Below are 57,671 nucleotides of genomic sequence, written 5' to 3' on the forward strand. Positions count from 1 at the left end.
GCGACGCGACCGAAGGGAGCGCCCTTGACAGGACGGCCCGGCACGGAAGGACAGTGGGACTGGCGGGAAACCCCCAAACCCTCCCTGATCAGCCCCAGCAGGAATCAGGCTCCCGCAGTACCCGAAGCCCCGCCCGCCGTGCTCACAGGTACTCCCGGGCGAACTCCACCGCCCACTCCACCGCCGCCACCGGGACGCTGCCCGCCTGTGGGGGGACGGTGAGGCGGGCCGTCTCCCAGCCTTGGCCGTGCTCGCGGTGGATCGCGAAGCGTCCCTGGTCCGTGGCCGCCGGGCCGAATACGAGGAACTCGATCGCCCGGTCGTCGCCGTCCAGGCCGATCGTGGTGATCGCCATGTCACCGACCACGAACTCCATTGACCCACGCTCCTCGCCCCTCGTACCGCAGCGCTCGCCGCTCGGTAGCCGCCGATCCGGACCCCCAGCCTCTCCCCACCACCGGCCCGCCGCATGAGCCCGCGTACTCAGCCCGCGTACTCAGCCCACTACCCTCGCCCTCCCCTCCCACCCCCACGTGACGAGCGCAACACCCCCGACCGCCCGCCTCCCCGCGCCCCACCCATTCCGCAGGTCCGGACAGGACGCGGCCCGGGATTCCAAGGGTGGACCGCACCGGCACCCGGTCGTTGCCCGAAACGGGACATATCGATCCGTGCCCCACCCGCCCAAATGGCGCGCCACGGCCCCGCCCGGGCCCGTAAGCTCCCGTCATGCAGGTGATCCAGTCAACGAAACTCGCCAATGTCTGCTACGAGATCCGCGGCCCCGTGCTCGAAGAGGCGATGCGGCTCGAAGCAGCAGGTCATCGCATCCTCAAGCTCAACACCGGCAACCCCGCGGCCTTCGGCTTCGAGTGTCCGCCGGAGATCCTTGAGGACATGCTCCGCAACCTGGGGAACGCCCACGGCTACGGGGACGCGAAAGGGCTGCTCTCCGCGCGCCGCGCGGTCATGCAGCACTACCAGACCAAGGGCATCGAGCTGGACGTCGAGGACATCTACCTCGGCAACGGTGTTTCCGAGCTGATCCAGATGTCGATGCAGGCGCTGCTCGACGACGGCGACGAGGTCCTCGTCCCCGCGCCGGACTACCCGCTGTGGACCGCCTCCGTCTCGCTCGCCGGCGGCACCGCCGTGCACTACCGGTGCGACGAGCAGGCCGACTGGATGCCCGACCTCGCCGACATCGAGCGCAAGGTCACCGACCGCACCCGCGCCATCGTGATCATCAACCCGAACAACCCGACCGGCGCCGTCTACGACGACGAGATGCTGCGCGGGCTCACGGACATCGCGCGCCGCCACAACCTGGTCGTCTGCTCGGACGAGATCTACGACCGGATCCTCTACGACGGAACGACCCACACCAACACCGCCGCCATCGCGCCGGACCTGCTCACCCTGACCTTCAACGGGCTGTCCAAGAACTACCGCGTCGCCGGCTACCGCTCCGGCTGGATGGCGGTCTGCGGCCCCAAGAAGAACGCCTCGTCGTACATCGAGGGCCTGACGATCCTGGCCAACATGCGCCTGTGCGCGAACATGCCCTCGCAGCACGCCGTCGCCACCGCCCTCGGCGGCCGGCAGTCGATCGAGGACCTGGTGCTGCCGGGCGGGCGGCTGCTGGAGCAGCGCGACACGGCGTACGACCTGCTGACGCAGATCCCCGGCATCACCTGCGTGAAGCCGAAGGGCGCGCTGTACCTGTTCCCGAAGCTCGACCCCGGCGTCTACAAGATCAAGGACGACCGGCAGATGGTCCTCGACCTGCTGCGGGCCGAGAAGATCATGGTGGTGCACGGTACGGGCTTCAACTGGCCCGACCCCGACCACTTCCGGATCGTGACGCTGCCGAACGCGAAGGATCTGGGCGACGCGGTCACGCGGATCGGCAACTTCCTGGACGGCTACGGGCAGCCGTGAGGCGGTGCGGGCCCGGTGCGGGCCCGCACCCATAGCCCCTGGTCCCTGCGTCGCGCTCGAGCGGCGACAGGATCCAGCTCAACTTTAGAACGATTCCAATGTAGGATGGTCTCCTGACCCAGGCAGGAGGCCACCTCATGTACGAGCCGAGCCGCACCAAGTCGGTCGTCCACCGCATGGGCGCCGCCAGTGTCGACTACCCGCACCGCAGCCGCAGCGAAGCCCTGGACGTGCAGTTGGCCGGGCACCTCGCGGCCCTGCTCGCCGTCACCGACGAGCTCGGCCTCGACGAGGCCGCCGCGCGCATCGCCGCGCAGGTCGCCCGGCTGCGCGGGGCGCAGCCCGCCCGCGCGCCGCGGTCGGGCGACCTCGCCGACCGCACGGCCCTGCACCAGCGTGCGCACGACCTCGCCGCCCGCGCGCTGCTCGTCGCCGCGTCCCGCGCCGACACCACCGTCGCGATCCTCGCCGCCGAGCGCATGGACGCGCACGCCGCCGCCCTCACGTCCCAGGACCTGGCCGGCGCCCTCTGACGGCCCCGGTCCGGGGCCGCGGAGGCTCCGGACCGGGCGCCATGACCCCTGCGGGGAGCCCGGCGGACCACGGCGACCCCCGCCGGCCGCCCGGCCCCGGCCTCGCCCCCCGGCCCCGCCCGGCCCCGGCCTCTTCGGCGCCCGCCCCGGCCGACTCCGCCCCTGCCTCGCGCGCCCATCCCGTGTCACCCCGTGGGCTCGCCCGCCCCCGTCGGCTCGGTCGGCGTCGTGGCCGCGACGCCGCACCAGGGGATCGTCGCCGCCGGCCAGACCGGGCCGACCGCCTCGGCGCGTTCCGCCGTGCCCGGCAGGACGCCCGGGATCTTGACCAGGGCCTGCGCCGCCCGCGTGCCCGGTCCCGGGTGCTCGCGGTCGCGGAACTCCACGGTGACGACGTAGGAGCCCCGGCCCGTCACCTCCACCGTCGCCACCACCCGGCGGCTGGCCGGATCCACCCGGCACGCGGTGACCCGCGCCTGCGGCTCCACCTCCACCGCCTCGTGGGGCGACGGGCCCCCGCTGGCCCACACGTACAGCCCCAGCGGGGCGAACACCAGCAGGCCGGCCAGTGTCACCAGACCCACCAGCCAGCCCTGCCACTTCAACGCGCTCGTGCTCACGCCCATGCCCCGATCCTCCCGGGCGGCCGCCCCTCCCACCAGCACCCACGGGCTCACACAGCATTTCGAAGTGGGACCGCCTGGACACCTGACGTTCATTCAACTCCGCGCGGAATGTGGGTTTCCGCGAGCACGCTGCACCCGTGAGACGCATACTGGGAATCATCCTGGGCCTCCTCCTGATCGGCGGCGTCGTAGCAGTCGCCCTCGTGAACGGGCAGGGCCCGGAAACGCCGGCAACGAAGACCGTGCGTGGCGTCATCGGCTCGGAGAAGTCCGAATTCTTCCGCGATCCGGACGTCGTCAGGGCCCTTGCCGCCAAGGGCTACACCGTGAAGACGGAGACCTCGGGCTCCTGGGCGATGGACCAGCTCGCCCTCAAGGAGTTCGACTTCGCCTTCCCCAGCAGCAGTGAGCCCGCCAGGGAGGTCGAGGCCGCCGCGGGGATCAAGGGCGCGCAGCAGACCAAGCCCTTCTACTCCCCGCTCGTCGTCATCGCCCGCTCCAACGCCGCCAAGGTGCTGGCCGACAACGGGCTCGCGAAGACGACCGGCAAGAACTCCGGGACCCTCCTGATGGGCCCCTTCCTCAAGGCCGCCGGCGAGGACCGCACCTGGCAGCAGCTGTCCGGCTCCTCCGCCCATGCCGAGCTGACCGGCACGGTGTTCGTCAAGACCACCGACCCGGCCACCTCGAACTCCGGCGCCCTCTTCCTCGCCGCCGCCTCCCACGTGGCGAACGGCGGCAACATCGTCTCCGACGATGCCGGGGTCACCCGCGCCGCGCCCCTGATGCGCAAGCTGATCTCCGTACAGGGCGCGCTGGAGCCGAGCACCGACGACCCCTTTCGCGCCTTCATCAGCGGCAGCGGCGAACCGCTCATCCTGGTCTACGAGTCCCAGGTGGCGGCCCTCCTGCTGCAGAAGCAGGATCCGGGCGACATGGTGGTCCTCTACCCGGACACCACGGTCAACACGGCGCACACCTTCGTCCCGCTCGGCGAGAACGCCCGGGAACTCGGCACGCTCCTCGCGACCGACCCGAAGCTGCGCGAGCTGGTCCTGCGCCACGGGTTCCGGCCGCAGGACGGCGTGCCCGAGTTCACGGCCGCGACCGGCCCGCACGCCGCCTACCTCAACCCCGCGCTGACCGGCATCCGCCAGGTCGGCACACCGACCGTCAAGGTCCTGATGGCGCTGGCCTCCCGCGCCAAGGGCCAGGGGGACACACCGTGACACCGATACCGACACCGACACCACCCGCCGGCGGAAACGACTCCCCGCTCGTCCTCACCGCGCCCGAGCCCGTCGCCCCCGTCCGCACGGAGCAGGCCGCCGGACTCGTTCCGCTCCAGGACGGCGTGCGCGACGAAATGGCCCGCCGGGCCGGGGAGTACGTCGGCTCGCTCACCGGGATCGACACCCGCTCCCCCGAGTTCGCGCAGCGCATCGGCGAGATCGCCGGGCTCGGCTCGGCCGACATCCGCTCCGCCGCCCAGCAGTCCAACCGGATGCTGGAGCGGGCCGTGCGCTCCCTCGGCTCCGACGGGGGCGGCGACGCCCAGGGCCGGGTGGCCGGCTCCCTCGTCGAACTGCGCCGGACCGTCGAGGACCTCGACCCGCGCGACACGCCCGCCAAGGGCCTGGGCAAGCTGCTCTCGAAGCTGCCGGGCGGCAACAGGTTCCGCGACCACGTGGCGAAGTACGCGTCCTCGCAGGCGGTCTTGAACCGGATCGTGGGCGCGCTGCGCAGCGGTCAGGACGAGCTGCGCCGGGACAACGCGGCCCTGCACACCGAGCGGGCCCGCCTGTGGGAGACCATGGGCAGGCTCCAGGAGTACGCGGTCCTCACCGAGGCCCTGGACCGCGCCGTCGAGCAGCGGATCGCCGAGGCGGAGCACACCGATCCGTCGGGGGCGGACGCGCTGCGCGCGGACCTGCTCTTCCCGGTCCGGCAGAAGCACCAGGACCTGCTGACCCAGCTGGCCGTCTGCGCCCAGGGCTACCTGGCGATGGACGTGGTGCGGCGCGCCAACGACGAGCTGGTCAGGGGCGTCGACCGGGCCGCGACCACCACCGTCTCCGCGCTGCGGATCGCCGTGATGCTGGCCTCGGCCCTGGAGAGCCAGCGCAAGGTCGTCGAGCAGGTCAGCACCCTGCGCGACACGACGGAGGACCTGATCCGGGGGAACGCGCAGATGCTGTCCACGCAGAGCGGTGAGATCCAGCGGATCGCGGCCGATCCCGCGGTGGGGGCGGAGACGTTGCGGACGGCGTTCGCGCAGATCTACCAGACGCTCGACGCGATCGACACGTTCAAGGTGCAGGCGACGCAGAACATGGCCGCGACCGTGGAGTCCCTGACGGGCGAGTTGCGGACGGCGTCGGCGTACCTGGCGCGGACGCGGACCGCCGGTGTCCTCGAGGGCGGTGCGCGGTGACCGGGCACGGGAGGGGCCGGGGGCGGGGGCGGGGCGGCCGGCGGGGCCTGATCGCGGTCGTGGTGCTCGCTTCGCTCGTGGGCGCGAGTGCCTGCACCTCCGGGGACCGGCCCGACGGCGCGAAGCCGACGGCCTACAAGGAGGGCACCCTGCGGGTGCTGGCGTCCAGTGAGCTGGCCGATATGCAGCCGGTGCTGGACCAGGCCCGGAAGGCGACCGGGGTCAGTGTGGATCTGACCTGGTCCGGGACCCTGGATGCGGCGGAGCAGGTGGCGTCGGGGAAGGCGGACGGTAGGTACGACGCGATCTGGCTGTCCTCCAACGACTATCTGCGGCTGCGTCCCGAGGCGGCCGGGAAGCTCGCCAACGAGACCCCGGTGATGTCCTCGCCCGTCGCCCTCGGCGTGCGGCCGGAGGCGCTGGCGCGGCTCGGCTGGAAGCCGGAGGACGTCACCTGGTCGGCGGTGCACGAGGCCGTCACCGGCGGGCGGCTCACGTACGGGATGACCGATCCGGTGCGCTCCAATTCCGGTTTCTCGGCGTTGGTCTCGGTGGCCTCGGGCCTGTCGGGCGCGCAGGCGGCGCTGACCGACGCGGACGTGAAGGCGGCCGCGCCGCGGCTGAAGGAGTTCTTCGCGGGGCAGCGGCTGACCTCGGGCTCCTCCGGCTGGCTGGCCGCCGCCTACGCCCAGCGTTCGGACGTGGACGCGCTGGTGAACTACGAGTCGGTGCTGCTGTCGGTGAACCGGGACGCGAAGTCCCCGCTGACGGTGGTCCGGCCGCGCGACGGTGTGGTCACCGCGCACTACCCGCTGACCCTGCTGACGTCGGCCCCGGCCGGGGCCCGAGAGTCGGGCCGGGCGCTGACGGAGTACCTGCGCGGTCCGGAGGCGCAGCGGGCGATCACGGAGAGGACGTTGCGCCGGCCGGTGGCGGCCGGGGTGGCGCCGGCGGCCGGGCTGGGCGCGGACAAGCGGCGGGAGCTGCCGTTCCCCGGTTCGCTGGCGGTCGCGGACGGCCTGCTGGCCTCGTACGAGAACGAGCTGCGCCGGCCGTCGCGGACGGTGTACGTGCTGGACACCTCGGGGTCGATGGCCGAGGAGGACCGGATCGGGCGGTTGAAGGCGGCGCTCACGGAGCTGACGGGCAGCGGGAGTTCGGGGATCGGGGAGCGGTTCCGGGACCGTGAGGAGGTGACGCTCCTGCCGTTCGGGTCCAAGGTGAAGAAGGTGCGGACGCACGTGGTCGAGCCGGGCAACCCGGGTCCGGCCCTGGACGGGATCCGGGGTGATGTGAAGTCGTTGGAGCCGGAGGGGGGTACGGCGGTCTACAGCAGTCTGGAGGCGGCGTACGAGCATCTCGGCAAGGGCGGCGGGGACGCCTTCACCTCGATCGTGCTCATGACGGACGGGCAGAACACGGAGGGCGTGGGGGCGCGGCACTTCGACTCCTTCTACGCCGCGCTGCCCGAGGAGCGCAGGCACACGCCGGTGTTCGCCGTGCTGTTCGGTGATTCGGACCGCAGGGAGCTCACGCACATCACCGAGCTGACCGGCGGGCGGCTCTTCGACGCCACGGGCGGGAACGGTTCGCTGGGCGGCGCTTTCGAGGAGATCCGTGGCTACCAGTAGAGCGTCCGGGGCGGCGGGCAGAGCGCTGGGCAGGCGTGTGCTCGGTTACGTGGAGTCGGGGAAGAACCTGGCCGGCTCCGCGTGCGGGGTGGCCGGGCTGGGTCTGGGGCTGGCCGGGGTGGGCGGGTCGTACTGGCCGGTGGTGGTGGCGGGGCTGTACGGCGCGGGCGCGCTGATCGCCCCGCCGCAGACGGTGGCCGCGCCGCTGTATCCGGACGCCGCCGAGCAGTTGGGCGTGGTCCGGGAGGACTTCGGGCGGCTGCGCGCGTACCTGGCGGAGGTGGACCTGCCGCCGGCGGCGGGCGGGAAGCTGGCCGAGCTGGTGGAGCTGTACGGGGCTCTGCTCGATCCGGGGTGGGTGGCCGATGCGCTGGCGGCCGATCCGGAGGCGGTGCACTCGCTGTCGCGGGCGATCCGGTGGGACGTGCCGGAGTGCGTGGACGCCTACAACCGGGCGCGCTGGTGGACGCGGCTGACGCCGGGCGGCGAGTCTCCGGAGCGGCACCTGGAGCGGCAGCTGGCGGTCCTGTACGACGAGGCGGAACGAGTGACGGCGGGCCTCCGTGAAGCAGAGGCCCGCCGTCAGCAGACGCACACGACCTATCTGGAGGAGCGCGGACGCTCCTGACAGGTCACGTGCTGCGGTGGGAACCGCTTGGTCGGGGGCTCCCACAGCGGTGGGACGCCGCTTGGTCGGGGGCTCCCACGTTCTTCGGCGCCCTTCTTCAGGGCGCGGGCCGGCTCAGCCCAGGCGCTCGACGAGCGCGTGGTACTGGTCCCACAGCTCCTTGGGAGTGTGGTCGCCGTAGGTGTTGAGGTGCTCGGGGACCAGGGCGGCCTCCTCGCGCCAGACCTCCTTGTCGACGGTGAGGAGGAAGTCGAGGTCCTCGGCCGGGATGTCCAGGCCGTCGGTGTCGAGGGAGTTCTTGGCCGGCAGGATGCCGATGGGGGTCTCGACGCCCTCGGCGGTGCCGTCGAGGCGGCCGACGATCCACTTCAGGACGCGGCTGTTCTCGCCGAAGCCGGGCCACACGAACTTGCCCGCGTCGTTCTTGCGGAACCAGTTCACGTAGTAGATCTTCGGGAGCTTGGCCTGGTCCTTGTCGGCGCCGACCTTGACCCAGTGGCCCATGTAGTCGCCCATGTTGTAGCCGCAGAACGGCAGCATGGCGAAGGGGTCGCGGCGCAGCTCGCCGACCTTGCCCTCGGCGGCGGCGGTCTTCTCGGAGGCGATGTTCGAGCCGATGAAGACGCCGTGGTTCCAGTCGAAGGACTCGGTGACCAGCGGCACGGCGGAGGCGCGGCGGCCGCCGAAGAGGATCGCGGAGATCGGGACGCCCTTGGGGTCCTCCCACTCGGGGGCGATCGTCGGGCACTGGGCGGCGGGGACGGCGAAGCGGGCGTTGGGGTGGGCGGCCGGGGTCTCGGACTGCGGGGTCCAGTCGTTGCCCTTCCAGTCGATCAGGCGGGCGGGGGCTTCCTCGGTCATGCCCTCCCACCACACGTCGCCGCCGTCCGGGGTCAGCGCGACGTTGGTGAAGACGGTGTTGGCGTACATCGTCTTCATGGCGTTGGCGTTGGTGTGCTCGCCGGTGCCGGGGGCGACGCCGAAGAAGCCGGCCTCGGGGTTGATCGCGTACAGGCGACCGTCCTCGCCGAAGCGCATCCAGGCGATGTCGTCGCCGACGGTCTCGACGGTCCAGCCGGGGATCGTGGGCTCCAGCATGGCCAGGTTGGTCTTGCCGCAGGCGCTCGGGAACGCGGCGGCGAGGTACTTCGCCTCACCCTGCGGCGGGGTGAGCTTGAGGATCAGCATGTGCTCGGCGAGCCAGCCCTCGTCACGGGCCATGACGGACGCGATGCGCAGGGCGTAGCACTTCTTGCCGAGCAGGGCGTTGCCGCCGTAGCCGGATCCGTAGGACCAGATCTCGCGGCTCTCGGGGAAGTGCGAGATGTACTTGGTGGTGTTGCACGGCCACGGCACGTCCGCCTGGCCCTCTTCCAGGGGGGCGCCGAGGGTGTGGACGGCCTTGACGAAGAAGCCGTCGGTGCCGAGCTCGTCGAGGACGGGCTTGCCCATGCGGGTCATGGTGCGCATCGCGACGGCGACGTAGGCGGAGTCGGTGATCTCGACGCCGATCGCGGAGAGCTCGGAGCCGAGGGGTCCCATGCAGAAGGGGACGACGTACATCGTCCGGCCCTTCATGGAGCCGCGGAAGACGCCCTTGTCACCGGCGAAGATCTCCTTCATCTCGGAAGGGGCCTTCCAGTGGTTGGTCGGGCCCGCGTCCTCCTCCTTCTCGGAGCAGATGAAGGTCCGGTCCTCGACGCGCGCGACGTCGGAGGGGTCGGAGGCGGCGTAGTACGAGTTCGGGCGCTTCGTCTCGTCGAGCTTCTTGAACGTTCCCTTGGCGACGAGCTCCTCGCACAGGCGCTCGTACTCGCCCTCGGAGCCGTCGCACCAGACGACGCGGTCCGGCTGGGTGAGGGCTGCGATCTCGTCCACCCAGGAGATGAGCTCCTGGTGGGTCGTCGGGATGGTGGGAGCCGCGTTGTCGCGCGCCACGATTGCTCCTTGTTGAGGGGTTTGTTTGGTGTAGGCCCCGTGGGGGCTGCGACCCGGACGCTTCGCGCTCCGCTCATCCGGTGTCGACCGCACTCATCTGATCATCCGGTGCATGTGCGCATATGTCCAGGGGGCCTCTCACGTGAGCATCGCCACGTCCGTCAATCTTCCGTAAAGAGGACTAACGGAAACCTACGGGCGCGTAGGTAGCATGGCGCGCATGACTTCTGACGCCGCCGCCCCGGCCGCCGAGGCCTCCCCGGTCATCCAGGCCCTGGAGGCGGCCGAGACCGCCCTGGAGGAGAAGCCGCTGATGCGCGGCTGGCTGCACCTCGGGATGTTCCCCGCCGTGGTGGTCGCGGGCCTGGTGCTGATGGCCTTCACCGACTCGACCCGCGCGCGCGTGGCCTGCGGGGTCTACGTCCTCACGGCCTGCCTGCTCTTCGGCGTCAGCGCGGTCTACCACCGCGGCACCTGGGGCCCCCGGGGCGAGGCCATCCTGCGTCGGCTCGACCACGCCAACATCTTCCTGATCATCGCGGGGACCTACACCCCGCTGACCGTCCTGCTGCTCCCGCCCTCCACCGGGCGCACGCTGCTGTGGGCGGTGTGGCTCGCGGCCGCGGCCGGCATCGCCTTCCGGGTCTTCTGGGTCGGCGCCCCGCGCTGGCTCTACACCCCCTGCTACATCGCCATGGGCTGGGCGGCCGTCTTCTTCCTCCCCGACTTCATGCGCACCGGCGGGATCGCCGTGCTGGTGCTGGTGGTCGTCGGCGGCCTGCTCTACAGCGTGGGCGGGGTCATCTACGGCATGAAGCGCCCCAACCCCTCCCCCCGCTTCTTCGGCTTCCACGAGGTCTTCCACTCCCTGACCCTCGCGGCGTTCGTGGCCCACTACGTCGGCATCTCGCTCGCCGCGTACCAGCACTGACCGGACGCCCCGACCGCGCCGTGCGCCGGGACCCCGCCGCGCTCCTCGCGCGGCGGGGTCCCGGCGTTCCGGGCGCGCCGTCAGCAGGTGTGGCCGTCGCGGTCCTGGTCCAGGCGCAGCGGGTCGCTGCCGTGGACCTTCATGCGCGGGGGGTACCGGTGGGCGGCCAGCCAGTCGCAGCGGGCCTTCGTCGTCTCCTTCACCTCCGCCGGGAAGCGGGTCGGCACGCACACGCCGGCCGTCCCGTAGTGCCGGTCGCAGCCGGCCACGGTCGGGGCCACGGGTACGGAGTCCCGCTTGGCCGGGTTCGGTTTCGGGGCTCCCAGTTCGTTCGCGAAGGTGTGCTCGTGCGCGGACGGCGGCTCCGCCGTCGCCGCCAGCGCCGAGGGCCCGCCCAGGTGCACCCAGGTCGCGATCGACGGGACGCCGTTGGCGTCGACCGCGAAGAGCATGTACCAGCCGGGCGGCGCCAGGTTCGGGTTGCTGGTCACGTTCAGGTCGATGTTGTTGCCGTCCACCGTCATCGGCAGGTCCACGAACCGCTGGTTGGGGTCCGAGGAGTGCGTCACCGCCGCCGGACGGATCAGCTCCGCCTTCGCGACGGGCCGGTTGACGGTGATCCGCTGCGTGTCCCCGTACACCCACTGCGTGTCGATCACCGAGGTGATCTGCGGGCGCGGGCCCTTGAACAGGTACGGCGGGGTGTAGATCGACACGTTGTGGTTGTAGGTGCCGTTGCCCGGGTTGTCGCCCACCGACATGACCCGGCCGTCGGGCATCAGGAACGACGCCGAGTGGTAGGTCCGCGGGATCGGGTCGGCGGCCAGCCCCGCCTGGTAGGTGTTGGTCGCCGGGTCGAAGAACGAGGCCTCGAAGACCGGGTCGGCCCGGTCGTGCAGCCCGCCGCCGGTCTCCAGCACCTTGCCGTCCGGGAGCAGCACGGCGGAGGCGTACATCTTGCCCTCGGCCCCGGTCTGCGGCCGCTTGCCGGTCCCGGTGTCCACCAGGCCCAGCGGAATGTCCGGTCCCGCCGTGTAGGCGGGGCTCGGCTTCTTCAGGTCGATGATGTCGGTGATCCGGTTCGCCGCCGGGTTGGTCTCGTTGTTGCCGCCGCCGATGGTCAGGACCCGCTGGTCCTGCGCCGGGGGCAGCAGCACGCTCGCCGACTCGTCGCGCTGGTCCTTGTTGCGCAGGCCCGGCACGTCGGTGATGGTGTTGGCGTCGTAGTCGTAGATCGACGCGCCCGTGCCCGGGGTGCCGTTGCCGAAGGTGTGGCTGCCCGAGTAGAACAGCCGCCCGTCCTGCATGAGGATCATGGACGGGTACAGGCCCCAGTACGACCAGGTCTGGTTGACCTCGTTCATCGGCAGCCACTTGTTCTGCGCCGCCGAGAACTTCTCCGCGGTCACATTGCCCGTCGAGTCCTCCTTCAGGCCGCCGAAGGAGATCACGTCACCGTTGCCGAGGATCGTCGCCGACGGGTACCAGTGCCCGCCGTTCATGTCGTTGGTCCTCGTGTACGTCTCGGTCGCCGGGTCGAAGGTGTACGAGTCCTTCAGCCCCTGGTAGCCGATCGTGCCGTCGGCGGACGGGTACCCCTTGTTGCCGCTCATCACCAGCACCCGGCCGTCGGCCAGCTGCACATGGCCCGAGCAGAACATGTCGACCGGGGTCGGGACCGTCCTGAACGAGCCGTTCGCCGGGTCGTAGACGGCCGAGGTGAAGGTGCCCGCGTTGAACTGGGCGATGTCGTTGCCCGAGCCCGCGATCAGCAGCACCTTGCCGTTGCGCAGGACCACCGCGTGCATCGAACGCACCGGGTTCTTGGCCGGGATCACCTCCCACCTGCCCTTGGCGCACTCCTCCGCCGTCCCCGAACAGGCCGGCTGCGGCGGGGCCGCGCCCACCTCCTCCAGTGCGTAGTCGTCGGTGGTGAGCGTGCCCACCCCGTACACCGACAGCCCCCACGCGATCTTGTCGGTGCCCGGCGGGACGACGGGCGTACGGACCTCCGTGCGCGCCCATCCGGCACTGACCGGCGGATTCTGCAGGTCGGTCCAGTACTGCCAGGTCCCCGTCGCGGCCTCCCGCCGGAACACCGTCACCGAGACGTCCGGGGTGGTCGACTTGTACCAGGCGGACAGGTCGTACTGCCTGCCCGGCGCCACGGTCGGCGCGCAGGCGGTGTTCTCGGTGACCAGCGCCTTGCGGTCGCCGTCCAGCCGGCGGGTGAGCGAGACCCGCATCGCCTTGGTGCCGCCGTGCGCGTCGGGGACGGTCGCGAAGGTGAAGTCGTTGTCGCCCCAGCCCGATTTGGACCAGCAGGACGGCATGTCGGCGCCGGGTGCGCCGGCGGTCTCGAAACCGGGGTTGGAGAGCAGATTGGGCGGTCCGGCCGTGGCCTGCTGGGGTGCGGTGAGCAGCAGGCCCGCGGTCAGCGCCCCGACGGCCAGCAGGGCGGCCCGCCGCCCGGCCCGCCGCCGGATCTTCAGGCGCATGGAAAGGTTCCCTTCTGTGCGGCTCAACTCCTGGTGTGACGCCCTGCCCTGCGCGAGGTGCGCGGCAGGTAGACGAGCGACTCGGTGGCCGCGAACCGCAGGACGAAGGTGGTGGCCAGCGCGAGCGCGGTGGCGGGCAGCACCTCCATGCCGAACCGGGCGACGAACAGCGCGATGAGCGGGATCCGCAGCAGCAGATCGGCGTTGGCGAGCAGCCCGAAGCGGCCGATCCGGTCCGCCCAGTGGCGGTGCCGGCGGCGGTCGCGGAAGAGCAGGGTCTCGATCAGGAGGAAGTTCCACAGGACCCCGGCCTGGTTGGCCACGATCTCGGCCGGGAGGTAGTGCATCCCGCCGCGCGTGAGCAGCCACAGCGCGGCCAGGTTCGGGACGAAGCCGGAGAGTCCGATCAGCCCGAAGCCGGCCAGCCGGGCCAGCGGGGTCGCGGAGCGCAGCGAGGCCAGGTGTGCCAGGAAGCGCATGCCCTCGCGGGCGGTGGACTTCGACTCGCCGCAGTAGCGGTCCTGGAAGACGAACGGCACCTCGGCGACCTTCGCGGGCCGGCAGCGCACGGCCAGTTCCAGCAGGATCTTGTAGCCCAGCGGTGCGAGGGCCCCGGCGGTGACCGCCGAGCGGCGCATCGCGAAGAAGCCGCTCATCGGGTCGCTGATGCCGCGCAGGGCGCGCGGGAAGAGCCCCTTGGCGAGCCAGGTCGCGCCGCGGGACACGGCGATGCGGTAGCCGCCGGCGAGCCCGGCCCGGCTGCCGCCGCTGGTGTAGCGGGAGGCGACGACGAGGTCGGCGCCGGTGCGCTCGCCCTCGCCGACGAGTTCGGGCACCAGGTGGGGCGGGTGCTGGAGGTCGGCGTCCATGACGACGATCCAGTCGGTGTCGGCCCGTGCGAGCCCTGCGACGACGGCGCCGCCGAGGCCGCCCTCGGCGGTCTCCCGGTGCAGGACCGACACCGGGAAGGGGTGGTCGGCGGCGGCCTTCTCGATGACGGCCGGGGTGTCGTCCGTGGAGTCGTCCACGAACAGCACCGTGCAGGGCAGCTGCTCGGGGTCGGGCAGTGCGTCACCGAGCCGGCGCAGCAACTCAATGATGTTCCCGGCCTCGTTGAACGTCGGGATGATCACGGTGACGCTGCCGGTCGCCGCCTGCGGAAGGCTGAGGTCCGGATCGATCGGGGCATGGAGGGACCACAGGTCCTCGCTCATGGCGGCTCAGCTCCCACTCGGGCGGTCGGTGCGGCGGATCTCGATGCGGTCCTCGCCCGAGCCGAACACGGCGACCGCCGTCGAATGCTCCAGCGCGGCCTTCACGTTCGGCAGGTCCACTGCGTCGCGGCGCACCGTGGGCGAGGAGACGACGTAGTCGATGTCCCGCCAGCCGCCCGGCAGGGTCCTGGTGACGGCCGGGTCGAGGTCGGCCTTGTAGAACCAGATGGCGCCGAGCCCCGGCTCGAACCCGTGGTGCACCGCGTCCAGCCACAGCGCGTCGTCCAGCAGCACCCGGGTGCGCGCCGGGTCGTCGACCTCGCTGCCGAGCCAGGCCGCGGCCTGCCGGTAGGGGCCGTTCGCGTCGACGGTGAGCGCCGTCCGGTTGCCCTCGTACCAGCGCGGCAGCACGTACACCGCGGCCGCCGCGGCCAGGACGCAGGCCAGCGCCCAGCGCGCGTACACCAGGTGCCGGCGCTCCCCCGGCGATCGGCGGCGGCGCAGCACGGCGTGCGCGACGCTGGCCGCGCCCCCGGCCAGTACGAGGGCGAGGAACGGCAGCGCCTGGATCACGTACATCGCCGGGAGGTAGCCGGAGGGCCGCATCGCGACGAGGGCCAGGATCACGGCGGCGAGCGCGGGCCCGGCCAGCGCCCGGGCGGTGACCGACCACCTCGGGGTCGCCAGCAGCAGGACGGCGCCGGCCAGCCCGCCGAGCGGCAGCACGGTGTCGTAGTACAGCCAGGACCGCAGCACGCCGTTCGAGCCGGACCCGGAGTCCAGGATGAAGCCCGATCCCTCGCGGCCCATCTGGTAGGTGATCCCGTCGACGAGGGAGACGTGCCCGGATCCGGGCAGCAGCTCCCCGTTGAGCAGCGCGAACAGCGGATAGGCCAGTCCGATGAGCGCGCAGGCGGTGATGGCACCGGTGACGGCGAACTTGCGGGTGTCGCGGTGGCTGTGACGCCACATCGTCACCAGCAGCGCCGGCAGCACCACCAGCATCGTCTCCTTGGTCAGGACGGCGGTGGCGGCGGCGAGCCCCGAGCCGAAGTGGTGCCACAGGTGGCGGCTGGGGGACGCGGCCAGGCAGAAGGCCAGCAGGATCCACACCACCGCGAGGTTGTCGAGGAAGATCTCCCGCTGGAGCACGACCGACAGCGGGGAGAGCCCGAAGAGGCCCATGGCCAGCCCGGCCGCCCAGCGCGGCAGCCACAGCCGGCGCGCGAGGACGTACATCAGCACCGAGGCGGCGGCGGAGACGGCCAGCATCGCGAACCGCATCGACGCGACGGTCATCGACTCGGGCACGAAGAGGGAGGGCAGCCAGGTCAGCCCCGCGATCTGGATCCAGCCGAGCGGCGGGTGGTCGTACCAGTACGTGTAGTGGGCGAGCCCGTCGCCCTGCTGGACCGCCCACGCCTGGGCCAGGTAGGTGCCCTCGTCGTCGCTGAGCGTCGGGAAGTGGGTGATGTTCCAGCCCTGCACGAGGACGATCACGAGCAGCAGGGCCCCGCAGAGCAGCAGATCGGGGCGGGAGGAGCGGAAGCGCACGAGCGGCCGGGCGGGGAGGACGGGGAGGACGGGCGGGCGCACGCCGGGGGCGGTGCGCCGGGCGGGGACGCGGGGAGCCGGGGCGGTGGCGGTTCCGGTCGCGGCGGTGTTCGCGGTCGCGGTCGTGGTCTCGGTCGTGGCGGTGTTCGCGGTCGTAGTCGTGGTCGCGGTCGTGGCGGTGTTCGCGGTCGTGGTCGCGGCGGCGCCGGGCTGGGGATCAGTGGCCGTGGGCAGGGTGGCGGTCACCGGCGGCTGTCCTCTCGGATCGCGGTGGCGGCCGGCGCGCCGGTGAGGTGGGCGCCGGTGTGGCTGGTCAGTTCCCACTCGCCCTGGCCGCGCTGCTCGCGCCAGACCGCCCGGATCGCCGCGCCCGCCAGCATCACCTGGTAGAACGGGCCGCCGACGACGAGCTTGACGTAGTGCACGAAGCGGACGCGCAGGCCGTACTGCCGGCCGAAGTCGTGCAGGCCGACGATCTCGAAGACGAACGTCACCAGGGCCGTGAGCATGGGGAGGAAGGTGATGATCGCGATGCCGACGGGCACGTCGAGGAAGAGCGCGACGGCGAAGTTGAGCGGGATGATCACTCCGGACGCGGCCTGCATGAACGGGGTCATCAGCGTGTAGCGGGCGAGCCAGCGCTGGCCGCGGCCGGGCAGCTGCTGCCAGTCCTTCTTCCGGTACACCTGGAGGAAGCCCTGGTTCCAGCGGGTGCGCTGCTTGAGCAGGCTCACCAGGGAGCCGGGCGTCTCCTCCCGGGTGACCATGTCGGAGTCGTACGCGACGACCACCTTCTTGCCCACCGAGGACAGCCGCACCCCCAGGTCGCAGTCCTCGGCGAGGCAGTCCTGGTCCCAGCCGCCGGCCTCGCGGAGCACCCCGGTCCGCACGAAGACGGTGTTGCCGCCGAGCGGGATGAAGCCCTTCTCGGCGTGCAGGTGCAGGCGGGAGCGGAACCAGAAGAAGTACTCCAGGCAGTTGCGCAGGCTGTACCAGCTGGAGTGGAAGTTGATGAGCTGGACCCCGCCCTGGACCACGTCCGCGCCGGTCGAGCGGAAGGCGTGGTCGACGTGGGCGAGCAGCTCGGGGTGGACCTGGTCCTCGGCGTCGAAGACCCCGACGATGTCGCCCCGGCAGGACGGCAGGGCGGTGTTGAGGGCCTTGGGCTTGTTCTTGGTCTCGTGGTGGTCGACGACGACCCGGACCCGGGCCGGATCCTTCGCGGCGGCGCGCTCGGCGACGGCGGCGGTCTCCGGGTCGTCGTGCCCGACGATCACGATGATCTCGTAGTCGGTGTGGCTCGATTCGAGGAGCCGGTCGATGGTGTGCTCCAGCACCGCCTGCTCGTGGCGGGCGGGCAGCAGCAGGGAGAAGGCCAGCGCGCCGCCGCCGTCGGGGCGGTCGAAGCGGGTGGAGGCGAGTACCTCCGGTGTCCGCCAGGCGTGCATCTGCCACCAGAGCGTGAAGGCGGCAATCCCGAAAAGAGCCAGCGAAATCACAGTAATGAGCACAGAGGTGTACACATTGTCCCCCCGGACATGCCGCGACCCCAGGCGGCGATCGTCAAACCCCCCGGAGGCTCACGGCGGGCCCCCCGGCCCGCCGCCTCCGCTTCCCCCTTGCGCGCACCCCCCAGTGCGGCGGTTCTCAACGGTGGTTCTCGAACGACACGAGATTAGGCACTGAACATGACACTCAGGCGCAGCAGAGATAAAAAGCCTGTTTCTTCATCGATATATCGGTAACCGGAATTGACGGCACTCCGGGTGCTTCAGGGACGAACCGTACCCAACTGCTCCGCCAACTCGACCGGATCCGTCGTAGGCCGCGCGCAGACGAAATGTCGACACACATACGCCGTAGGAAGGTCGTGCACGAGTGTGCGCTCGGCCAGCAGGGGGAACTCCCCGCCGCTGCCGTCCGCCGCGAGCGGCAGGCCGGTCGCCACGACCGCCCCGGGAGCCGTCCCCAGCAACGCGGCCCGGTGCAGCGCCGCCCGCGCCGGATCGTCGGGGTGCCCGACGACCGCCACCTCGCGCGGCCCGTCCAGGAGCGCCTCGGCCACCGCCAGCCCGTGCCCGATGAAGCGCGGGGCGCGCGGCCCGAGGGCGTGGACCACCCCGAGCGCCCGCTCGGCCGCCGTGCGGTGGGCCTGCGAACCGGTGTGCGCGGCGTACGAGAGCAGGGCGCCGGCGGCCGCGGTCCAGCCGGACGGGGCGGCCGTGTCGGTCGGGTCCTGCGGACGGCGGATCAGCTGCTCCGCGTCGTGCGCGGTGTCGTACAGCGAACCGTCCTCGGCGGTGAACCGGTCCAGCACCAGGTCGACGAGGAACCCGGCGAACTCCAGCCAGACCCCCTCCCCCGTCACCGACGCCAGCGCGAGGAACCCCTCGGCCACGTCGCCGTAGTCCTCCAGCACGCCCGCGTTGGCGCCCACCTGGCCGTCCTTGCTGGTGCGCGCCAGCCGGGCCCGCCCGTCCATGTGCACGCGCACCAGCAGATCTGCGGCCTCGGTGGCCCGCTCCACCAGGTCGGGCCGCTCGAAGTAGGCCCCGCACTCGGCGAGCGCGGCGATGGCGAGCCCGTTCCAGGCGGCCACGACCTTGTCGTCCCGCCCGGGCGCGGGCCTCGTCTGCCGGGCCGCGAACAGCCGCGCCCGGATCGACGCGATCCGCTCGGCGTCGGCCGCCGGACCGTCCTGCGGCAGCTGGAGCACGGACTTCCCGTGCTCGAACGTGCCCTCCTCGGTCACCCCGAAGTACCCGGCGGCCAGGTTCCCGTCCTCCTCGCCGAGCACCTCCCGCAGCTCGGCCGGGGTCCAGGCGTAGTACGCCCCCTCCACGTGCCGGCCGCTGGCCGGGTCCTCGCTGTCGGCGTCGAGGGCGGAGGCGAAGCCGCCCTGGTCGGTGCGCAGCTCCCGGACGATGAAGTCGGCGGTCTCCAGGGCGACCCGCCGCGCGAGGTCGGAGCCGGTGGTCCGCCACAGGTGGGCGTACACCCGGCACAGCAGCGCGTTGTCGTAGAGCATCTTCTCGAAGTGCGGCACGACCCACTCGCGGTCCACGGAGTACCGGGCGAACCCGCCGCCGAGCTGGTCGTAGATCCCGCCCCGGGCCATGGCCTCACAGGTGTCGGCGGCCATCTGCAGGGCGCCCTCGGAGCCGGTCCGGGCGTGGTGGCGCAGCAGGAACTCCAGCACCATGGACGGCGGGAACTTCGGGGCCCCGCCGAATCCGCCGCGCGCGGCGTCGTACTCCCGCGTCAGCCCGAGCAGCGCCTGCGCGAGCTCCTCGGGCCCGGGCGTGCCGGCCTTGCCGTAGTCCAACTCCCGCCCGGCCAGGTCCCGTACGATCCGCTGCGCCACCTCGGCCACTTCCTCGGGCCGCCCCACCCAAGCGGTCCGCACGCCTTCGAGGACCTGCAGGAAGGAGGGCATCCCGTGCCGGGGCTCGGGCGGGAAGTAGGTCCCGAAGTAGAACGGCTCGGCGTCCGCGGTCATGAACACGGTCATGGGCCAGCCGCCCTGCCCGGTGGCGGCCTGCACGGCCTCCATGTAGACGGCGTCGACATCGGGGCGCTCTTCGCGGTCCACCTTGATGTTGACGAAGTGCTCGTTCATGTAGGCGGCGGCCAGCTCGTCCTCGAAGGACTCGTGCGCCATGACATGGCACCAGTGGCAGCTGGAGTAGCCGACGCTGAGCATGACCGGCACCCCGCGCTCCCGCGCCTCGGCGAATGCCTCCGGCGACCACGGCCACCAGTCCACGGGGTTGTCTGCGTGCTGGAGCAGATACGGCGAGGTCTCGTTCTCGAGGCGGTTCGGCATGGGGACATCCTGCCGCAAGAGATCAGATCGGCGCCGAAGGAGCGGGGGCAGGTCGTGCGTCCAGGTGTCGCGGGTGCGGGTCCGGAGGGCGGGGCGGGCCCCCCGCGGCGGACCGGCGGGCGGCGGGCGGCGGGGCCGTCCGCGCGGAGGGCGGTGCGGCAGCGGGGTGGTGACAACGTGTGCACGGACCGCCAACTCCCTCTGAACTAGCTCAGATTCCCTCGCGCTCCCGGGCGTCCCGGCGGACACTTGGGGCACGTTGCCGGAGCTCTCCGAGGGGGATGCCGATGCGGGACAGCCATCGCAGTGAGGCCGAGCGGCTCTTGGAGCGGGCGGTCGAGGAGGAGGCGCGGCGGGCGGCGGCGGGTGCGCCGGTGGACCAGGCGGCGCTGCTGGCGCGGGCCCGGGAGGCACTGGACTCGCTCGCCGTGAGCGCGAATCCGGAGTACGAGGCGTACGTGCGGGCCCTGGACGAGGCGGCGGCCGGGGAGCAGTCGCTCGGCGAGGCCTTCCGGCAGGGCAGCGCCTCAACGGCCCTTCTGGTCGCGGCGGTTGCGGCGGCCTCGGCCTTCGGGGCGGACCTGGCCCTGGGGGTCGCGGCCGGAACGGCCCTGACCGTGGGGGCGGTGACGGGCGTCGCGGGGGCGGTCGCGACCGTGGCGAAGGTGACGGCCCTGCACCTGCCGGCGGCGAACCGGCGGGCCGGGGAACGGGGCCGGCCGGGCGGGCCCGAACAGTTGAGGCTGCAGTGGCTGTCGGCCCTGGAGGTGCGCGGCATACGGCCCTTCCTGGAGCAGCAGCGCGCGGTGGCCGCGGCGGCGCGGGCACCGCGTACGCCGCCCCGCGGCGGCCCGCGGCTGCGCGGGGCGGACCGCAGTGCGGAGGCCCGGCGGCGCAGCGCCCTGGAGCACTCCTTCGGGCAGCTCCCGCAGCCGGCGGGCCCGTTCGCGGGCCGGAAGGCGGAGCTGACCCGGATCGCCCAGTGGGTGCAGGCGGCCCGCGCCAGCACGGAGACCCGCCCGGTCGTGGTGGTGCTGCACGGGGAGCCGGGGGTGGGCCGCACGGCCCTGGCCCTGCGGGCGGCGCACGGCTTGCGGGACCAGTTCCGGGGCGCGTGCCTGGTGGACCTGCGGGGCGGCTCGCCGGGCGGCGAGGCGCCGCTGTCGACGCGGGAGGCGCTGCTGCACCTGCTGAACCGGCTGGGCGCCCCGCGCGAGCAGCTGCTCTTCCGGGAGGGGGCCTCGGCGGAGCAGCAGGTGCGGCGGCTGGGCGAGCTCTACCACCAGCACCTCCAGGGCCTGCCGGTGACCGTGGTGCTCGACGACGCCGTGGACGCGGCGCAGGTGCGGACGCTGGTGCCGGAGCGGTCGGAGAGCCTGGTGATCGTGACGGCGCGCGGACCGCTGGAGCTGCCCGCGGACCTGGCGGCCTGGGTGCACCAGCTGCCGGTGGAACCGCTGGCCGACGCGGACGCGGCGGAGCTGGTACGGGCGGCCGCCCCGGCCCGGGACGCGGGCGCGGCCTCGGTCCCGCCCCGGGAGGCGGACACGGACACGGCCTCGGTGGTGGAGCGCGGCGGCGGGCTCCCGCTGGCGCTGCGGATGCTGACGCCGCTGGGCCGCGAGGGCCTGGTGCCCGGCGCCGGGCCCGGCCATCCGGTGGAGCTGGCGCTGCGGGCCGCCGACGCCCGCCTCGACGGGCCGGCCCGGCTGCTGCTGCGGCGGCTGCCGCTGGCCGGGCGGGCCTCGCTCGGGGGCGCCGCCGCGGCCGCGCTGGCCGACGTACCCGAGCAGGCGGCGCTGCGCGCACTGGAGGAGCTGTACGAGGCGGGGCTGATCGAGCGGGTGCGGGGCCAGCGGTTCCGGATGCACGACGCGGTGCGCGCGTACGCGGCGGAGCGGCTGGAGGCGGACGAGGACCGGGTGGCGGCGGCGGCCGCGCACGAGCGGCTGATCCGGGTGTACGCGCAGCTGGCGGACTCGGTGATCCGGATGGTAGACGGGAAGATGTCGACGCGCGCCCACCAGTTCGGTGTGCACGGCTTCACCTCGCTGGACGCGGCCCTGCGCTGGCTGGACGACGAGTCCAGCTTCATCACGGCCGCGCTGCGGCATTCGGAGGGGGTGGACCAGCAGGCGGTGCTGGACCTGCTCGGCGCGCTGTGCGACTTCTGCCTGCTGCGCGGGGACCTGTACCGGCTGGGTGAGATCAACGAGCTCACCCAGGCGGTGGAGGCCGGTGGGCAGGGGCGGCTGGTGCGGTCGGTGCAGTGGCGCACCGGTATCGCGGCGCGGCAGCTGGGCGAGCTGGACAAGGCCCGCACGACGCTGACGTCGGTGGTGGACCAGTACATGGAGGCCCGGCAGGAGGCGGGGGCGGGCATGGCCCTGATCTCGCTGGGGATCACGCTGCACCACCAGGGCAACCTCCCGGAGGCCGCGGCCCGGATCCGCGAGGCGCTGGTGCTCCAGGAGCCGCCGGAGCTGGCGGGCGACCGCGCGTGGGGGCTGCACGCGCTGGCGGCCGTGGAGCGCGACCGGGCGCACCTCGGGGAGGCCATCGCGCTGCTGGGGCGGTCCCTGGAGCTGCACCGGGAGAACGAGAGCGTGCACGGCGAGGCGTGGGCGCACTTCCAGCTGGGCCAGGTCTTCCTGCGGCTGGGCGACGTGAAGCGGGCGGAGGGGGAGCTGCGGCTGGCGCTCGACCTGTACGGGCGCACCCGCGACGACCGAGGTCAGGCGTGGGCGCTGACCCAGTTGGGCCGTGCGCGGGTGGTGGACGGGGATCCGGGGCCGGCCCTGGAGCGGCTGCGCGATGCGCTGGCGCGGCACCGGGAGGCGGAGGACGCCCGCGGGGAGGCGTGGACGCTGTACTACCTCGGGCAGGCCCTGGAGGAGGGCGGCGAGCGCGATCAGGCCGTGCGGGAGCTGGAGCGGGCCCGGACGATGTTCTCGCGGATGCGGGACGTGTACGGGCTGGCGCACGCGCGTCACCACTCGGGGCGGGTGACGCGCGACCAGCGTGCGGCGCAGACGGGCAACCTGAAGAACTCCGGCTTCGCACGGCAGCTGCTGGTGGACGCGCGGGCGGACTTCCGGCGGATCGGGCTGGCGCACGGCGAGGCGTGGACCTGCCTGGAGCTGGCGGTGGTGGACGCGGGCAACGCCCGGGTGCCGCAGGCGCTGGGGCTGTGCGAGGAGGCGGTGCGGCTGTTCATCTCGTACGGGGACCGGCGCGGGGAGGACTGGGCGCGGTTCCTGCGGTGCACGATGCTGCCGTACGCCGACCTGGCGGTGCCGGGGGCGCAGGAGGAGGCGCGGGCCGAGCTGGACCGGCTGGCGGGGGCGCCGCATCCGGCGCGGGACGGGCGGCTGGAGGACTGCCTGGAGACGTACGCGGTGATCCTGGGCCGGGGCGTGGACCCGGCGGAGGGCTGGCAGGCGTGGCGGCTGGGCCTGGTGCCGGGCCTGCACTCGCGGGAGATCATGGGCGTCCCCCAGCCGTGACGCCTGCGGCGAGCCCACACCCTTCCATCCGGACCGGCCTGCTCCCGTCGGCCGGGTCCGCCCAGGCGGGGCCTCCGGTCGGATCCCGCGGACCGGTCCGCCAGCCGGGCCCCGCCGTCGCGCCGCAGCCCGGTCCCGCCATCCAGCGCCCGCCCGCCCGGTCCCGTCGACCGGGTTCCGGCGGTCAGGGCCGCCAGGCCGGGCCTCCGGTCGGATCCCGCGGACCGGTCCGCCCGTCGGGTCCCGTCGGCCAGGGCGCCAGGCGGGCAGGGCTGTGCCGCCGCGGCGGGCCGGATGGTCCGGCTGCCACGGCGGGGCGCGCGCCTGGCGGGGCCTCCTACGGGGCCCGGGTGCCTTCCGCGCCCGCGGAGCCCGGTTCCGGGGCCTCCTGGAAGTCCACCCGGCCCATGTGCCGGTTCATCGACTTCATCAGGGCCCACACGCCGACGGCGAGGGCCGCGAAGACGATGAAGCCCAGGATGCCGGGGGTCACCTTGTTCTTGTCGAAGGTGTCACCCGCCAGCGGGAGGAGCTGGGTCAGTGCTGCCTGCGTAGCGCTCATAGCTACGCATTCTCCCGGATGCCCGCGAAGAGGTCGGACTCGGGGAGGGAAGTGTCGACGAGCGACTTCGCGAGCTCGTACTCCTCCGTGGGCCAGACCTCCCTCTGGACGTCCATCGGGACGCGGAACCAGCCGCCGTCCGGGTCGATCTGCGTGGCGTGGGCGATGAGCGCCTTGTCGCGGATCTCGAAGAAGTCCGCGCAGGGCACGTGGGTGGTCAGGGTCCGCTCGGTGCGCTCGAACTCCTTCCACCGCTCCAGCCACTCGCCGTACGGGGACTCCATGCCGCGCGAGAGCAGCGCCTCGTGCAGGGCGACGGTCCGCGGCTTGTTGAAGCCCTGGTTGTAGTAGAGCTTCTGCGGCTGGTACGCCGGGCCGAACTCGGCCTCGGGGTACTTCTCGGTGTCGGCCGCGCCGTCGAAGGCGACCATCGAGATCTTGTGGGTCATGATGTGGTCGGGGTGCGGGTAGCCGCCGTTCTCGTCGTACGTGGTGACGACCTGCGGCTTGAAGGCCCGGATCTTCTTCACGAGCTCGCCGGCGGCCTCGTGGACGTCCGCGAGCGCGAAGCAGCCCTGGGGCAGGGGCGGCAGCGGGTCCCCCTCGGGCAGGCCGGAGTCGACGTATCCGAGCCACTCCTGCTCGACGCCGAGGATCTCGCGCGCCTCGTCCATCTCCTTGCGCCGTACCTCGTGGATGTTCTCCTCGATGTACTTGTCACCCTGGAGCTTGGGGTTCAGCACGGAGCCGCGCTCGCCTCCGGTGCAGGTCACGACCAGAACCGGCACCCCCTCGGACACGTACTTGGCCATGGTGGCCGCGCCCTTGCTCGACTCGTCGTCGGGGTGGGCGTGGACGGCCATCAGTCGAAGCTGCTCGGTCAAGACGGGATCCTCTGCAATTCGGCGTGACAGTCGGCTTCTATAGTGACCGAATCGGGGGACGGAAAATTCCGGGGGTGGGTCCACACGGATCCGGCCCCGCCCTGGCGGAAGGAACGATCGATGAGCGCGGTGCGCGAGGGGCTGCCCGAGGGTCGTTACGGCCGGTCGGCGGACGAACGTGCGGACCGGAAGCTCAAGGTCGTGGGGGCCGTGATGGGGGCCCTGCTGCTGGGTGTGGTCGGGTGGATCGGCTGGGACTACATCGCGGGGCAGAGCGTCAGCGCCGAGGTGATCAAGTTCCAGGTGGTCTCGGACAACGAGGTGAAGGTGCACCTGGAGGTCCGCAAGGAGGCCTCGGTCACCGGGGTGTGCACGCTCAGCTCGCAGGACAAGGAGCACGGCGAGGTGGGCCGGGCGGACTTCGCGTTCGCGCAGGCCGAGGCGCGTGTGGACGAGGTCGTCTCGCTGAAGACGACGAGCCGCGCCACGATGATCGAGCTGGTCGGCTGCCAGCCCGCGGCCCGCTGAGCGCGGGGTTCGCTACCCGGACGGCGGGCCATCGGACTCGCGGGTCCTCCCCCTTTTCTTCCCGAATTGTTAGGCTCGTGGTTTCGTCCGCCGCTGGCGGCCTAGTAGTCCCCTGTACCGACGAGGAGCACCCGTGACCCAGACGAGCGAAAGCGTCACCTGGCTGACCCAGGCGGCGTACGACCAGCTGAAGGCAGAGCTGGACTACCTCTCTGGTCCCGCACGCACGGAGATCGCCACGAAGATCGCAGCCGCCCGCGAGGAGGGCGACCTGCGGGAGAACGGCGGTTACCACGCGGCGAAGGAAGAGCAGGGCAAGCAGGAGCTCCGCGTCCGACAGCTGACGCAGCTCCTGGAGAATGCCAAGGTCGGGACCGCGCCCGCGGCCGAGGGCGTGGTGGCCCCCGGCACGCTCGTCAAGATCGCCTTCGATGGCGACGAGGACGACACCATGGAGTTCCTGCTGGCCTCGCGCGAGTACGCGTCCTCGGACTTCGAGACGTACTCGCCCCAGTCCCCGCTCGGCAGCGGTGTGCTGGGCAAGGCGATCGGCGAGGACGCCGAGTACGAGCTGCCGAACGGCAAGAAGGCCTCCGTCAAGATCCTCGACGTCAAGCCCTTCACCGGCTGATCACCCACCCCGTTCAGACGCCGATGCCCGGCCGGGTCCTCCCGGCCGGGCATCGGTGCGCCGGGGCGGCGCGAGGCGCGGCGCGATGGTCCGCGTACGACCTACGCGGTCGCCGAGCGGTACTTGCGGACTGCCAGGGTCCGGAAGACCGCGATGATCAGCAGCGACCAGAGCACGGACGCCAGGACCGGGTGCTGCATCGGCCAGGCGGCCGGGGCCTCGTAGCCCGGCGGGAGGTTCCCGAAGAGCTCGCGGGCCGCCTGGACGGTGGCGCTGAAGGGGTTCCACTCGGCGATGTGCCGCAGGAAGGTCGGCATGTTGTCGGAGGGGACGAAGGCGTTCGAGATGAACGTCAGCGGGAAGAGCCAGATCAGCCCGCCCGAGGTGGCCGCCTCCGGGGTGCGCACCGACAGGCCGATCAGGGCGCCGATCCAGGAGAAGGCGTAGCCGAGCAGGAGCAGCAGCGCGAAGCCGGCGAGCACCTCGCCGATGCTCGTGTGGGTGCGCCAGCCGACGATCAGGGCCACGATCGCGAGGACCACGATGGTCAGGGCGGTCTGGACGAGGTCGGCGAGCGTCCGCCCGGTCAGGACCGCGCCGCGGGCCATGGGCAGCGAGCGGAAGCGGTCGATGAGGCCCTTGTGCATGTCGTCGGCGATGCCGGCGCCCGCGCCGGCCGTGGCGAAGGTGACCGTCTGGGCGAAGATGCCCGCCATCAGGAACTCGCGGTAGGCGGCGGGTGAGGTGTTGCCGCCGACGCTGATCGAGCCGCCGAAGACGTAGCTGAAGAGCACGACGAACATGACCGGCTGGATCACGCCGAAGATGATCATCTCGGGGATCCGGGACATGCGGATCAGGTTCCGCTTGGCTATCACGAGGGAGTCGTTGACGCCCTGGACGAGGCCGCCGCGCGGGCGGGGTGCCGACGGGCCCTGGAGCACGGGGGACCCCGGGGATCCCGGGGTCGGGGAGGTGAGGGTCACTTCGCCTTCTCCTTCCGCGCCGCCTTGCGGCCCTTGGCGTCGGCGGCGGGCTCGCCGTCGCCGTTCTCGTCGGTGGTCCGTTCGGCCGCGTGGCCGGTCAGGGAGATGAACACGTCGTCGAGGGTCGGGCGGCGCAGCCCGATGTCGTCGATCTCGATGCCCCGGCCGTCGAGCTCGCGGATGACCTCGGCGAGCAGCTTGGCGCCGCCCGAGACGGGGACGGTGAGCTTGCGGGTGTGCTCCTCGACGGTGGTCTCGCCCTTGCCGAAGGCGGCGAGCACCTCGCTCGCGCCGGCGATGTGGTCGCGCTCGTGGACGACGACCTCCACGCGCTCGCCGCCCGTGCGGGCCTTGAGCCGGTCGGAGGTGCCGCGTGCGATGACCTTGCCGTGGTCGACCACGCAGATGTCGTGCGCGAGGTGGTCGGCCTCCTCCAGGTACTGGGTGGTGAGCAGCAGGGTGGTGCCGCCGGCGACCAGCTCCTGGATGATGCCCCACAGCTGCTGGCGGTTGCGGGGGTCGAGTCCGGTGGTCGGCTCGTCCATGAACATCACGGGCGGGCTGACGACGAGGGCGGCCGCGAGGTCGAGGCGCCTGCGCATGCCGCCGGAGTAGGTCTTGGCGGTGCGGTCGGCGGCATCGGAGAGGTTGAAGCGCTCGAGCAGCTCCTCGGCCCGCGCCTTCGCCGCCTTGGCCTTCATCTGGTAGAGCTGGCCGACCATCTGGAGGTTCTCGCGGCCGGTGAGGTATTCGTCGACCGCGGCGAACTGACCGGACAGGCCTATGGCGCGGCGGACCTCGTTGGGGTGTTTGAGTACGTCCATGCCGGCGACGACGGCCTTGCCGCTGTCGGGGCGGAGCAGGGTGGTCAGGACACGCACGGTCGTGGTCTTGCCCGCCCCGTTGGGGCCGAGCAGACCCAGGACGGTGCCCTCGGGAACATCGAGGTCCACGCCGTCCAGAGCCCGTACGTCGCCGAAGGTCTTGACCAGGCCTTCGGCATAGATCGCGCCTGGCATATGGATTCTCCCAGTGTGAATCGGGCCAGCTGAAATCCGGTCATTCCTAGGCAAAGCTTAGGGGCGCCGGACATCGCTCGCCCGGCCCAACGGGGACATGACCGCGCCCCCGCCACCCGGCGCACGCTATCGCGTCATATCGCGAGCCGCCAGCGCCTCAGCTCATCACCGTGTACCCCGCGCCGTGCAGCGAGCGCGCCACCTCCGCGCAGTGCTCCGGGCCCTTCGTCTCCAGGTGCAGCTCCACCTCCACCTCCGTGAGCCCGAGCCGCGGGTCGGTCCGTACATGGCTCACATCGAGTACGTTCGCATCGACCACTGACAACACCCCCAGGAGCCCGGCCAGGGCCCCCGGCCGGTCCGTCACGCGCAGCCGCAGCGACAGGTAACGGCCCGCCGCCGCCATGCCGTGGCGCAGGATCCGCTGGAGCAGCAGCGGGTCGATGTTCCCGCCCGACAGAACGGCCACCACCGGGCCCCCGCCGTACCGTTCGGGCTCGCTCAGCAGCGCGGCGACCGGGCTGCACCCGGCCGGCTCGACGACCAGCTTGGCCCGCTCCAGGCACAGCAGCAGGGCACTGGAGAGCGCGTCCTCGGACACCGTACGCACGTCGTCGAGGAGTTCGCCGATGATTTTGAAGGGGACGTCCCCGGGGCGGCCGACCTTGATACCGTCCGCCATCGTGTTCGGGTTGTCGATCGACACCGGGTGCCCGACCTTCAGCGAGGGCGGGTAGGCGGCCGCGCCCGCCGCCTGGACGCCGATCACCTTCACGTCGGGGCGCAGCGCCTTCACGGCGACCGCGACACCGGCGGCGAGACCGCCGCCGCCGATGCCGACGAGGATCGTGCGCACCTCGGGGCACTGCTCGAGGATCTCCAGGCCCACCGTGCCCTGGCCCGCGATGATGTCGCGGTGGTCGAAGGGGTGGATGAACACCGCCCCGGTGCGGTCCGCGTACTCCTGGGCGGCGGCCAGGGTCTCGTCGACGACGTGCCCGTGCATGCGCACCTCGGCGCCGTACTCCTGCGTCGCGGCCACCTTGGGCAGCGGTGCGCCGAGGGGCATGAACACCGTGGAGCGGACCCCGAGCAGGGAGGAGGCCAGCGCGACGCCCTGCGCGTGGTTGCCGGCGGAGGCCGCCACGACGCCCGCGGCCCGCTGCTCGGGACGCAGGCCGGCGATGCGCACGTACGCCCCGCGCAGTTTGAAGGAGCCGGTGCGCTGGAGGTTCTCGCACTTGAGGTGGACCGGGGAGCCGGTGAGTGAGGAGAGGTGCCTGCTGCCCTCCATCGCGGTCACCCGGGAGACGCCGGAGAGCATCTTCTGAGCCCCCCGGACGTCGTCGAGGATGACCTGCGGGACGGGCTCGGGCACGCGGTAGTTCATGCCGCCAGTCTCGCAGCACGCGCGCGGCCGGGCTCAGCGCGGCGAGGGCGGCGCGGACGGGGCACGGGAAGCGGGGCGGGCAGGGGACGGGAAGCGGTGCGAGAAGCGGTGCGGGAAGCACTGCGAGAAGGGGTGCGAGAAGGGCGAAATCACGCCATCCGGGACGGCCCCGGAGTGCCCGCGCGGACCGGCCGTACCAGTTCTCGTACGAGCCGTACGAGCCGCCGCACGGCCGCGTACGCTGTCCCCCATCCTTGTCGGACCCATGCGAAGAGAGCCCACGGCCATGCCTTCATCCCCGGCCAATTCCGATCTGCCCGTGGCGGGCGAAGCGCCTGCCGGAGCCGGGCTCCTCGACGCGCTCCAGCACCAGGTGGCGGTCTTCGCGCGGCGTGCGGAGCAGACCCGCCTGGGCGGTGTCGGCCAGGCACGCAACTCCATGGACCGGGCCGCCTACCTGCTGCTGAACCGGCTCGACCTGGAAGGGCCGATGGGCGTCAAGGCGCTCGCCGGCGGCATGGGCATCGACTCCTCCACCGTGACCCGGCAGGTCGCGCCGCTGGTCGACGGCGGACTGGTCAAGCGGACCTCGCACCCCGAGGACGGGCGGGCCGTGGTGCTCGCCCTGTCCCCGCGCGGGCTGGCGCGGCTGGAGGAGGTGCGCTCCTCGCGGCGCGAGCTGATGGCGCGCGTGACGGAGGAGTGGAGCGAGCAGGAGCGCGCGTCCTTCACGAAGCTGCTGACCCGCTTCAACCTGTCGCTGTCGGAACTGATGGCGGCCGTCGCCGACGCCGGCCCGGCGTCCTGACTCTTGACCCGGACGGACCCGCTGCCCGCACTATGTGAGGCATGCGGGCGGTAGACCAACGGGCGGGCTCCTACACGGAGTTCCAGGCCTTCGTCGCGGGCGCGGCGGGGCGGCTGCTGCACGTCGCGATCCTGCTGACCGGGGAGCCGGAGCCCGCGCGCCGGCTGCTGGCGGGCGCGCTGGCCCGTACGTACGCGCACTGGGGGCGGCTGCGCGGCGACGATCCGTACGACTTCACCCGCCAAGAGCTGTGCGCCGCCTTCGCCCGCACCGGCCGGCGCCACCAGGGCGGCCACGGCGTACTGGCCCGGCTGAGCCCGCTGGAGCGGCTCGTCCTCGTCCTGCGGGTCTACGAGGGGGTCGCGGAGGAGGTCACGGCGGCGCAGCTGGGGCTGCCGGCCGAGCGGGTGCGGGTGCTGTGCAACCGGGCCGTGGCGGAGCTGCGGTGAGCGGGTTCCCGGACCGGAGGGAAGAGCGGGCCAGGCGGCTCATGGACGGCCCGTACCCGGTGGTCCCGGCGGGTCTGGCGGCCGGCGCGGCGGCCCGCGGCGACCGCCTGCTGCGCCGCCGCCGGATGCTGCGCGGGATCGGCTGGGCGCTGCTCTTCGCCGCGGCGGCGGCCTTCACGGTCTGGGCCGCGCTGACCCAGCCGTGGGCCGTGCCCCCGGCGGACATCTCACCGCCCCTGGAGGGCTGGTGACCCAGCCCTCCGGGGGCACGGGCGTCAGCCCAGGGCCTGGACCAGGTCCGCGAGGAGGTCGTCGGCGTTCTCGATGCCGACCGACAGGCGGACCAGGTCCGCGGGGACCTCGAGGGCCGAGCCCACCACCGACGCGTGCGTCATGCGGCCCGGGTGCTCGATCAGGGACTCGACGCCGCCGAGGGACTCGCCCAGCGTGAACAGCTTGGCGCGGTTGCAGACCTCGACCGCCGCCTCCTCGCCGCCGGCGACCCGGAAGGAGATCATCCCGCCGAAGTTCCGCATCTGCTTGGCGGCGATGTCGTGGCCCGGGTGCTCCGGCAGGCCCGGGTACAGCACCTGGGTGACCTTGGGGTGGCGGGTCAGCATCTCGGCGACCTTGGCCGCGTTCTCCGCGTGCCGGTCCATGCGCACGGCCAGGGTCTTGATGCCGCGCAGCACGATCCAGGAGTCGAAGGGCCCGGCGACCGCGCCCATCGCGTTCTGGTGGTAGGCCAGCTCCTCGCCCAGCGCCGCGTCGGCGGTGACCAGCGCGCCGCCGACCACGTCGGAGTGCCCGCCCATGTACTTGGTCAGGGAGTGCAGGACCACGTCCGCGCCCAGCGCGAGGGGCTGCTGCAGGTAGGGGGAGGCGAAGGTGTTGTCCACGACCAGCCGGGCGCCGGCGGTGCGCGCGATGTCGGCGACCACGGCGATGTCGGTGATGCCGAGCAGCGGGTTGGACGGGGTCTCGACCCAGATGAGCTTGGTCTTGGGGGTGATCGCCGCGCGTACGGCGGCCGCGTCGGAGGTGTCGGCCACCGACCACTCCACGCCCCAGCGGGAGACGACCTTCGCGAAGAGGCGGAAGGTGCCGCCGTAGGCGTCGTTGGGGATGACCACGTGGTCGCCCGGGGAGAGCATCGTCCGCAGCAGGCAGTCCTCGGCGGCGAGCCCGGACGCGAAGGCGAGACCGCGCCGGCCGCCCTCCAGCGCCGCGAGGTTCTCCTCCAGGGCGGTGCGGGTCGGGTTGGCGCTGCGGCTGTACTCGTAGCCGCCGCGCAGGCCCCCCACGCCGTCCTGCTTGTACGTGGAGACCTGGTAGATCGGCGGTACGACCGCGCCGGTCAGCGGGTCCGCCGTGTTGCCCGCGTGGATCGCGCGGGTCTCGAAGCTCTGGTGCTCGTGGCTGTCGTCGCTCATGGGCAGAGCCTAAGCCCCCCTTGGGGATGGCTGCTCTCCCGGCCGGGCCGCGGACCGCGGGGGGACCGCCATTGGCCTGCGGCCCCCTCGGTCTGGTTCGCTTGAGGCATGGAGATTCTGTGGTTCCTGTTCACGATCCTGATGATCGTGTTCGTCATCGGTCCGTACATACGGCGCAGGCGCGGCGGCATCCGGCTGGTCGCTCCCGGCAGCCCGGACGCCGCCGACCCCGCGAACTACGGATTCGACCGGCAGGAGGATCTCGACATCCGGATCCCCGGCCCGGACCGGGACCTGATGGACGCCCTGGACCACGTCCGCGCCGGCGGCCGGTGGCAGGCGGCCTCGCAGCTGCTCGCCGGGACCCCGAAGGACGGCGAGCAGCGCTGGCAGCGCGTGCAGGCCTTCGGCGGGGCGGCGGCGCTGGAGCTCGTGCAGCAGCCCGGGGTGGGCGCGCAGTGGCTGAAGGCGTGGCGGCTGGAGGCGGAGAAGGACGCGGGCGGCGCTCAGGTGCACGCGGAACTGCTGGTGCAGCAGGCGTGGCGGAGCTCGGGCGGGGTCGGCTCGGAGGACCACCGGATCATCCTGGAGGAGGCGCGGGAGGCCTGCCGCAAGGCGGCGCTGCTGTCGCCGGGGGACCCGGTCCCGTACATCACGGAGCTGGCGATCGCGCGGGGGCTCGCCTACTCGGAGGCCGAGTTCGACGTGCTGTGGGCGAAGGTCATGGACCGGGCGCCGGCGCACATGGGCGCGCACCTGGCGGCGCTGCACTACTGGTGCGGCAAGTGGCACGGCTCGCGGGAGCACGCGGACGCCTTCTCGCACGCGGCCGCGGCCCGTGCCCCGCAGGGCTCGCTGCTGGCGGCGCTGCCGCTGTTCGCGGTGTACGAGAACCTGCCGGACGTGGTCCTGGTCGGCAGCTTCTACCAGAGCGCGGTCGTAACGCGGGCGGTGGAGGGCGCGCTGTACGCGGTCCACACGGCGCGCCAGGACGACCCGATGCTGGCGCACGTCCGGCATCTGCTGCTGCTGTTCCTGGTCAACATGGAGCGCTGGGCGGAGGCCATGGAGCAGGTCCGGCACGTGGACGGCTACGTGGGCGCCCTGCCGTGGTCGGCCTCGGAGGACCCGGCGGCGCAGTACGCGGTGTACCGGGCACTGGCGGTGGCGGGCTACGAGGCGAACGGCGGCTCGCCGGCGACGCTGCCGGGCTGAAGCGGCCGGAGCGAGGGGCCGGGGCCCCGCAGGACCGGACGGGACGGGATGCGCCGGGCCGGTCGGGAATCCGGGCCCGCCCGTCCCCGTTGTCATCCCTACAAGGAGGGAATCCATGTTCTCGTACCGCCGCACGCCCGAGCTCCCCACGCCCGAGGAGGCCCTCAAGGGCCGACCGGAGCCCCTGTTCGACCTGCCCGGCAAGCACACCGTGCTGGGCAACCCGCTGGCCGGCCCCTACCCGCAAGGCCTGGAGGTCGCCGACTTCGGGCTGGGCTGTTTCTGGGGAGCGGAGCGCAAGTTCTGGCAGACCCCCGGGGTCTGGACCACCCTGGCCGGCTACCAGGGCGGCTTCACCGAGAACCCGACCTACGAGGAGGTCTGCTCGGGCGGGACCGGCCACACGGAGGTCGTCCGCGTGGTCTTCGACCCGGCGCGGGTCTCGTACGCCACCCTCCTCAAGCTCTTCTGGGAGTCCCACGACCCGACCCAGGGCTTCCGCCAGGGCAACGACGTGGGCACCCAGTACCGCTCGGCGGTCTACACCCACTCCCCCGCCCACCAGCAGGCGGCGGAAGCCTCCCGCGAGGCCTACCAGCAGGTGCTCACCGCCTCGGGCCACGGCCGGATCACCACGGCCGTCCTCCCGGCGGCGGACCGCCCGTTCTGGCCGGCGGAGACCTACCACCAGCAGTACCTCGACAAGAACCCCGGCGGCTACTGCGGCATCGGCGGCACGGGCGTCAGCTGCCCGATCGGCGTGGCCCCGGCCCAGTAGCCCCGCCCGCCTCCGGAGGGAGCAGCGCCCCACCGCTCCCGCCGCGCCGACAGGGCTCACCCGTTCGGGCGGGGGTCCGCGCAACGCGCCGGGTACGCTGGCGCCGGGGCCCAGAATCTCGCCCATGGGAGCAACCGTGACCACGTCCGCCGCCGGACAGCCGCTCATCCCGCAGCCGCCGGCCACCGTGACCGCTCTGAGGCAGGCCGTCGCGCAGATCGCGCCGGCGGCCCTGCCCGCGTTCACCCGCGAGCTGGACGAGGCCGCGGACCAGTCCCGGCAGGGCTCCGACCTCGCCCCCTTGCAGCGGTTCATCGCGCAGTGGGCGGCGTACGTCCACATCCAGCGCCAGCCGCTCCTGGCCGAGCGGCTGCGCCACCGGGAAACCACGGCGGCCACCGGCAACGCCGAGCAGGCACGCCGGGCCGCCGCCGAGATCGGCAGAATCCTCGACGGGGCCCATGCCGCCCTGGACGTCCACCGGTCGTGAGCCAGGACTGGCGCTGGGAGTACGACCCCGATCACGCGCACGTCGCACAAGGCATTCCCGCCCACGTCGTGGCCGAGGTCGAGCGGTTCCAGGCTCTGTAGCCGGGGTCGGGCCGGATCGTCGTGGCCCGCCCCCGCGGAGGAATCGGCCGCAGGCACCGGGGGTCCGGGCGGCGCTACAGCTTGAGTTGGTAGTACGCGGCGGCGCGTTCCCGGCGGTAGCCGAGGGATTCGTTGACCGTGCGCATCGGGGTGTTCTCGTCCGCCACGGTCGTGGCGATCTGCCGGAGCGCCGGGTAGCGGTGTGCGGCCAGGGCCAGCATGCGCAGCTTCACCGCGCGTCCCAGGCCGTGGCCCCGGTGGGCGGGTACGACGACCGTGTCGTACTGGAGGGCGCGGGCCCCGCCGGGGTCCGGGAGCACCAGCTCCGTGTACGCGGCCACCTCGCCGGCCGCGGTGACCGCGGCGACCGTGGTCAGTTCGCCGCCCCGGTCCAGGATCAGCCGGTGCGCCGCGTGCAGCCGCTCGGCCGTCCAGGACTCGATGCGCTCGTCCATGTCCCCCATGGGCGCGTCCTCCATCGCCCCGTGGGCCCTGGCCACGGCTCCCGCCCAGTCGTCCGGCACCAGGCCGTGCCAGGCGTGCAGTTCGTATCCCGGCGCGACCGGGGCCGGACCGCCCTGGCCGTCCTGCCGGGGCGGTACGTCCTGCGTGTACCAGGCCATGGGCAGGACGTTCTCGAACCCGAGCGACTCCGCGAACGCCTGCCCGGGCCCTCCCAGGTCCACCATCGCCGCGACCGAGGTCCGCCCCTGCGCGAGCAGTTCCTCGCGGACCTCCTGCCACAGGGCGCTGCCGATGCCCCGCCGGCGGGCGTCCGGACGTACCGTCAGCACGTCCAGGACCGCGGTGTGGCGGTTGGCCTCGTCCGTGAACAGGAGCAGCCCCGCCACGCCCTGCGCCTCGTCCGCCGCCCAGAGCACGGCCCGGCCCCGGGCCGGCGCCACGCACAGCCGTCCGGCGACCTCCAGCCGGGAGGGCGCGGGCAGCTGCGGCTGGTCGGCGGCCGAGGCGGCGACCAGGACCGCCCACCAGTCGTCCACCTGGGTGTTGGTCGGGGGCACGGGCAGAGCACGGATCGTCATCCCCCGACCCTAGTCAGACTCCAGGGCCTGTGGTCAGGCGTTTTCGGTCACCGTCACCCGGCCGCGGCGGATCGTCGGCCGAAGCGGCCGAAGCGGCCGAAGAGAGTCGTGTGAAAAGCCGGACGGCCGGGAACCCGTGCGGGTTCCCGGCCGTCCGCCGGATGTACTGCGGGGTCAGGAGGGGTTCGGACGGGCCGTCAGACGGCCGCGCCGGCCTTCCACTCCGACCAGTTCATGTTCCAGCCGTTGAGGCCGTTGTCCGGGGCGATGGTCTTGTCCGGGGAGTTGACCACGGTGACCACGTCGCCGATGAGCGAGTTGTCGTAGAGCCAGGCGGCCTGCTGGTTCGGGTCGCCCGCGCCCTTCGCGTCGTTCAGGCCGACACACCCGTGGCTGGTGTTGACGCTGCCGAAGATCGAGTCGGCGCCCCAGTAGTTGCCGTGGATGAAGGTGCCCGAGGTGGACAGCCGCATCGCGTGCGGGACGTCCTTGATGTCGTACTCGCCCTTGCCGTCGTCGTCCGTGAAGCCGACGGTGGCGCCGTTCATCCGGGTCTCCTTGAACTTCTCGGAGATCACCATCTGGCCGTTGTACGTCGGGTTCTCCGGGGAGCCCGCCGAGATCGGGATGGTCTTGAGGACCGCGCCGTCCCGGGTGACCGTCATCTTCTTCGTCTTCGTGTCGACCGTGGAGACCTGGCTGCGGCCGATCTTGAAGGTGACGGTCTTGCTCTGGACGCCCTGGACGCCGGGCGCGCCCTGCACGCCCTCCAGCGCCAGCTTCAGCGTGACGGTGGAGTTCGCCTGCCAGTACTGCTCGGGGCGGAAGTCCAGCCGCTGCGCGCCGAACCAGTGGCCGACGACTTCCTGGCCGCTGGTGGAGGAGACGGAGATGGCCGCCTGGACGGCCTTCTTGTCCTTGATCGGCTTGTTGAAGGTGATCGAGACCGGCATGCCCACGCCGACCGTCTGGCCCTCGTCCGGGACGAAGGAGCCGATGAAGCTGTTCTCCGGGGAGACGGTGGTGAAGGAGGCGTTCTCGTGCGCCTCGCGGCCGTCGGCGTCCTTCGCGCTCGCCGACAGGGCGTACTTGGTGGAGCGCTTGAGCGCGGCGTCCGGCTTCCAGCTCTTGCCGTCCGCGGCGATCTTGCCGGCCACGGCCGCACCCTCGGCGGTCTTCAGCTCGACCTTGGTGAGCGTGCCGTCGCTGACGGCGACGTTGGCGGAGTCGTTCAGGCCGACGTTGGTGGCGCCGTCCTTGGGCGTGATGGCTATTCGGGCCTTCGAGGTGTCCTTGGCCGCCGCCGCGTCGACGTCCGCCTGGGATTTGCTGCTCTCGCTCGCGTTCGGCTTGTCCCCACCCCCGCCGTTGCACGCCGAGAGCACCAGTACACCGCCGAGCACGGCGGATATGGCCACCAGGGACCTTCTCCGCCGCTTGCTGTCCGTCCTCACACGCCACTCCATCGTTGCCGGAAACCCCGAGGCTGCCGTCCCGGGGTTGGGCCGGGCAGGGGGCACGGCCCCCTGCCTCGTCCTGACAACGCGTTAACGCGGCGGTTCGGTTCCACATTCCGTTGGAGTGTGGGCAACCACACGGTCAGGCGTTGTCGGGTTCTTCGTCGAAGTCACCATCTTCCTCGTCCAGGTCCCACTCCATGGACTCGGGGTCGTATTCGACCGGCTCGCTGCTCCACGAGGCCTGCGCCAGCTCCACGCCGGGGATGTCGGCGACCAGGTCGGTGGGGTCGACCAGGTACGCGAGCGCCTCCGACTCGTCCTCCCGCACGGCGGACTCGGCGTGGCCGCGCTCCTCGTCCGGCATGAACTCGTCGGCCTTGATGTGCGCGAGCGCGGCTCCCGTCAGTGCCTGCGGGTCCGGCACCTCCAGGACCAAATCCACCCGAAGCCGTACGTATCGTGATGTCTCAGAAGGGTTCATACGACGGAGAGTAAGCCCGCGGAAGCCCTGACTTTCCCACGACCCGCCCCTTTCCGTAGCATCACCGCACACGGCCAATTCGCTGCTGCCACAAGGGGGATCGCACCGTGTCCGCACGCCGACCGCTGCTCACCGCTCTCGGAGCGACCACCCTCCTCGCCGCCCTCTGGTTCGTGCCATCGGCGGGTGCCACCGCGCCGGGGCCCGGCGAGAGCGGCTCCGGGGTGCCCGCCGCCGCCAACGCGGCCCGTACGGCCGCGCAGGCCCAGGAGGGCTCCGCGCAGCCCGGCCACGCACCGCAGGGGCGGGGCCGGCAGGCGCCCGTCACCCTCGCCGACACCGGGTCCGTGGACACCACCCCCTACCTCCTGGGCGGCACGCTCTGCCTCGGCCTCGGGGCCGGCTTCGTGACCTTCTCCGTACGCCGCTCGCGCGCCGCGTAGGGCCCGGCGGCCGGAGGAAGGCGAAGGGGCCGCCCCCGGTGGGGCGGCCCCTTCGTCTCGGCTGCTCACGGCGCGGCGCGCCGGCCGCCGTCAGGCCAGCGGGCCCGTCACGCCCTCCACCGCGGCCACGAGGGCGCCCGTGCGGACGAACGCGTCGGCGGCGGCCAGGTCGGGCGCGAGGAACCGGTCCGGCCCCGGGCCCTGCACTCCCGCCGCGCGGGCGGCCTCGATCGCGGCGAGGCTCGCCGGGGCCGCGGTGAGCCCGTGGCGCAGCTCGATGGCGCGGGTGGCGGCGTACAGCTCGATCGCGATGATCCGGGTGAGGTTGTCCACGGCGGTACGGAGCTTGCGCGCGGCCGACCAGCCCATGGAGACGTGGTCCTCCTGCATGGCGGAGGAGGGGATCGAGTCGGCCGAGGCCGGCACCGCGAGCCGCTTCATCTCGCTGACCAGGGCGGCCTGCGTGTACTGGGCGATCATCAGACCGGAGTCCACGCCGGCGTCGTCCGCGAGGAACGGCGGCAGGCCGTGCGAGCGGTTCTTGTCGAGCAGCCGGTCGGTGCGGCGCTCGGCGATGGAGCCGAGGTCGGCGGCGGCGATGGCCAGGAAGTCCAGGACGTAGGCGACGGGCGCGCCGTGGAAGTTGCCGTTGGACTCCACGCGCCCGTCGGGCAGGACGACCGGGTTGTCGACGGCGGCGGCCAGCTCGCGGGAGGCGACCAGGGCGGCGTGCGCCATGGTGTCGCGGCCCGCGCCGGCGACCTGCGGGGCGCAGCGCACGGAGTAGGCGTCCTGCACGCGCGGGGCGGACTCCTCCTGGAAGTGCCCGGTGAGCCCGGAGCCCTGCAGGACGGCGGCCATGTTGGCGGCGGAGGCGCCCTGGCCGGGGTGCGGGCGGATGGCGTGCAGCTCGGGCTGGAGCACCTTCTCCGTGCCGAGCAGCGCCTCCAGGGTCAGCGCGGCGGTGATGTCGGCGGAGGTGTACAGCCTGCCGAGGTCGGCGAGGGCCATGACCAGCATGCCGAGCATGCCGTCGGTGCCGTTGAGGAGGGCCAGGCCCTCCTTCTCGCGGAGCTCGACGGGCTCGATCCCGGCTTCGGCGAGGAGTTCCCCGGCGGGGCGGACGGTTCCGTCCGGGCCCTCGGCGTCGCCCTCGCCCATCAGCGCGAGCGCGCAGTGGGAGAGCGGCGCCAGGTCGCCGGAGCAGCCGAGGGAGCCGTACTCGTGGACGACCGGGGTGATCCCGGCGTTGAGCACGTCGGCCATGGTCTGGGCGACGGAGGGCCGTACGCCGGTGTGTCCGGAGGCGACGGTCTTGAGTCGCAGGAACATCAGCGCGCGGACGACCTCGCGCTCGACGCGCGGGCCCATGCCGGCGGCGTGCGAGCGGACGATGTTGCGCTGGAGCTGGGCGCGCAGCTCGGGGCTGATGTGCCGGGAGGCCAGCGCGCCGAAGCCGGTGGACACCCCGTAGACGGGCTCGGGCTTGGCGGCGAGCGCGTCGACGATCCCCCGGGCGCGGGCGAGTGCTTCGAGCGCCTCGCCGGACAGCTCGACCCGCGCGTTGCCGCGGGCGACGGCGATGACGTCCTCGGCGGTGGTCCCGGACGTCCCCACCACGACAGTGTGCATATCCATATTCAGCACCCTACGGATTGAATCGCTTCATGTCACCCCTTCCGGGCGGGCCTCTCCACGGCCCGGCGCCGGAGCGCTCACGGGCGGCCCCGGAAGCGGCGGCGCTCGCCCGAGGCGGCTTCGGCGGCGGCGTCGGCGAGGCGGACCACGGCGGTGTCCCGGCCCGCGACCACCGGCTTCGGGGAGCGCGCCGCCTTGGCCTTGTACTGGGCGGCGTCGGCGAGGCGGAACAGCCGGCGGGAGGACTTCACCAGCCCGATCGGGTCCCCGGTGGAGGCCACTCCGCAGGCCACGCCCTCGCCCAGGTCCAGCTCGGCGGCCCGGGTGCAGAGCTCCTCGGTGACCCGCACCACCTCGTCCGCCGTGGGGCCGAGCCCGACCAGGCAGAACTCGTCGCCGCCCAGGCGCGCCACCAGGGCGCCGGGCAGCATGGCCCCGCACAGGCTCAGCACCGACCCGAACCGCTCCAGCAGGCGGTCGCCCATGGCGTGGCCCAGGGTGTCGTTGACCTTCTTCAGCCCGTTGAGGTCGCAGACGACCAGGCTGACCACGGCTCCGGTCCGCCGGTGCTCCTCCAGGGCCTCGTCGAGCCGCATGTCGACCGCCCGCCGGTTGGCGAGGCCGGTGAGGGGGTCGGTGAAGGCGAGGCGCCGGGCCTCCTCCAGGCGTTCGTTCTGGGCCAGCCCGGCCGCGACCACGGCGGCCAGGACGGTCGCGAACTCGGCGTCGTCCTCGTCGAAGTCGGGCAGCCCCTCGTCCCGGGCCACGTACAGCTCGCCCCAGGCCCGCCCGCTGAGCACGATCGGCGCGACCACGCAGGTGCCGCGGCCGCGGCGGCGCAGGGCCTCGCCGCGCCGCCCGGGCCGGTCGCCGACCGCGCTCTCGACCCAGGCGTGCGGGCCGCCGCCGCCCACCCAACGCTCGTGCAGGAACTCGGTGATCTCCGGGAAGTCGTGCACGGGATAGGACTCGTCCTCGGGGAACTCCTCCTCCCCCGGCCGCCGCTCCCCCTCGTTCACGAGCACCCGCAGGCCGCCGCGCTCCCGCTCCCACGCGGAGATGGCGGCGAAGGAGCCGTCCAGCGCCACCCGCGCTCCCCGCGCGGCCGCCCGCACACTGTCGCGCGGCGTGCACGCCGCGGCCATCGCCTGAGCGAGGCCCACCACGGCTCGCAGCCGCCCGTCAACTCCCATCACCCCAGGTTAGGGAGTTTTGTCCGATTTAGTGACAATCGGCGCGACTTTCGGCTGGGACAAGATCACGAACGGTGGCCGGCCGCCACGGCCCGGCCCTACTCGCCCGGCCAGTTCGGCCTGCGCTTCTCGTTGAACGCCGCCACGCCCTCGGCCCGGTCGCCCGAGAAGGCCACCGTCCGCCACGCGGCGTCCTCGATCTCCAGACCGGCCGCCAGGTCCATCCCGTGCCCCAGCCGCAGCGCCCGCTTGGCCGCCCGCAGGCCCACCGGGGAGTTCGCCGCCATCCGGGACGCCAGCGCGAGCGCCTCGGCCCTGTCCTGCCCGGCCGGGACCACCGAGTCCACCAGCCCCAGCGACAGCGCCTCGGCGGCCTCCACCCGGCGTGCCGTGAAGATCAGCTCGGCCGCCCGCGCGGCGCCCACCCGGCGCGGCAACAGCTGCGTGCCCCCGCCGCCCGGGATCACCCCCACCGACACCTCGGGCAGCCCGACCACGGCGCTCTCGTCGGCGACGATCACGTCGCAGGCCAGGGCGAGCTCGAAGCCGCCGCCCAGGGCGAAGCCGTGCACGGCGGCGATGGTGGGCACCGGGAGCTCCAGCACGCCCCCGTACGCCCCGCGCGTGGTCGGCCGCTGCCGCACCAGCTCGGCGTCCGAGAGCGAGTTGCGCTCCTTGAGGTCGGCCCCCACGCAGAAGGCCCGCTCCGCGGTGGAGGAGAGCACGACCACCCGTACCGACGGGTCCGCCGCGAGCGCCGCGCAGGCCGCGCCGATGGACCGGGCCATCTCCGTGGACACCGCGTTCATCGCCTTGGGGCGGTCCATCGCCAGCTCCGCGACGTGCCCGTCGCCTTCCCGGCGTACCGCGACGAACTCTCCGAAGCGCTGCTCAGACATGCCTGGGACCCTCTCGGTTAACGAGCGTTATCGCCGCACTCTAGTGCGCGGGGCAGCCGTCCGGTCAAGGGTGCGGGGCAGGCCCCGAAGGTCCTGGGGCGCGCTTCGGGAAGCGCCGTGACCTGCCGCAGGGGCGCCGGAGTCCGCCGCGGGCGGGCCGGCGTATGCCTCCGGGACGCCGGGACCTGCCTCACGGGCGTCAGGGCCTGCCTCGGCGGTGCCGGGATGCCTCAGGGGGACCCCTGGGCGCGCCTCAGGGGCCCCAGGCGCTCCAGGGGACGCCTCGGGCCTCAGGCCGGGTGCTTGGGCTTCCTGCGCGTCAGCGACCAGGGCTCCACGACGCCGAGCCCGCGCACCGGCCGCTGCCACATCGGCTGGAGCGCGAAGCGGTACGAGCCGCCGCCCTCCGCCTCGGCCTCCTTCTCGGAGACCGGCGCGGCCCCGGTCCGGCCGAGCTCCTCCGCCATCGCCCCGTCCACCAGCACCGCGTCCTTCGGCGCTATCGACGTCAGGCGGCTCGCCAGGTTCACCGTGGTCCCGAAGACGTCGCCCATCCGGGTCGTCACCGTGCCGAAGGCGATCCCGACGCGCAGCTCGGGCATCTGCGGATCGGCCTCCATGGTCTCGATCAGCCGCAGCGCGATCTCGGCCGCCGTCGCCGCGTCGTCGGCGCAGTACAGCACCTCGTCGCCGAGCGTCTTGATCAGCCGGCCGCCGTGCGCCGCGACCAGGTCCGCCGAGGTGGTCTCGAAGGACTCGACGAGCTCGCCGAGCTCCTCCTCCTCCAGCCGCCGCGTCAGCCGCGTGAAGCCCACCAGGTCCGCGAAGCCCACCGCGAGCCGCCGGTCGACCATCTCCTCGTCGTCCGCCACCTGCACGACACGCCCGGTGGCGGCCGCCAGCTGGCGGCGCCACACGTAGACGAGGAACTCCTCCAGCTCCGGCAGCAGCAGCTCGACCAGCGGGTACGTGACCTCCGTACGGGTCATTCCCGGCTCCGGCGGCTCCGTGAGCCCCTCCAGGAACGAGTCGATCTGCCACTCGGCCAGCCGCGCCGTGGTCTGCCCGGTCGACCGGGCCACCTGCACCGCCATCGGCTCGGACAGCAGCCCGGCCTCCACCAGACCGGCGAGGCGGCGCAGCGCCAGTACGTCCGCCTCCGTCAGGGCCTTGGCCTGGCCGATGTCCGCGAAGCCCATCGCCCGCCAGAAGCGGGAGGCGAGCTCCATCGAGACGCCGGCGCTGCGGGCGGCCTGGAAGGGGGTGTACCGGCGCTCGGCGCCCAGGATCAGCTGCTCGAGCCGGATGGCGAGGGGGTCCGCGGTCGGCTGGACCGTGTGGTCCACCTCGTGGTGCGGGGTGTGCTGGTCGCGCCCGATCGGGGTGCCCGGACCCGTGGGCCCGGGGGCGGACGCGCTGGACGTAGGGTCGTCGACGGTCAAGGGCCGCCTCCTGTCCATTCCGTGCGCACTGCCCTGCCGAACCGGTTGATCACCACGAGCACCGGGATCGCCTAAACCATACGGCAGGTGTGCCGTAGCTCACTCCCCCTCCCCGCCTTTGCACCGGGGTCAGTGCACCGACCGCAGGTGCACCACGTCGCCCGCGCCCACCGCCTCGTGCTCGTCGGCGGCGGTACGGATCACCAGGCGGCCGTCGGCGTCGACGGCTTCGGCCGTTCCGGTGAGCGTGCGGCCGCCCGGGAGCTCGGCGCGCACGTGGCGGCCGAGGGTCGCGCACCCCGCCGCGTAGGTCTCCTGGAGTCCGCTCGACGCGGGGTCGCCCCCGGCCGCGCGCCAGTTCCCGTACCACTCCTCGAGCGACCGGAGCACGGCCCTGAGCAGCGGGTCCCGGTCGGTGACGGTGGCCTTGGCCAGCGCCAGGGAGCCGGCGGCCGGCACCGGCAGCTCGTCCTCGGTGAGGGTGACGTTGAGCCCGATCCCGATGACGACGCCGTCGGCGACCCGCTCGGCGAGGATCCCGCCGGTCTTGCGCTCCTCGCCGTCCACGGTCACCAGCAGGTCGTTGGGCCATTTGAGGCCGGTGTCCACGCCCGCCGCCCGGGAGAGGCCGGTCGCGGTGGCCACCCCGGCCAGCAGGGTCAGCCACCCCCACCGCTCCTGCGGCACGGCCCCGCCCGGCTTGAGCAGGACGGAGAAGAACAGCCCGGACCGGGCGGGCGCGACCCAGCTCCGGTCGAGCCGCCCGCGCCCCGCGGTCTGCTCCTCGGCGACGAGCACGGCCCCCTCGGGCAGCTCCGCCGCCCGGGCCGCGAGATCGGTGTTGGTGGACCCGGTGGCGGCGACGACCTCCAGGGAGGTCCACAGCCCGCCGTCGGTGACGAGGGCCCGCCGGAGCGCGGCGGCGTTGAGGGGCGGCCGGTCCAGATTCGACCAGCGACCCGCGGAAGCACCTGCTGAGGCATCTGATGGCGTCATGCAAGCCACATTAGGTGTGTCAAACGCCGCACTGCCGAGCGCCATGCCCGCCGATACGCTACGCACCAGTAGCCAGCAGTAGTCAATCAATTGACCAGGCAGTTGACACCACGCAGGGAGCCGCGACCCCGATGTCACAACCGTCAGAGCCGATCGACATGCACACCACCGCGGGCAAGATCGCGGATCTGCAGCGCCGCATCGACGAAGCCACCCACGCCGGATCCGCGCGTGCCGTGGAGAAGCAGCACGCCAAGGGCAAGCTGACGGCGCGTGAGCGGGTGGCCCTGCTGCTGGACGAAGGCTCCTTCGTCGAGCTGGACGAGTTCGCCCGGCACCGCTCCACCGCCTTCGGCCTGGAGAAGACCCGCCCGTACGGCGACGGCGTCGTCACCGGCTACGGCACGGTGGACGGCCGCCCGGTCGCCGTGTTCTCGCAGGACTTCACCGTCTTCGGCGGGGCCCTCGGCGAGGTCTACGGCCAGAAGATCATGAAGGTCATGGACTTCGCCCTGAAGACGGGCTGTCCGCTGGTCGGGATCAACGACTCCGGCGGCGCCCGCATCCAGGAGGGCGTGAGCGCCCTGGGCATGTACGGCGAGATCTTCCGCCGCAACGTCCACGCGTCGGGCGTGATCCCGCAGATCAGCCTGATCGTCGGGCCCTGTGCGGGCGGCGCCGTGTACTCGCCCGCCATCACCGACTTCACGGTCATGGTCGACCAGACCTCGCACATGTTCATCACCGGACCGGACGTCATCAAGACGGTCACCGGCGAGGACGTGGGCTTCGAGGAGCTGGGCGGGGCCCGGACGCACAACAGCACCTCCGGCGTCGCGCACCACATGGCGGGCGACGAGAAGGACGCCATCGAGTACGTGAAGTCGCTCCTGGCGTACCTGCCGTCGAACAACCTCTCCGAGCCGCCCGCCTTCCCCGAGGAGGCGGACACCGAGGTCGGCGACACCGACCGCGAGCTCGACGTGCTGATCCCGGACAGCGCGAACCAGCCGTACGACATGCACACCGTGATCGAGCACGTGCTCGACGACGCGGAGTTCCTGGAGACGCAGTCCCTCTTCGCGCCGAACATCCTGACCGGCTTCGGCCGGGTCGAGGGCCACCCCGTGGGCATCGTCGCCAACCAGCCGATGCAGTTCGCCGGCTGCCTGGACATCAACGCCTCCGAGAAGGCGGCGCGGTTCGTCCGGACGTGCGACGCCTTCAACATCCCGGTGCTGACGTTCGTGGACGTACCGGGCTTCCTGCCGGGCACGGACCAGGAGTACAACGGGATCATCCGGCGCGGCGCGAAGCTGATCTACGCGTACGCGGAGGCCACCGTCCCCCTGATCACCGTCATCACCCGCAAGGCCTTCGGCGGCGCGTACGACGTCATGGGCTCCAAGCACCTCGGCGCGGACCTGAACCTGGCCTGGCCGACCGCGCAGATCGCCGTCATGGGAGCGCAGGGCGCCGTGAACATCCTGCACCGCCGCACCATCGCGGAGGCGGATGATGTGGAGGAGACCCGGGCGCGGCTCATCGCCGAGTACGAGGACACGCTGCTGAACCCGTACACGGCCGCCGAGCGCGGTTACATCGACGCGGTGACCATGCCGTCCGAGACCCGGGCGCACGTGGTGAAGGGGCTGAGGCAGCTGCGCACCAAGCGGGAGTCCCTGCCGCCCAAGAAGCACGGCAACATCCCCCTCTAGCCCTCCAGGAGGTCTCTGTGGTGATCAAGGTCGTCAAGGGCAATCCGACCGCGGAGGAGCTGGCCGCCGCACTGGCGGTGGTCCAAGCGCGCGCGGCGGCACTGGCTTCGGTGCCGCCGGGCGCGCCCCGGGTGGCGGACGAGTGGTCGGCGCCCGCCCGGGTGGCGCGCCGCCGGCTGCCGCAGCCGGGGCCGCGCGCGTGGGGCCGTACGTACTGGCCCGGATAGGTCCTCGAAGCGGAATATGGCGCGAACGGACGGTGGCGCCTGAGTACCCGTACTCAGGCGCCACTCCCCGTCCCGGGGACAGGATCGGGGCATGCTCTGGTCCGACCCTGAGAACGAGCCGCCGAAGGACATGCGCGACGCGCAGGCGATGATCCGGCGGATGACGGTGGTGCTCGCCCTCGCCATGCTCGTGGGCGTCTACGTGCTGGGCGTGGGCCACTTCTGAGCCGCCTGGCCGGGCTCCCCCGCGGCGCCCCTACGATGGCGGGCATGACTGCCGAACCGCGCCCGCTCGTCCTCGCCTCCGCCTCCCCCGCCCGGCTGAACCTGCTGCGGCAGGCCGGGCTCGCCCCGCACGTGATCGTCAGCGGCTTCGACGAGGACACGCTGGAGCACGACGAGCCGGCCGAGCTGGCCCTGGCCCTGGCCGAGGCGAAGGCGGGGGTGGTGGCGGCCCTGGAGGAGGCCGCGGGCGCCCTGGTGATCGGCTGCGACTCGGTGCTGGAGCTGGACGGCGAGGCGCTGGGCAAGCCGGCGGACGCCGCGGAGGCCACGGCCCGCTGGAAGGCCATGCGCGGGCGGGCGGGCATCCTGCGCACCGGGCACTGCGTGATCGACACGGTCAGCGGCCGTCAGGTCTCGGCGACGGCCTCCACGACGGTGCGCTTCGGCGAGCCGACGGACGCGGAGGTCGCCGCGTACGTCGCGAGCGGCGAGCCGCTGCACGTGGCCGGCGCGTTCACCCTGGACGGGCTGTCGGCGCCGTTCATCGAGGGCATCGACGGGGACCACGGCAACGTGATCGGGCTGTCGCTGCCCTTGCTGCGCTCGCTGCTCGGCGAACTGGGTGTATCCATCACGGATTTGTGGGCCTGAGCTCCCCGAGCGGCGGCGGGGCGTCCTGGGGGCCGGCCGGGGCGTCCTTCTGGCCCGCCGGCCGCGGGGCTGGGTAGAGCACCAGGGTGAGCACCAGCAGGCACAGGATCAGCGAGGTGGCCGCGAAGGCGCCCCAGCCGACGAGGACGACGGCGAGGACGCCCAGCACGCCGTGGGTGACGGCGGCCGTGATGAGCACGACGCGGGCGAAGCCGCCCGGTGCGCGGTCGCGTACGGCCGCCAGGGCGGCGAGCACGGCACACAGCACGAGGAAGGCCCCCATGCCCGCGCCGAGGACGTAGGTTGCCTTGGACATGACATCCGGATCGCTGCCCGCGATGGACATCGACTGGTTGGCCGTGGTCCGGCCCAGCACGATGTGGACGAACACGAGCACGACCGCTTCCGCCACCAGTACGATCGCGGCCAGTCCGGCCACGAGTCTTCGCAGCACGATTCCCCCACCCCCCACGCGTCACAAGCCTGTTCGACGCCAGGAGGCTACTAACGGGTAAACGTGCGGACAAGGGGGGCGGGCCGCTTCGTTACGGGAGCGGCCGCGCACAGCGATCACACGGAGAACGTGTGGGCCGTTCGTAGGGACTCGACAAAGAATCACCCGGGGCCGCTGACCGGCATGACAGAGACCCGGGCTGTAATACGGGGTTACTGTGCAGTCGGGGATCCCCCTGACCTGGGGCGCCACAAGGGTTCCCCGGTGGAGCGGGCCTCGAATCACACTCTGTGTGGGCAAGCTCACCACCGGGGAAGGGTCGTAAGGCCGTGTGGGCTGTCCCTAAACTCAGCTTGTTTCAAGGAGGGAGCCATCGTGCGCAAGGTGCTCATCGCCAACCGTGGCGAAATCGCTGTCCGCGTTGCTCGGGCCTGCCGGGACGCCGGGATCGCGAGCGTAGCCGTCTACGCCGATCCGGACCGGGACGCTCTGCACGTCCGCGCGGCAGACGAAGCTTTCGCGTTGGGCGGTGACACCCCGGCCGCCAGCTACCTGGACATCTCCAAGGTCCTCCAGGCCGCAGCCGATTCCGGCGCGGACGCCATCCATCCCGGATACGGCTTCCTCTCCGAGAACGCCGAATTCGCGCAGGCCGTGCTCGACGCCGGCCTGACCTGGATCGGCCCGCCGCCGCAGGCCATCCGCGACCTGGGTGACAAGGTCGCCGCCCGCCACATCGCCCAGCGCGCCGGCGCGCCGCTGGTCGCCGGCACCCCGGACCCGGTCTCCGGGTCCGACGAGGTCGTCGCCTTCGCCAAGGAGCACGGCCTGCCCATCGCCATCAAGGCGGCCTTCGGCGGCGGCGGCCGCGGCCTCAAGGTCGCCCGCACCCTCGAAGAGGTGCCGGAGCTCTACGACTCCGCCGTCCGCGAGGCCGTCGCCGCCTTCGGCCGCGGCGAGTGCTTCGTCGAGCGCTACCTCGACAAGCCGCGGCACGTCGAGACCCAGTGCCTGGCCGACAGCCACGGCAACGTGGTCGTCGTCTCCACCCGCGACTGCTCCCTGCAGCGCCGCCACCAGAAGCTGGTCGAGGAGGCCCCCGCGCCGTTCCTCACCGACGCCCAGAACGCGGAGCTGTACGCCGCCTCCAAGGCGATCCTGAAGGAGGCCGGCTACGTCGGCGCCGGCACGGTCGAGTTCCTCGTCTCCGCCGACGGCCTGATCTCCTTCCTGGAGGTCAACACCCGCCTGCAGGTCGAGCACCCGGTGACCGAGGAGGTCTCCGGCATCGACCTGGTCCGGGAGATGTTCCGCATCGCCGACGGCGAGGAGCTGGGCTACGGGGACCCCGTCCTGCGCGGCCACTCCATCGAGTTCCGCATCAACGGCGAGGACCCGGGCCGCGGCTTCCTGCCGGCGCCGGGAACCGTGACGAAGTTCGCCCCGCCCTCCGGTCCGGGCGTCCGCCTCGACGCGGGCGTGGAGTCCGGCTCGGTCATCGGCCCGGCCTGGGACTCCCTCCTCGCCAAGCTGATCATCACCGGCGCCACCCGCGAGCAGGCGCTCCAGCGCGCCGCCCGCGCCCTCGCCGAGTTCGAGATCGAGGGCATGGCCACCGCCCTCCCGTTCCACCGCGCCGTCGTCACCGACCCGGCCTTCGCCCCCGCCGACGGGAACCCGTTCACCGTCTACACCCGGTGGATCGAGACCGAGTTCGTCAACGAGATCCCGGCGTTCGCGGCCCCGGCCGCGGAGGACACCGAGGACGAGCCGGGCCGCGAGACGGTGGTCGTCGAGGTCGGCGGCAAGCGCCTCGAGGTCTCGCTGCCGTCGTCCCTGGGCATGACCCTGGCCCGCACGGCCGCCGCGGGCGGCGCCAAGCCCAAGCGGCGCGCGGCGAAGAAGTCCGGCCCGGCCGCTTCCGGCGACACCCTGGCATCCCCGATGCAGGGCACGATCGTCAAGGTCGCGGTCGAGGAGGGCCAGCGGGTCGAGGAGGGCGAGCTGATCGTCGTACTCGAGGCCATGAAGATGGAGCAGCCCCTCAACGCCCACCGCGCGGGCACGATCGTCGGCCTGACGGCCGAGGTCGGCGCGTCCCTCACCTCGGGCGCGGCGATCTGCGAGATCAAGGACTGACGTCCGCGGCTGCCCGCACGACGCAAGCGGCCCCCAGGACCCGTTCGGGTCCTGGGGGCCGCGTCATGTGCGGGGTCGGGCTACCAGGTGCCCGCCGGCGCCTCCCAGCTCCTCAGGTGGTCGTTGAAGCCACCGTCGGGACGGGCCTTGAACGTGTAGGCCAAGGTCCCGCCGTTGGAGGTGTTGTACATGACCGAGACGTCGTCGCGGCCGTCCTTGTCCGTGTCGCCGGAGACCAGGTTGCCGAGGTTGAACGCGAACCACCCCGCCGGACGGGTCCAGCTCACGAAGTCCTCGTTGACCCCGCCGTCGGGCTTGCCCGTCAGCGTGAACAGGGCCGAGCGGCCGACGCCGTAGTCGAACATGATGGCGGCGTCGGCACGGCCGTCGCCGTTGTAGTCGCCCGAGGTGAGCTTGCTGGCGCTGTACGACCAGTCACCCGGCTTGCGGTTCCACGACTTCACGGGGTCCGCGAAGCCGCCGTCGGGCTTGCCGAGCAGCGTGTACGCCGCCACGGATCCGTCGCCGTAGCCGTACAGGGCGAGGATGTCGTCCCGGCCGTCGCCGTTGAAGTCGCCCGCGACCTGCTTCGACTCGTTCCAGTACCAGGCGCCGTTGCCGGAGCGCCAGCTGCCGAAGGAGGCGTTGAACGTGCCGTCCGGCTTGGACAGGAAGGTGTGGGCGCCGGTCGAGCCGCCGTGGTCGTAGAACATGGCCACGTCATCGCGGCCGTCGCCGTTGAAGTCACCGGCGACCGGCTTCGCCTTGAAGGCGTCCCAGTTGCCCGCGCCGACGTAGGCACTGCGCGGCAGGGACTTGAAGGTCCCGTCCGCCTGGCCGAGGAAGGTGAACAGGCCGTTGGCGCCGTCGCCGTCGCCGTAGTCGTACAGCGCGGCCAGGTCGTCGCGGCCGTCGGCGTTGAAGTCGCCGGCGACCCACTGCGCGCTGCCGGCGTTGAAGTTGCCGACGCCGCTGTTGAAGGCGAGGACGGGCGCCATGAAGCCGCCGCCCGCGTTGGCGGGCAGGACGTAGAGCGCGGTGGTGCCGCTGCCGAAGTCGTACACGGTGGCCATGTCGGAGCGGCCGTCGCCGTTGAAGTCACCGGCCAGGTCGTTGCGCAGGTGGGCGGTGCGGTCGCCCGGCTTGTGTTCGACGGTGGCGCCGGTGGTGCGGTTGTGCCGGATGTAGCCGCCCTTGAAGTCCTCGCGGGGGCCGCCGGCGACGTCGTACTCGTCGGACTGCGGGTAGCCCAGGAAGCTCTTCTCGGCGCCCAGGCTCAGCCACTTCTGGCGGATGGCACCGCGCACGGACCAGGCCTTCTGGGTCTCGGTCGTCCAGTAGATGGAAGCGGTGTCGTACGTCTCCTTGCGGTGCCGGAAGTGGTTGTAGCGGCCGATGCCGTCGGAGTGGTTGACCTCGTCGGTGGTCGGGTAGCCGAGCCAGCCGCCGGGGCCGCCGGTCGCGAGGTACTTGCTGTAGATGGTGCCGTGGAGGGACCAGGGGCCCGTCTCGGGCGCCCAGTAGATGGCGCCGTTGCCGCCGGAACCGGTGAAGGTGGAGAACCAGCCGACCTGGTCGAAGGTGAGGTTCTCGTCGGAGGTCGGGTAGCCGAGGAAGCTCTTCTCGGCGCCGAGCGACATCCACTTCTGGCGGATGGCGTTCATGGTCAGCCAGGCACCGGTGCTCGGGTGCCAGTAGATCGAGGCGTTGTCGCTGGCGGCACCGTTCGTGCGCAGGTGCACGAACCGGCCGCCGTCAGCCGTCTCGGTGACGTTGCCCGAGGGCTTGCCGAAGTGCGTGACACCGCCCTTGGCCTTGAACTTGGCCAGGATCGGACCGCACAGCTTGACCTGGGCGGTGGACGTCGCGGAGTCGACGTACGCGCACTCGCTCCAGGGCGTGCCGCTCACGGCGACCTGAACGGCCGAACCGAAGACGGATCCGTCGAGCGACTGGCGGCCGGGGTACTTGTTGACGACGCCGCTGCCGTTGCGCGACCACAGGTCGGCGAAGCCGTCCTTCTCGAAGTCGCCGAGGCTGGCCAGGTGCGGGAACGCGGTGCCGGTGAAACCGGTGGCGATGGCGCTCGTGCGGACGGCGGGGTCGCCGTACACCGTCAGGTCGAGGGCGGCCGGTGACGCGCTGTCGGTGGCCTTGCGGCTGGTGTACTGGTGGATCTTGCCGGTGGTCTTGTCGCGGGCCCAGATCTCCGGCAGCGTGTCGCCGTTGAGGTCGCCGGGGGCGATCAGGGTCATGTTCTGCCAGTCGGCGTTGCCGAGCGGGACGGGCGGCAGGTTGCGCGGCAGCAGGCTGGCCCCACCGGTACCGAAGTACAGCCAGAGGGTGCCGTTCTCCTTCACCAGCATGTCGGGGTGGTCGTCCTCCCCGATCTTCCCGTCCAGGTTGTCGTCGTTGACGCTGCCGATGGCCAGCGCCTGCTGGGCCTGGGCCCAGTGGACGTTGTTGCGTGCCGTCAGCTCGATCCGGTGGGCCTCGGGGTCTTGGAGGGTACCGTCACCGGCGCCCCGGTAGACGTACAGCTTGTTGGTGGTGGGGTCCTCCGAGGGCCGCAGTACGACGAGGTCCTCGTAGTAGTCCTCGCCGAAGCTCCCCCACTGGCTCAGCGAGACGGCGTTGGCGAAGTTGCCCTTCTCGACCAGCCGGGGCTCGCCGAAGGTGCCGTTGCCCTTGCCCGGCACCATCCACAGGCGGCCCGATCCCGGGTCCACGCTCCAGATGTCGATGATGCCGTCGCCGTTGAGGTCACCGTGCTTGTCGCGCTCGGCCTTGCGCTTGGCGTAGAAGTGGTACGGCTTCACGTCCGAGCGGTTGCCCGCGGCGTCGAGGCTCCGGACGTAGAGGGCGTGCGGACCGGCCGCGTTCGGGGTGTACTTGATCTGTGCCGCACCGTTGGCCGCCGCGGTCACCGTACGGACGGTCGGGTCGCCCGCCGTGTACCACTGGTACTGGGTGACGTCGGTGACCCCGCCGTTGCTCAGGGCGAAGGTGCCCTCGGTGCGCGCGTAGGCGGTGTTGACGTCGTCGTTCTCGGGGAACTGGGCCGAGGTGACGCCCGGCAGCGCACTGGGGCGGCTGCGGTCGATGGAGAACAGGCACTGGCCGGCCCAGGGGCCCGCGCCGGCCTCGTCGAGACCGCGCACGTCCCACCGGTAGGAGTTGCCGGGGAGCTCGCTGAGCGGGATCCGCACGAGGGCGACACCGCCACTGGCGACGTCGATCTTGGGCGCCTTCAGGGTGCCGTAGTCGTCGGCGTTCCAGTAGTGGAACTCGGCCTTCAGGCCGTTGTCCTCGGCGTCGCTGATGCGGGCGCGCAGCTCGACCATGTCGGTCTTGCCGATCACACCGCCCTGGCAGGCCACTTCCGGCTGCATCGAGCGGTCGGTCGGGGCGTTCGGCAGGGTGTTGTACCGGGTCGAGATGCGGGCGCTGTCCGGGTTCATCTTGCGCCAGGAGACGTCGACCGTGTCGTTGGAGGACTTCAGGCCCATGGTCCAGGCGGGCCAGTTCCAGCGGGCGGCGTCGCCGACCGCGGAGGTCACGTCCAGTTCCAGCAGGGAGCCGTCACTGGTGCAGTTGCGGCCGCCGTAGGACTGGCTGGAGGAGTCGACCATGCGCTTCCAGGCCGGCTGGTTGTTCCAGCTGGTGTTCCCGTTGATGCTGTCGGTGTCCCAGATCTGGATGTCACCGGACTGGCAGTTCCAGGAACCCGCGTGCCGCTGCTGGATGCGGAAGGTGGCGTCGAGGATCTGCTTGCCGGCCAGGTCGCCCATGCCGATCTGGAAGAACGTCTTCGCGCAGACCACCGCGTAGCCGTAGTCCCGGTCCTTCGCACAGCCGACGCGGGCGTCGTTGCTGAGGTTGCCGCCGTTCCAGTACGAGTTGCCCGCCGAGCCGGCGATCCCGTTGTGCTTGTAGGCGAGCGCCCAGGCCGACTTCCAGTCGTCCCGCCACTTGGGGTCGATGACGACCGGGAACTTGGTGTCCGGCGCCGTCAGGAGCTTGCGGTCCGTGGTGAGGGTGAGCTTGTCGCCCTTGAGGTCGACGCCCAGGTCGGCCTCCTTGCTGCGCAGGGCGATGCCGTCGACGGCGGCCGTCCGCTCTTCGGCCAGGGGGGCGGGCGCGCCCGCCGCCGGGGCGGCCTCGGCGGCCGCGGAGGGCTTGAGCGCCGACTCCGAGAACGACTTGGCCGCGCTCGCCGGGATGGCGGGCGCGGGCTGGTCCGCGCTGGAGTCCCACATCTGCGGCTTGACGGAGGTGAACAGGGGCTGGCCCGCGGAGTCGAGGGCCTTCAGCTCGCCGTTCTGCTCCTTGCGCAGGGTGACGCCGTTGCCCTTGAGGCCGAAGTCGAGGGAGGCGAGCGCCGGATTGGCCGCGGCCTCCCGGGTCTTCACGATGAGCTGGTGCGAGAAGCCGGTCGCGTCCGCGGCGACCCGCAGGTCGACGCCCTTGAGGACTTCGGCGTACGTGGCGCTGTTGCCGTCCAGCGTGGGCGCGGGCAGCGGCTTCGGCCAGGTGAGGGTGAGGTCCCGGCCGTCCTTGCGCATGGTGACGAGCGGGGCGTTGCCGCCGCCGGAGAAGGTGAGCTCGCTGCGGGTCGCCTTGGGGGCGACCCGCCCGTCCTTCAGCTTCTGCAGGCCCGTGTCCAGGGGGACCAGCTTGCCGCTGCGGTAGACCCGCGTGGGGACCAGCGACTGCTCGGCGGTGAAGGATCCGTCCGGGTTGGCCCAGATCTCCTCGTTCTCCGTGCGCTTGGAGGTGATCTCCACGCGCTTGCCGGTGCGCTTGGCCTCGGCGCCCGCCTTGGCCGTGGCCTCCGCCTCGGTGGGCGCGGCAGCCTTGGGCTTCTCGGCGACGGGCGCCGCGGCCGCCGGCACCGCGGCCGCGCTGCCGATCAGGGTGGCGACCAGGGCGGTCGCCAGGGTGAGTACCGGTGCCCTGCGGGAGGGCGGGCCGGCGACGCGCGGACGCGTCGGGAAGGGTCTCACTGACTGAGTCCTCGGGGTCGGTTCCGACGGCCCCCTCACGGAAGCGGCCGAAAGAAATCGGTGGACCTCTCCGCCCTGGGGGCCGGTTTTCGGCCTTTCTCAGCGACAGGTCACAGGTGTTCGATTGATTTGTAGCAGCCGAACCGACCAAAGTCCGAAGCGATGTGCGTTTTGATCGCGAACCCCCCGCGGCGCATTATCAGACGCTCTTGCGGAATGCCAAATTCCGAATTTTCCATTCCACTTAGCCCACTGACCTGCATCGACACGGGATCCCTTACCGCGCCGGGAATCCGCCCCTTTTTCGGTGAGCGGCGCCTCCACTGTTAGGTTCAGCGCGATTATCCATAGCGCAGAAGCCTGTGAATCCGCGCTTCCAGACTGGAGTGTTCGAATTTTGAGACGATCCCAGGCGCACGTGATGCGTGCGCCTTTGAGGCGTGTCTGGCGGTGGCCGATACCTGTCCTCGGCCTCGCCATGCTGACCACGGGGCTGACCGCGATCGACGCGGCGGCCGCCGGGCCCGCGCTGCCCGGCAACCAGAAGCTGACCAAGGTCACCGGCGAGTCCGTCAAGGGCAAGCCCGCCCCCGGTCCTGCCGAGTCGCAGACGAAGGCCTGGAAGGGCGCCCCGAAGATCGCGTGGCCCGCGGCGGGCTCCGCCGAGATCACGCTGCCCAACACCCCCGCGGCGCCGGCCACTTCGCTGAAGTCGGCCGCCGCCGGGGCGTTCGCGCTGCCGGCGCGCGAGGCGGGCGTGGCCGGTCAGCCGGTCAAGGCGGGCAAGCTCCCCGTGTCGGTCGCCTCCGCGGACCTCACCAAGTCGCCCGCCGCCGCCCAGCGGTCGGCTGCTGCCGGGGCTCCGGCCGCCGATGCCCCCGCCGACGACGTCAAGGTGAAGGTCGCCCTGCACGACCAGGCCACCGCCGAGCGCGCCGGCCTGACGAGCAGCCTGCTCCTCTCGGTCGAACGCACCGACACGGGCGCCTCGGCCGCTCCCGTCTCGGTGGAGCTCGACTACGCCGCCTTCAAGAACGCCTACGGCGGCAGCTGGGGCTCCCGGCTCCGCTTCACCGCGATCCCGACCTGTGCGCTGACCACCCCGCAGAAGCCCGAATGCCAGGGCAGCACGCCGGTCACCACGAGGAACGACGCGGAGACCGGCAAGCTCGTCGCCACCTTCGACGCCCCGGCCAAGTCCGCCGCGGCACCGAAGGCCGCGGGCAAGTCGTTCCTGAAGGCCCCGGCCCTCGCGGGCCTGGCCTCCGTGGCCGCCGCCCCCGCCTCCGGCGGGATGACCCTGGCCGCCTCCCCGGGCGCCGACGGCGCGAACGGCACGTACAAGGCCACCTCGCTGAACCCGTCGGGTTCCTGGCAGGCCGGCGGTTCGGCGGGCGACTTCTCCTGGTCCTACCCGCTGGAGATCCCCGCCTCCCTCGGCGGCCCGAGCCCGTCGCTCTCGCTGGGCTACTCGAGCTCCCAGATCGACGGCCGCACCAGCGCCGCGGCCCAGCAGACCTCGTGGGTCGGCGACGGCTGGGACCTGGCCTCGAACTACATCGAGCGGGGCTACGTCCCGTGCAGCCAGGACAAGCGCAAGGACTCCGGGTACAACAACCCGAAGGACGACACGGGCGACCTCTGCCACGGCGCTCCGATGGTCACCATGTCCCTCAACGGCGGCTCCACGCCGCTCGTCCTGGACGACGCCACCAAGAAGTGGCGCCCGGCCAAGGACGACGGCTCGAAGATCGAGCTGCTCCAGGGCGCGCAGAACGGTGACAAGGAGGGTGACCACTGGCGGTTCACCAACCCCCAGGGCATCCAGTTCTACTTCGGTCTGAACCGGGTCCCCGGCTGGAGCACGGGCAAGCCCGTCACCAAGTCCGCCTGGAACGTGCCCGTCTACGGCAACCACCCGGGCGAGCCCTGCTACACCGCGACGTTCGCCGACGCGGTCTGCGACCAGACGTACCGCTGGAACCTCGACTACGTCGTGGACCCGCGCGGCAACGCGATGACGTACTGGTACGAGAAGGAGGTCAACCACTACGGATCGAACTACAAGATCGCGGGTGGTTCGACCGCCCGCGCGTACGACCGCTCCGGCTGGCTGGACCACATCTCCTACGGCCTGCGCAGCGACAACCTGTTCGCCAGTGCGCCGGCGCAGGTGAACTTCAAGGTCGAAGAGCGCTGCATCAAGACGGACACCTTCGACTGCGCGGAAGCGAAGCTGAAGCCGGAGGTCGCCTGGGAGATCGCCAAGGAGTGGCCCGACACCCCGGGCGACCAGCTGTGCGCCAGCGGTGAGGAGTGCAAGGGACGGTTCACCCCGACCTTCTTCTCCCGCAAGCGGCTCACCGAGGTCAGCACCTCCGTCTGGAACGGCACCGCACCCAAGGCGGTCGACACCTGGACGCTGAAGCAGTCCTTCCCGGCGACCGGTGACGGCACGGACTACCCGCTGTGGCTCGCCGAGATCAAGCACTACGGCAAGAACGGCGCACCGCTCGACCTGCCCGCGGTCAAGTTCCGCGGCAAGCAGCTCGACAACCGCGTGGACGGCCAGGGCGACGGCAAGCCGCCCTACCGCCGCTACCGGATCGAGGCGATCGACACCGAGACCGGCTCGACGATCCTGGCGCACTACAAGGACAACCAGTGCCGGGCGGCGGACCCGCGCGTGATGCCGGCCTCCCCGGAGGCCAACACCCTGCGCTGCTACCCGGTGGTCTCCGAGCTGGCGGATCCCACCGATCCCGCGCACGAGCGGAAGATCTACTCCACCGACTGGTTCCACAAGCACGTCGTGGACTGGGTCCAGGAGGACGACCGCAACGGCAACTCGCCGTCGCGGCGCACCGAGTACGAGTTCCTCGGCGACCCGGCGTGGGCGTTCGACGACGAGACCGAGATGATGCGTCCCAAGACGCGCACCTGGTCCCAGTGGCGCGGCTACGAGCGGGTCCGGACCTTCATCGGCCAGGCCCCGGACAAGCGCTCCCAGACGGAGACGCTGTTCTTCCGCGGCCTCGACGGAGACCGGGCGACGCCCGCGGGCGGCGCCCGTTCGGTCAAGGTCAAGGACTCCGAGGGCATCGAGATGGCGGACCACCGCC

47 protein-coding genes (1 of these 47 running past the window's edge) are annotated in these 57,671 nt (G+C 72.2%); 23 read left to right on the forward strand and 24 right to left on the reverse strand.

The window, feature by feature from the left end:
* Positions 1–142: 142 nt before the first annotated feature.
* Positions 143–376 (reverse strand): hypothetical protein, encoded by a 234-nt coding sequence (locus AB0D66_RS26235; protein ID WP_069921700.1) that lies wholly within the window; start codon positions 374–376, stop codon positions 143–145.
* A gap of 353 nt (positions 377–729) precedes the next feature.
* On the opposite strand from AB0D66_RS26235, the gene AB0D66_RS26240 reads away from it, so the two are divergent.
* Positions 730–1,941 (forward strand): pyridoxal phosphate-dependent aminotransferase, encoded by a 1,212-nt coding sequence (locus tag AB0D66_RS26240; RefSeq protein WP_362308270.1) that lies wholly within the window; start codon positions 730–732, stop codon positions 1,939–1,941.
* Positions 1,942–2,078: 137 nt separating this feature from the next.
* The gene (locus AB0D66_RS26245; protein ID WP_362308273.1) at positions 2,079–2,474 is read left to right on the forward strand and encodes a hypothetical protein; all 396 of its coding nucleotides are present in this window, start codon (positions 2,079–2,081) and stop codon (positions 2,472–2,474) included.
* 185 nt (positions 2,475–2,659) lie between these two features.
* Here the strand turns inward: AB0D66_RS26245 and AB0D66_RS26250 are convergent, their stop codons facing one another.
* A complete protein-coding gene (locus tag AB0D66_RS26250; RefSeq protein WP_362308276.1) occupies positions 2,660–3,100 on the reverse strand; it encodes a hypothetical protein in 441 nt (146 codons plus the stop codon).
* Positions 3,101–3,237: 137 nt separating this feature from the next.
* Between AB0D66_RS26250 and AB0D66_RS26255 the strand changes: the two genes are divergently transcribed.
* The 4 genes from AB0D66_RS26255 to AB0D66_RS26270 are packed head-to-tail and all read left to right on the forward strand — an operon-like array spanning position 3,238 to position 7,793.
* Positions 3,238–4,329: a substrate-binding domain-containing protein gene (locus AB0D66_RS26255; protein ID WP_362308279.1), complete on the forward strand. Its 1,092-nt coding sequence runs from the start codon at positions 3,238–3,240 to the stop codon at positions 4,327–4,329.
* A complete protein-coding gene (locus AB0D66_RS26260) occupies positions 4,326–5,534 on the forward strand; it encodes a toxic anion resistance protein (RefSeq protein WP_362308282.1) in 1,209 nt (402 codons plus the stop codon). The genes AB0D66_RS26255 and AB0D66_RS26260 overlap by 4 nt, the downstream gene beginning before the upstream one ends.
* Before the next feature lie 59 nt (positions 5,535–5,593).
* Complete coding sequence (locus AB0D66_RS26265) at positions 5,594–7,165, forward strand: VWA domain-containing protein (protein WP_362308285.1); 1,572 nt, start codon at positions 5,594–5,596, stop codon at positions 7,163–7,165.
* On the forward strand, positions 7,152–7,793 hold the full coding sequence (locus AB0D66_RS26270) for a hypothetical protein (protein WP_362308288.1): 642 nt from the start codon (positions 7,152–7,154) through the stop codon (positions 7,791–7,793). Before AB0D66_RS26265 ends, AB0D66_RS26270 begins: the two co-directional genes overlap by 14 nt.
* 114 nt (positions 7,794–7,907) lie before the next feature.
* On the opposite strand, the gene AB0D66_RS26275 is transcribed toward AB0D66_RS26270, so the two are convergent.
* Positions 7,908–9,731, reverse strand: a complete 1,824-nt coding sequence (locus tag AB0D66_RS26275; RefSeq protein ID WP_362308291.1) for a phosphoenolpyruvate carboxykinase (GTP) — start codon at positions 9,729–9,731, stop codon at positions 7,908–7,910.
* Between the two features lie 313 nt (positions 9,732–10,044).
* On the opposite strand from AB0D66_RS26275, the gene AB0D66_RS26280 reads away from it, so the two are divergent.
* Entirely contained in the window at positions 10,045–10,662 is a 618-nt protein-coding gene (locus AB0D66_RS26280; RefSeq protein WP_362308409.1) for a hemolysin III family protein, read from the forward strand.
* Positions 10,663–10,742: 80 nt separating this feature from the next.
* Here the strand turns inward: AB0D66_RS26280 and AB0D66_RS26285 are convergent, their stop codons facing one another.
* The 5 genes from AB0D66_RS26285 to AB0D66_RS26305 all read right to left on the reverse strand — a co-directional run bounded on the left by AB0D66_RS26285 (position 10,743) and on the right by AB0D66_RS26305 (position 19,754).
* On the reverse strand, positions 10,743–13,160 hold the full coding sequence (locus AB0D66_RS26285; protein WP_362308294.1) for a galactose oxidase-like domain-containing protein: 2,418 nt from the start codon (positions 13,158–13,160) through the stop codon (positions 10,743–10,745).
* A gap of 23 nt (positions 13,161–13,183) precedes the next feature.
* A complete protein-coding gene (locus AB0D66_RS26290) occupies positions 13,184–14,374 on the reverse strand; it encodes a glycosyltransferase family 2 protein (protein ID WP_362308297.1) in 1,191 nt (396 codons plus the stop codon).
* A gap of 6 nt (positions 14,375–14,380) precedes the next feature.
* Positions 14,381–15,970 (reverse strand): phospholipid carrier-dependent glycosyltransferase, encoded by a 1,590-nt coding sequence (locus tag AB0D66_RS26295; RefSeq protein ID WP_362308412.1) that lies wholly within the window; start codon positions 15,968–15,970, stop codon positions 14,381–14,383.
* 200 nt (positions 15,971–16,170) lie between these two features.
* Positions 16,171–17,451: a glycosyltransferase gene (locus AB0D66_RS26300; protein ID WP_362308300.1), complete on the reverse strand. Its 1,281-nt coding sequence runs from the start codon at positions 17,449–17,451 to the stop codon at positions 16,171–16,173.
* Positions 17,452–17,699: 248 nt separating this feature from the next.
* Positions 17,700–19,754, reverse strand: a complete 2,055-nt coding sequence (locus AB0D66_RS26305) for a thioredoxin domain-containing protein (protein ID WP_362308302.1) — start codon at positions 19,752–19,754, stop codon at positions 17,700–17,702.
* Between the two features lie 287 nt (positions 19,755–20,041).
* Between AB0D66_RS26305 and AB0D66_RS26310 the strand changes: the two genes are divergently transcribed.
* Positions 20,042–23,260, forward strand: coding sequence for a tetratricopeptide repeat protein (locus tag AB0D66_RS26310; RefSeq protein ID WP_362308305.1), 3,219 nt, complete (start codon positions 20,042–20,044; stop codon positions 23,258–23,260).
* Positions 23,261–23,597: 337 nt separating this feature from the next.
* On the opposite strand, the gene AB0D66_RS26315 is transcribed toward AB0D66_RS26310, so the two are convergent.
* Entirely contained in the window at positions 23,598–23,822 is a 225-nt protein-coding gene (locus AB0D66_RS26315) for a hypothetical protein (protein ID WP_362308308.1), read from the reverse strand.
* 2 nt (positions 23,823–23,824) lie between these two features.
* Entirely contained in the window at positions 23,825–24,706 is an 882-nt protein-coding gene (gene mca, locus AB0D66_RS26320) for a mycothiol conjugate amidase Mca (protein ID WP_362308311.1), read from the reverse strand.
* A gap of 120 nt (positions 24,707–24,826) precedes the next feature.
* On the opposite strand from mca, the gene AB0D66_RS26325 reads away from it, so the two are divergent.
* Both AB0D66_RS26325 and greA read left to right on the forward strand, forming a co-directional pair.
* Complete coding sequence (locus AB0D66_RS26325) at positions 24,827–25,234, forward strand: DUF4307 domain-containing protein (protein ID WP_362308314.1); 408 nt, start codon at positions 24,827–24,829, stop codon at positions 25,232–25,234.
* Between the two features lie 133 nt (positions 25,235–25,367).
* Positions 25,368–25,865: a transcription elongation factor GreA gene (gene greA, locus AB0D66_RS26330; RefSeq protein ID WP_069921688.1), complete on the forward strand. Its 498-nt coding sequence runs from the start codon at positions 25,368–25,370 to the stop codon at positions 25,863–25,865.
* Positions 25,866–25,966: 101 nt separating this feature from the next.
* Here the strand turns inward: greA and AB0D66_RS26335 are convergent, their stop codons facing one another.
* The 3 genes from AB0D66_RS26335 to ilvA all read right to left on the reverse strand — a co-directional run bounded on the left by AB0D66_RS26335 (position 25,967) and on the right by ilvA (position 29,260).
* A complete protein-coding gene (locus tag AB0D66_RS26335; RefSeq protein ID WP_362308415.1) occupies positions 25,967–26,809 on the reverse strand; it encodes an ABC transporter permease in 843 nt (280 codons plus the stop codon).
* A gap of 38 nt (positions 26,810–26,847) precedes the next feature.
* Positions 26,848–27,870 carry an ATP-binding cassette domain-containing protein gene (locus tag AB0D66_RS26340; protein WP_362308317.1) on the reverse strand — a complete coding sequence of 341 codons (1,023 nt, stop codon included), beginning with the start codon at positions 27,868–27,870 and terminating at the stop codon, positions 26,848–26,850.
* 157 nt (positions 27,871–28,027) lie between these two features.
* Positions 28,028–29,260 (reverse strand): threonine ammonia-lyase, encoded by a 1,233-nt coding sequence (gene ilvA / locus AB0D66_RS26345; RefSeq protein ID WP_362308320.1) that lies wholly within the window; start codon positions 29,258–29,260, stop codon positions 28,028–28,030.
* A gap of 286 nt (positions 29,261–29,546) precedes the next feature.
* Between ilvA and AB0D66_RS26350 the strand changes: the two genes are divergently transcribed.
* From AB0D66_RS26350 to AB0D66_RS26360, 3 genes are read left to right on the forward strand one after another with little or no spacing between them, the layout of a single operon-like run.
* Positions 29,547–30,068 (forward strand): MarR family transcriptional regulator, encoded by a 522-nt coding sequence (locus tag AB0D66_RS26350; protein WP_362308323.1) that lies wholly within the window; start codon positions 29,547–29,549, stop codon positions 30,066–30,068.
* A 41-nt stretch (positions 30,069–30,109) separates the two neighbouring features.
* The gene (locus AB0D66_RS26355) at positions 30,110–30,517 is read left to right on the forward strand and encodes a sigma factor-like helix-turn-helix DNA-binding protein (protein WP_362308326.1); all 408 of its coding nucleotides are present in this window, start codon (positions 30,110–30,112) and stop codon (positions 30,515–30,517) included.
* Positions 30,514–30,768, forward strand: coding sequence for a hypothetical protein (locus AB0D66_RS26360; RefSeq protein ID WP_362308329.1), 255 nt, complete (start codon positions 30,514–30,516; stop codon positions 30,766–30,768). Before AB0D66_RS26355 ends, AB0D66_RS26360 begins: the two co-directional genes overlap by 4 nt.
* Positions 30,769–30,792: 24 nt before the next feature.
* Here AB0D66_RS26360 and AB0D66_RS26365 read toward each other — a convergent pair whose 3' ends face one another.
* Positions 30,793–31,950 (reverse strand): cystathionine gamma-synthase, encoded by a 1,158-nt coding sequence (locus AB0D66_RS26365; RefSeq protein WP_362308332.1) that lies wholly within the window; start codon positions 31,948–31,950, stop codon positions 30,793–30,795.
* Positions 31,951–32,058: 108 nt separating this feature from the next.
* On the opposite strand from AB0D66_RS26365, the gene AB0D66_RS26370 reads away from it, so the two are divergent.
* The 3 genes from AB0D66_RS26370 (at position 32,059) to AB0D66_RS26380 (ending at position 34,433) form a co-directional block, all read left to right on the forward strand.
* Positions 32,059–33,165: a hypothetical protein gene (locus AB0D66_RS26370; protein ID WP_362308335.1), complete on the forward strand. Its 1,107-nt coding sequence runs from the start codon at positions 32,059–32,061 to the stop codon at positions 33,163–33,165.
* A 115-nt stretch (positions 33,166–33,280) separates the two neighbouring features.
* Positions 33,281–33,943: a peptide-methionine (S)-S-oxide reductase MsrA gene (gene msrA / locus AB0D66_RS26375; protein WP_362308338.1), complete on the forward strand. Its 663-nt coding sequence runs from the start codon at positions 33,281–33,283 to the stop codon at positions 33,941–33,943.
* Positions 33,944–34,079: 136 nt separating this feature from the next.
* Positions 34,080–34,433 (forward strand): DUF6247 family protein, encoded by a 354-nt coding sequence (locus AB0D66_RS26380; RefSeq protein WP_362308418.1) that lies wholly within the window; start codon positions 34,080–34,082, stop codon positions 34,431–34,433.
* Positions 34,434–34,608: 175 nt separating this feature from the next.
* On the opposite strand, the gene AB0D66_RS26385 is transcribed toward AB0D66_RS26380, so the two are convergent.
* From AB0D66_RS26385 to AB0D66_RS26395, 3 genes are all read right to left on the reverse strand, one after another.
* Positions 34,609–35,577 (reverse strand): GNAT family N-acetyltransferase, encoded by a 969-nt coding sequence (locus tag AB0D66_RS26385; protein WP_362308341.1) that lies wholly within the window; start codon positions 35,575–35,577, stop codon positions 34,609–34,611.
* Between the two features lie 197 nt (positions 35,578–35,774).
* A complete protein-coding gene (locus AB0D66_RS26390; protein ID WP_362308343.1) occupies positions 35,775–37,043 on the reverse strand; it encodes an Ig-like domain-containing protein in 1,269 nt (422 codons plus the stop codon).
* Positions 37,044–37,176: 133 nt separating this feature from the next.
* Positions 37,177–37,461 (reverse strand): hypothetical protein, encoded by a 285-nt coding sequence (locus tag AB0D66_RS26395; RefSeq protein WP_362308346.1) that lies wholly within the window; start codon positions 37,459–37,461, stop codon positions 37,177–37,179.
* 164 nt (positions 37,462–37,625) lie between these two features.
* Between AB0D66_RS26395 and AB0D66_RS26400 the strand changes: the two genes are divergently transcribed.
* On the forward strand, positions 37,626–37,961 hold the full coding sequence (locus AB0D66_RS26400; protein WP_362308349.1) for a hypothetical protein: 336 nt from the start codon (positions 37,626–37,628) through the stop codon (positions 37,959–37,961).
* Between the two features lie 90 nt (positions 37,962–38,051).
* Here AB0D66_RS26400 and hutH read toward each other — a convergent pair whose 3' ends face one another.
* From hutH to AB0D66_RS26425, 5 genes are all read right to left on the reverse strand, one after another.
* A complete protein-coding gene (gene hutH, locus AB0D66_RS26405; protein ID WP_362308421.1) occupies positions 38,052–39,593 on the reverse strand; it encodes a histidine ammonia-lyase in 1,542 nt (513 codons plus the stop codon).
* An 83-nt stretch (positions 39,594–39,676) separates the two neighbouring features.
* Entirely contained in the window at positions 39,677–40,792 is a 1,116-nt protein-coding gene (locus AB0D66_RS26410) for a GGDEF domain-containing protein (RefSeq protein ID WP_362308352.1), read from the reverse strand.
* 98 nt (positions 40,793–40,890) lie between these two features.
* On the reverse strand, positions 40,891–41,691 hold the full coding sequence (locus AB0D66_RS26415; protein ID WP_362308356.1) for an enoyl-CoA hydratase-related protein: 801 nt from the start codon (positions 41,689–41,691) through the stop codon (positions 40,891–40,893).
* 290 nt (positions 41,692–41,981) lie between these two features.
* Positions 41,982–43,070, reverse strand: a complete 1,089-nt coding sequence (locus tag AB0D66_RS26420) for an adenylate/guanylate cyclase domain-containing protein (RefSeq protein WP_362308424.1) — start codon at positions 43,068–43,070, stop codon at positions 41,982–41,984.
* A gap of 192 nt (positions 43,071–43,262) precedes the next feature.
* A complete protein-coding gene (locus tag AB0D66_RS26425; RefSeq protein ID WP_362308359.1) occupies positions 43,263–44,129 on the reverse strand; it encodes a biotin--[acetyl-CoA-carboxylase] ligase in 867 nt (288 codons plus the stop codon).
* A gap of 131 nt (positions 44,130–44,260) precedes the next feature.
* Between AB0D66_RS26425 and AB0D66_RS26430 the strand changes: the two genes are divergently transcribed.
* The 4 genes from AB0D66_RS26430 to AB0D66_RS26445 all read left to right on the forward strand — a co-directional run bounded on the left by AB0D66_RS26430 (position 44,261) and on the right by AB0D66_RS26445 (position 46,950).
* Positions 44,261–45,847 carry an acyl-CoA carboxylase subunit beta gene (locus tag AB0D66_RS26430; RefSeq protein ID WP_362308362.1) on the forward strand — a complete coding sequence of 529 codons (1,587 nt, stop codon included), beginning with the start codon at positions 44,261–44,263 and terminating at the stop codon, positions 45,845–45,847.
* A 17-nt stretch (positions 45,848–45,864) separates the two neighbouring features.
* A complete protein-coding gene (locus tag AB0D66_RS26435) occupies positions 45,865–46,074 on the forward strand; it encodes an acyl-CoA carboxylase epsilon subunit (protein ID WP_069921669.1) in 210 nt (69 codons plus the stop codon).
* Between the two features lie 91 nt (positions 46,075–46,165).
* Positions 46,166–46,300: a hypothetical protein gene (locus tag AB0D66_RS26440; RefSeq protein ID WP_279628689.1), complete on the forward strand. Its 135-nt coding sequence runs from the start codon at positions 46,166–46,168 to the stop codon at positions 46,298–46,300.
* Between the two features lie 44 nt (positions 46,301–46,344).
* Positions 46,345–46,950 (forward strand): nucleoside triphosphate pyrophosphatase, encoded by a 606-nt coding sequence (locus AB0D66_RS26445; RefSeq protein WP_362308367.1) that lies wholly within the window; start codon positions 46,345–46,347, stop codon positions 46,948–46,950.
* Here AB0D66_RS26445 and AB0D66_RS26450 read toward each other — a convergent pair.
* Positions 46,931–47,404, reverse strand: coding sequence for a hypothetical protein (locus AB0D66_RS26450; RefSeq protein ID WP_362308370.1), 474 nt, complete (start codon positions 47,402–47,404; stop codon positions 46,931–46,933). The two genes, AB0D66_RS26445 and AB0D66_RS26450, sit on opposite strands and share 20 nt — an antisense overlap.
* Positions 47,405–47,779: 375 nt before the next feature.
* Here AB0D66_RS26450 and AB0D66_RS26455 point away from each other — a divergent pair, with 375 nt between their 5' ends.
* Positions 47,780–49,543: a biotin carboxylase N-terminal domain-containing protein gene (locus tag AB0D66_RS26455; RefSeq protein ID WP_362308373.1), complete on the forward strand. Its 1,764-nt coding sequence runs from the start codon at positions 47,780–47,782 to the stop codon at positions 49,541–49,543.
* An 80-nt stretch (positions 49,544–49,623) separates the two neighbouring features.
* Here AB0D66_RS26455 and AB0D66_RS26460 read toward each other — a convergent pair whose 3' ends face one another.
* Positions 49,624–54,549 (reverse strand): FG-GAP-like repeat-containing protein, encoded by a 4,926-nt coding sequence (locus tag AB0D66_RS26460; RefSeq protein WP_362308376.1) that lies wholly within the window; start codon positions 54,547–54,549, stop codon positions 49,624–49,626.
* Between the two features lie 478 nt (positions 54,550–55,027).
* Here AB0D66_RS26460 and AB0D66_RS26465 point away from each other — a divergent pair, with 478 nt between their 5' ends.
* Positions 55,028–57,671 carry the 5' end (the start) of an RHS repeat-associated core domain-containing protein gene (locus tag AB0D66_RS26465; RefSeq protein WP_362308379.1) on the forward strand. It continues 4,070 nt past the right edge of the window, so only the first 2,644 of its 6,714 coding nucleotides appear in the window; the start codon lies at positions 55,028–55,030; the stop codon falls past the right edge of the window.

The sequence above is a fragment of the Streptomyces sp. NPDC048270 genome (assembly GCF_040652335.1).
GTDB lineage: Bacteria > Actinomycetota > Actinomycetes > Streptomycetales > Streptomycetaceae > Streptomyces.

What these genes read in the sequence shown, in the direction of transcription:
- msrA (WP_362308338.1), top strand. Translation starts at nt 33,281, where the DNA reads ATGTTCTCGTACCGCCGCACGCCCGAGCTCCCCACGCCCGAGGAGGCC.
- AB0D66_RS26245 (WP_362308273.1), top strand. Translation starts at nt 2,079, where the DNA reads ATGTACGAGCCGAGCCGCACCAAGTCGGTCGTCCACCGCATGGGCGCC.
- AB0D66_RS26355 (WP_362308326.1), top strand. Translation starts at nt 30,110, where the DNA reads ATGCGGGCGGTAGACCAACGGGCGGGCTCCTACACGGAGTTCCAGGCC.
- AB0D66_RS26280 (WP_362308409.1), top strand. Translation starts at nt 10,045, where the DNA reads ATGCGCGGCTGGCTGCACCTCGGGATGTTCCCCGCCGTGGTGGTCGCG.
- AB0D66_RS26310 (WP_362308305.1), top strand. Translation starts at nt 20,042, where the DNA reads ATGCGGGACAGCCATCGCAGTGAGGCCGAGCGGCTCTTGGAGCGGGCG.
- ilvA (WP_362308320.1), bottom strand. Translation starts at nt 29,260, where the DNA reads ATGAACTACCGCGTGCCCGAGCCCGTCCCGCAGGTCATCCTCGACGAC.
- AB0D66_RS26235 (WP_069921700.1), bottom strand. Translation starts at nt 376, where the DNA reads ATGGAGTTCGTGGTCGGTGACATGGCGATCACCACGATCGGCCTGGAC.
- AB0D66_RS26440 (WP_279628689.1), top strand. Translation starts at nt 46,166, where the DNA reads ATGCTCTGGTCCGACCCTGAGAACGAGCCGCCGAAGGACATGCGCGAC.
- AB0D66_RS26290 (WP_362308297.1), bottom strand. Translation starts at nt 14,374, where the DNA reads ATGAGCGAGGACCTGTGGTCCCTCCATGCCCCGATCGATCCGGACCTC.
- AB0D66_RS26250 (WP_362308276.1), bottom strand. Translation starts at nt 3,100, where the DNA reads ATGGGCGTGAGCACGAGCGCGTTGAAGTGGCAGGGCTGGCTGGTGGGT.
- AB0D66_RS26240 (WP_362308270.1), top strand. Translation starts at nt 730, where the DNA reads ATGCAGGTGATCCAGTCAACGAAACTCGCCAATGTCTGCTACGAGATC.
- AB0D66_RS26425 (WP_362308359.1), bottom strand. Translation starts at nt 44,129, where the DNA reads ATGACGCCATCAGATGCCTCAGCAGGTGCTTCCGCGGGTCGCTGGTCG.
- AB0D66_RS26350 (WP_362308323.1), top strand. Translation starts at nt 29,547, where the DNA reads ATGCCTTCATCCCCGGCCAATTCCGATCTGCCCGTGGCGGGCGAAGCG.
- AB0D66_RS26385 (WP_362308341.1), bottom strand. Translation starts at nt 35,577, where the DNA reads ATGACGATCCGTGCTCTGCCCGTGCCCCCGACCAACACCCAGGTGGAC.
- AB0D66_RS26315 (WP_362308308.1), bottom strand. Translation starts at nt 23,822, where the DNA reads ATGAGCGCTACGCAGGCAGCACTGACCCAGCTCCTCCCGCTGGCGGGT.
- AB0D66_RS26370 (WP_362308335.1), top strand. Translation starts at nt 32,059, where the DNA reads ATGGAGATTCTGTGGTTCCTGTTCACGATCCTGATGATCGTGTTCGTC.
- AB0D66_RS26285 (WP_362308294.1), bottom strand. Translation starts at nt 13,160, where the DNA reads ATGCGCCTGAAGATCCGGCGGCGGGCCGGGCGGCGGGCCGCCCTGCTG.
- AB0D66_RS26390 (WP_362308343.1), bottom strand. Translation starts at nt 37,043, where the DNA reads ATGGAGTGGCGTGTGAGGACGGACAGCAAGCGGCGGAGAAGGTCCCTG.
- AB0D66_RS26410 (WP_362308352.1), bottom strand. Translation starts at nt 40,792, where the DNA reads ATGGGAGTTGACGGGCGGCTGCGAGCCGTGGTGGGCCTCGCTCAGGCG.
- hutH (WP_362308421.1), bottom strand. Translation starts at nt 39,593, where the DNA reads ATGCACACTGTCGTGGTGGGGACGTCCGGGACCACCGCCGAGGACGTC.
- AB0D66_RS26325 (WP_362308314.1), top strand. Translation starts at nt 24,827, where the DNA reads ATGAGCGCGGTGCGCGAGGGGCTGCCCGAGGGTCGTTACGGCCGGTCG.
- AB0D66_RS26445 (WP_362308367.1), top strand. Translation starts at nt 46,345, where the DNA reads ATGACTGCCGAACCGCGCCCGCTCGTCCTCGCCTCCGCCTCCCCCGCC.
- AB0D66_RS26340 (WP_362308317.1), bottom strand. Translation starts at nt 27,870, where the DNA reads ATGCCAGGCGCGATCTATGCCGAAGGCCTGGTCAAGACCTTCGGCGAC.
- AB0D66_RS26415 (WP_362308356.1), bottom strand. Translation starts at nt 41,691, where the DNA reads ATGTCTGAGCAGCGCTTCGGAGAGTTCGTCGCGGTACGCCGGGAAGGC.
- AB0D66_RS26430 (WP_362308362.1), top strand. Translation starts at nt 44,261, where the DNA reads ATGTCACAACCGTCAGAGCCGATCGACATGCACACCACCGCGGGCAAG.
- AB0D66_RS26365 (WP_362308332.1), bottom strand. Translation starts at nt 31,950, where the DNA reads ATGAGCGACGACAGCCACGAGCACCAGAGCTTCGAGACCCGCGCGATC.
- AB0D66_RS26305 (WP_362308302.1), bottom strand. Translation starts at nt 19,754, where the DNA reads ATGCCGAACCGCCTCGAGAACGAGACCTCGCCGTATCTGCTCCAGCAC.